The sequence below is a fragment of the Vibrio jasicida CAIM 1864 = LMG 25398 genome (genome assembly GCF_000400365.1).
GTDB lineage: Bacteria > Pseudomonadota > Gammaproteobacteria > Enterobacterales > Vibrionaceae > Vibrio > Vibrio jasicida.
In genome coordinates this window covers 1-57,671 of the sequence record NZ_BAOG01000082.1, presented here as the reverse complement: position 1 = coordinate 57,671, position 57,671 = coordinate 1, and the positions used below count along the sequence as shown (strand labels likewise).

The following is a 57,671-nucleotide window of genomic DNA, read 5'->3' as shown; positions in this document are numbered from 1 at the left end:
AGACGAGACGAGAAATCCAGCGCTTGTGGCTCTAGCAAGCGTATTTTGAAAACGCAGCAATAGACATACGTCATCATCGCACTAAACAATGCCAGTAGTGGGTTGTTTGGCAGCATATAAGTCGCAGACAAACTGCCGTTTTCTATCGAGATCAAGTAGAACATGATCAACGAGTAAATGATGAAGACGGCACTCGACACATTGGTTTTATGTGACAGGTAATAACCCGCCACTACACAAAATGCGCTTGGGTACAGATTGATGAGGATATCTGACAGATGAAATAACATCTGTGATAATTCTACCCATCCTGAGAGACGGAACGCGTGGCCTAAAAAAACGGCAAGTGCATTTGATAGAGTCAGGGGTAACAACAAGAGTGCAATAGAGGCCAAATCTGTTAGGTAGGATTTGGACCCTGCACGCCATTGCCCTGTGAGCGCCGATAAACGTTGAAAAGGCGCAAAAGTAAAATTTAAGCCAGTTTGCATGGAGCATCTTATAGTAAAACGGGGGGCAACTGCTGTGTAAACAGTCGTGAGTGCAAGCGCAGCTAAAGAAATCGACTATCTGTGTAGTCTTAGTGGGTGTTTTATTTGTAAATCCATCAACAAACGAAGTTACGTTGCCGGCGTAATTTATCGATTATATGCGCTCCGATCCATTAAGATTATTTATCGTGACGATAAGAAATATACAAATATAACCCTCAGTGTTGACTAGTGAGGGTTAATATTTGCTAGATGATTATTGAGCGAGAACTTAATGCTCAGGATTCATTGGAAATCGCTGCTCATAAAGCTCCATAAAGTCTTTACGAATCAGATGCTCTAAGTGGTTTGCTTTATCTGTCGGGCAGAAAATCATGATATGCAGAATTTGCTCACCATTAATGTTACTTGAGATGTGGATGTGCGGCTCAGCGCCCGGTAGATCAACACCAGCGTGCTTCTCAATCATCGCGTTGTAACGGTGAGCGACGTCGGCGAAGTAACTGCAATGCTCATCAATCTTATCGGTCAACAAAGGCAAAAGTGGGTAGAGATTGACGAAATCTTTCACCACAACAGAAAAGTCATGGTACACGTAACGCTTCATGAAATTGAGGTTCTTCACTGGGTAGGTGAAAAACATACTGTTAGGCAGCGTCGCAGTTTTCCCCGTGAAGTGGTATTGACCATGATGCAGATCGATTTCTTGAATCACTGTCGCCATCATGTTGTGTTCAATGACCTCACCACATAGCTTTCCGACTTCAATCCAGTCACCAATGCGAAACGAACGAGAACTTGCACGCTGGATTGACCCCGTAAAACACAAGATGATCTCTTTGGATGCCACCACAATCGCGACAGCAATCGCCGTAACACTTAGAGCGAACTCGCTGATTTCTGATTGCCATAAGATGAACAACAGAATCAAGGTGATAGCAAATGTGCCGTTTTTGGTTCTCGACATCCAACTGCGTTGTTCTTCTGTAATAAAGGCATCGTCGCCACGGATTCGAGACAGTATCAAACGACGTAAAAGAATGATGAACAACAGAATTAATGCGGAAAATAAAATTTTATGAGTGAGAAGAAAATCGACGACTAACTGCACTTTCTCCATTACCCGACTCCCTGTTTGGTTTAGAAGGTTGACCTTTCATGCTAGCTATCACTAAGAAAACAGATAGAGAGCTTGCGAAAGGACAACCTTACCAAATTATTCAGTCGGTTGTCCCAATTCGCTTTCTTTAAATACGATAAACGCTCGGCGGTTTAAAGCATTGGCTTCAAGAGATTCTTCATTGATCACAGGTTGAAGTTCACCAAAGGCTTTTACTTCCCAAACAAACAGTGATGGGTCAAGTTTCGTCTTCAGGTATTCCACTACAGCCTGAGCACGACGCTCTGCAAGTGCTTCATTGTATGAACGAGCACCGACTTGGTCAGTATGACCAGCGACCATAATGCTCCCCTCTAAACCTTGCAGTTTTGCGATGAAGTCATCTAATTGTGAAAGGTCTTCCGGTTTTAATTCCGACTTATCGAAATCGAAGTGCGGTGTCATCGCCATGTAAACCTTACGCTCTGGTTTTGGCGGCTCACAGAAAGGCATTTCTTCATATTTCTTCGCCTCTTCAAACATCACGTAAGCGCGACGGTTTTCTGCCCGCGCTTGATCCGATTTACCCAGCGCCAGTGGCTGCGACTCACCAAAGTGTTTCACTTCCCAATCATATTGCTCTGGATCGAGTTGTTGCTGTAGATACGCTTCTACCGATTCAGCGCGGCGCATAGACAGCTTCTCATTGTATTCGTCAGAACCTTTAAAATCGGTATGACCGACAATCGTAATGCGTCCACTCAAGCCTCGAATATCATGGATGAACGCGTCTAGGCTTGCAGCATCAGCTTCACGAATGATGGATTTATCGAAATCGAAATGTTCAGCAACAGCGATATGAATTTCACGCTGCGGTGCTAAACACTCACTGATTAAAAATTTGGAGACATTCAAGTCTGCAAATTTATCTCGGTTCTCTTGGCTAACATAAGCATCTGCTGCACAGCCACCTAATAATGCTGCGGCCATAATTCCGCTAACTAAACGCATCGTCGTTTTCATGTGACCCTCTTATAACTTACCAACTAGGTTAATGAACACGCCTGATGCATCGTAATCATCATCATTCGCTAGGTTACCGTCAAAGCTTGAGAAGTTGTAACCCACCCCAACTTTAAAGTTATCGCTTAAGTGTTTGTTCACCGAAACCAATGCACCCTGCTCTAGCTCGTCGTAGGTGCTGTCGGTCTTCCAATGGTACTCACCCGTTACATCCCAATCTTTCATGACGCGGTAAGAGGCACTCAAGCCATAGAGAGAAATTTTACTGTCGACTGGAATGTCTTCGCCTGATTGACGAGTAAAAATTTCACTCTTATTTTTGAATGCGTATTTCGCACCTAAATCCCAGTTTGCATCCAACGAGTAGATACCTTCGATTTCGATGATGTGGCTTTCTTCATCTTTGTAATCAACATCTCGATTAAGTTGGTCGAAATCCACCAAGTAGGTGTAACGCGATAACACGTTCAAGCGATCGTTGTAGATAGGGCGATATGCCAAACCTGCTGTCGACTCAATGAAGCGTGCTAACACTTTGTCACTCGATTTACTTTCAGAAAGTGAATAGTTGAACTTACCAAATAGGGTGTACTCCTCCGTTAGGTGATGTGTGTAACGGTTGGTGGTGACCCATTGATCAACACGTTTTTTATCTGGGTCTGTCGTTTCATCGGTTTTGTCGACACGGTATTCAACTTTATTCTTGAAGACCACGTCATCTAGATCAATCGAAGTGCTCACACTCACGGCTTGGCGCTCGGTTGTGATTTTCTGGTCGTCTTCAATTTCCCCTTTTTGGTAGCCAATGCCCATGTCGATGTCATCGTTCATGTCATAGCCAAAACCGAATGAGTCGATACGCCCTTTACCGTTGTTTTCATCAACAAATTGGTTTTCTTGGTAGAAGTCGACCGTTGAAGTCAGATCTGCACGTTGACCGACAATCACATTGTTTTTGCCTTCGTAAGTATCATCTACGTAAGTTAAGTATGTGCTGTAATCTTCGGTTACGTCGTAAGTCACACTCGCTTCAGCAGCATCACCGCGATCACCAGTGGTGTATTCTGCGCCAACCACGAAGTCTTCTAAAATACGGGTTTCACCACCCAGAGTAACGCTGTCGTTCTCATCGTATTCATCAGTCTTACCGACGGTTTTTTGGCCTTTAACATAAACATTATTGTCGCTGTCCCAAATGTAATCGGCGCGAAGACCCGCTAAGGTGCCTTGGCCTTTTTCATTTTCGTTATTCAGTTCATCAACTTGCTTACCTGCTGCGGAGATCTTAATGTTTTTGGTAACTTTAACCTGTGCTTCCAGTTCCGCTTGTTGGGTATCTGTTCTTAGATCGCCATCGGATTCGCGCTCTTCAATCGAGGTAAAGCGTGTTTTCACAGCAACACGATCGGTCGCTTGGAAGCGAATTTCAGTGCCGTAAGATTCTTGTTCTAAATCGTCATCTTGGTTTGCGTAACTGTATCCCGCATCTTTAGATTTATACCACCCCTTAACATCGTTACCCACCGCAGAGAAGATATTCGGCGCAATATCATAAAGGTTCATCACGCCTTTCACTTGGTAGATATCACCTTCACGATCTTCCGCATTGCTGCCAATCGGAGTAAAGGTTAAGCCTCCATCGAAAGATACGTAGTTGGAATCAGTTTGACGACCTTTACTGTGTCCGAATTCGGCTTTTAAGTACGTCCCTTCAGATGCACGCAAGGTTAAGTCCGTGCCGTACGCTTCGTAATCTTGGTTGTCTTTTTCTTCGGTTTGATAATTGGCACCAACACCAATGTAATCATTCACCCATCCTTTAACACGACCACCAGCAGTCAATGCATCCAAAGCATCACTGCCCTGAGGTACATATTCATAGTCCACCGCTAGATAGTTGTCATAACCAGACGATGGTTGGTCATTGATGACGGTGCCGAAATTATCTGAAATGATGTTGTTCAGCGGTCTGGTCAGAATAATACGACCTTGATACGGGTCAATTTCATAGTCTCGTCCCGATTGCAGTGGCATTTCCTGGACCGTGATGCTGCTGTCAGGGTCAACAACTTTCACCATCACCTTGTCGCTGCCTGGAACCACTTCACCATGACGCAAGAAGTACAGCGAACCGCCAGTCCCTAGGAATTCATCGTGAGCAAAGAGTGAATCAGATTCAGCAGCAAAACCAACAATGTTCAAACGGTCTTCACCAAACTTAGTGGTTGAACGGGTACGGTAATCGCCTTTGAAGCCATACAAGCTACGGTTGTAGTCGTTGTTGTCGGTGCCAGTAATACCAGTGTTGTAGTTACCCCACAACACATTGGATTTATCGTACTCAACGTTGAGGTAAACTTTACCCTTGGTATTCACCACTTTGTAGATGTTGGAGCTGTCACCATAGTTGCCATAATACATCTCATCGTCGTCTTCCAGAATGTCGAACACACTGGATGAGTCAGAGGCAAACGGGTGCTTAAACATGTCTCGCACGTCGCTTTCTTTGGTATCAAAGTGGGTAGTAATTCTGAGTTTGTCACCAAACTTACCTTGGCCAAAGTACGCTAGGCGGCCTTGATTGTAGATATCATCTTGGTATTGGTCATCGACTGCCAATGCAGCGGAGTTGCCCGTCACCTTATTTTTACCGATATAGAAATCGGCAAGACCGGCTTGTACCCAGTATTCATCTGGAATACGTACATACAATTGGTAGCGACGCTCTTCTCCATTGTCGAATACTATGCGCGTCGGGAACAAGTACGCATCCGCGGGTAGATATTGCTCTGCGTACAACTCACCTTCTTCAACATCAAATTCGTCTTCGCCGATAATGACCTTATCAACGCCTTTTAGTCCCGTACCGATGAAACGTGCCAGCCCCGCTGAGGTCGGAATGTTATGGCGCATCAACTGTGCTTTACCAAGTTTACGGCTTTGTTCTTCTTCGCCGTCGTTCTTGTCGATGTCGACTTCAGAATCTGGCTCAACTAGGTTAATCACGCCGACCGTCGTCACGTCCATATTGCCATCTTTATCGAAGGCTTTTAAACGGAACAACAGCTGCGTGTTGGATTCAAATTGAAATTCTTGATCGGTCGTGCCATCCCAAACAATATTGAAATCGTTCGCAAATTGCTGACCTTCAACCACTGTTAAAGGATCAACCAAGCCACGGTCACCACCACGGAATACTTCCAGTTGGTAATGGTCAACGTAGTAGCTGAAGTTAGTTGTGATAGCAAAGCTCATCTCTTGCAGTGGCTTACCATCTTTCACTTCAACATCGCTGCTAATGCTCAGGTCAAGTACCGGGTCAAAACGCATAATGTCACGGCTTGCCCAGATCGCACCTTGTTCTAAATAAATACGCGAATTATCGATTTGCTCATGCGCTTTAACTTCAATACCCAGTGAGTCACTGTCAAGTTTCTCCAATTGACTGGTGTCTTTCGCGAACGAAAGTATCGGCAACCCAGCCGCGATACACATTGTCAGTTTTGATGGTCTCAATCTAATCATAAATAATCCTGCTTAACCGCTTAAGTGGTCGGCTGGGCGCACCCAGCCTGCATCTGTGCTGCTAACGGTTAATCATCCCCACTGCTTTTGATGCTGAAGTTAAATTTCGTCAGTTTGTTTGGTGTGATTCGGCGCACTTTCGGGTTTTCACTGATTACCTTCATGCCTGTTGGTAGCGAGTCAGTGTCGACTTTGACCAAGAACTGCTTACCTTTTTTATTCAACACCCACTGATCTGGTACATGGTATCGACCATACTGGTCTGTCTCGATGATGATGCCTTCGACAGTCAATAAGCGAACCCCTGGAATACCGTCTTCGTAGATCCCTTTGTTCTCTACGACGATCTCCCAAAGGTAATCGTCACCATCTCGGTAGAGGTTTCGTATCACATCGATATTTTCTGCCGACAATCCTTTCTTCTTATCTCCTTTGTGCTTAGTCGTAGCGTTACCTTGCATGTCAAATTCGATGTAAGTGCCATTATCGGTCGTCACCTTGAATGGGAAGCCTTGGCGGGTCCGCGTCTTAAATTGGAAAGCCACTTTGTTGCTACCTTCAATGGTTCGGTTGCGAGATAAGCCGTACAATTCATCGACTTCATATCCTTTATCCACACTCGACATCACAACGTCTTGCCCTTTCAATTTCACGTTCGCGTCTTTCAACTGAGTCTCTACGCCATCTTGAGTAATGAACGTGGAATTCGGAATGTAATCCCCCTCTGCAAGGTCAACATCGATGTAGATATCATCGGCAGTGGCATCAGCTTGGAAGCCATCACCGTTATGATCTTCAAACACCTTACCGATGATAGATGCAGTATCGAACACCTTGTCTGGCATAACTTCGACCGTTGCGCTGGCAAGGTTCGACTTCACAACGTAGTTGGTCGTGGTGTTTTGTGCAGAGAAGCTTTCTGCCGGTGGCGCTTCTGCCCATGCGGTGTTGGTGTAAACGCCAAAGGTAGCACCAACACTCACACGCATTAGGTAACGAATTCGAATTGCGTCTGCAGTTTGCGAGTCACCGTTGCCATAGATATTCATATCTCCGACTTCGAAGAACAACTGATTGGTCTTAGTTGGCTCTACGGTAATTTGGATGTCGTCTGCGGTATCAAACACACCATCTGGTCCACTGTTCACCATCTCGGTAGAGTCAGGGATGTAAGCGAAGCCTCCTGGGTAGCGGTCAACCAAACGAACCCCCGTGAATGGGTTGTCGTTTTCGTTGGTGATCGTCACTTCATATTCCACAACTTCACCGACGCTCGCTTCTGACTTGCTAGCAACCTTAGTCACTTTCAACATGCCTTCGTTGTACGCTTGCTTCTTGACCTTAATGGTCACATTGGCGGAAGCGGTTTCACCTGTCGATGCTGCGGCGGTGAATACGTTTGTGAAGTTGTCATCGATACCTCGGTTGATTTCACCCTTCACCACGATTTCGTATTCATTACCTTGATACGCCTTCATGGCGTGGTTTGAATCGACATTGCTATCTGAATCAACAGAAACCACAACACCAGACTTGAGCTCGGTGATGGTCGCTTTCCATGTGGTGAACAATGGATTGCCGTTGTTACCAATGAGCTTATCGATTTCATCCAACAAGTTGACGCTTTCTGCATCGGCAGAACCTCGGTTGGTCGCGGTCATTGTGAAGGTAATGTCATCGTCGTCGTTGGTGTATTCCGCTTTATCCGCCACCTTGGTCACCGACAAAATGATCGGCAGTGGTTTGATGGTTGCGGAATCATCAGCAAGGACATCACTTTCTGACTTGTCATAGGCATACGCGTGGTTGGTGATTTCTCCCATCGCATCCGCGTTTACGACACCCGTGATTTCAATGTCCAACTGATCGTTTGGCGCAATAATCACACGGCTATTCACATCCAGGTTGTCGCCCTGAATTTGTGGCAACACGATGGTGCGGTCGTCATTATATGAGCTTGTCATACTCCAACTGGTAAACGCTGGCGCTTCGGTGTCGTGAATCGTATTCACCTTCAACTCAGAGATAAGATCTTTTAGCACTATCTCTTCGGTAAACGAGCCAGATTCATTACTTAACACCACGTGGTAAGTGACGTTTTCACCCGGACGGTAATACTCGTCATCCACGGTTTTCTCAAGTTTGACTGACTCTGGCATCGCTAAGAGCGTCGCTGTTGCGTCTTGAGTATCCCCCCGGAACGTGGCGCTTGCCGTGTTTTCAATCTCAGCAATGGCGTATTGGTTTACGAGACCAGTAATCACAAACTCCACCTCATCATTTGCCGCAATGCTCAGCGTCGAATCAATGTCGGCATTCACACTTGGAATATTGGTGATGTCTGTTTCTGGGTTACCTTTGTTGATATCAATACGCCATGAATCAAACGCTTTCACGGTCGTCCCATCAAGTCGAACAACGTCAATATTGCTGATAGCATCTTTCACACCAACATCCGTTGCTGGCACAGTGCCTTCATTCTTCACCTTAACGCGGAATGTCGCTTCCGTGCCGGGAACATAGTATTCCGTGTCTGCAGTTTTCTCGATTGAGATACCTTGAGATTGAGGCTGGATGGTCGCACTTGATTGTTGCGTGGTGCCATTCAGATCCGCAGTGGCAATATTGGTAATTTCGCTCGCTGCCAATGGATTGGTTTTCACCGTAATGGTGAACTCGACAATATCATGTGGGGCAATATCAATAACTGAGCGAATATCTTGGTTATCGACTGGCATTGGCGTGATAGTCGTACGACTGTCACTCTTAGTGGTTTCGATAGTCCAACTCTCAAACGCACGTTCATTTACACCGTAGATGTTGATCGCTTTAATGCCTGACAGAATGTCGTCTAGCTCAATATCATTATCAAAGCCATCGGTCCCGTTGTAGACACGAACATGGAATACCGCTTCTTCACCCGGGATATAAATTGGCGATTCAGCCGTTTTCTCAATCCAAACTTCTTCAGGTAACGTCTCAAGCGTAGCCGTTGCATCGGTAGTCGCACCACCGAACTCAGCCGTCGCGGTGTTAACGATATTGGCCACTGCACTGCTGTTGACTGTACCTGTAATAGCAAATTCCACCGTGTCACCAGGTGCAATATCAAGGTTGGTAGAAATATCACCGTTTGGTCCCGGAACCGTATCTATGTTGGTACGTGGGTCCCCTTTAGTGGTCACGATCGTCCAATCGTTAAACGCAGGTTCTATCGCTCCACCAGAGGTTTCAACTTCAAGTGAAGAAATGATGTCCTCGACTTTTACATCTGCCGCAAAGCCGGAACCATTATTGGTCACTTTGACGCGGAATGTGGAGAACTCACCCGGTTGGTAGTAACGCTCATCGGTGGTTTTCTCAAGAACGATATCACCCGGACGTGGTTTCAACGTTGCTGTTTCCGTCACGTCTTTACTGTTGTGATTCAACGTTGCGGTGTTAACAATGTCGCCCGTTGCTTCCGGGTTCACTAAGCCAATAACGTAAAGAGTGATGGTGTCGTTCGGTGCGAGGTCGATGTTGTAATCAATATCCTTGTCAACCACAAGTGAGTTCGCATCGACGGTAGTCAGTGAACTGCCCGTAACATATTGAACCGCCCATTGTAGGAAAGCTTGGTTGGCCGAACCATCAATGGTATTCACGGTGAGCGCACCAATTTCATCTTTCAGGTTGATGTCATTCGCGTAGCTGTTACCTTCGTTGACAATTTTCAGGATGTAACCTGCCGCTTGGTTAGGGCTATAAAACTCCACCATTGGCTCTTTCGTAAAGGTTAAATCTGGGATCGTCGCTGTGCTGGTTGCTTCTGCAGTTTTAGTCGAACCATTGTAGGTCACTTCAACTTGGTTGGTGACATCGCCCACTACTTCTGGGTCAAGCTCCCCTTCTGCAGTAATGGTCACGACATCATTTGGACTGATGTCCAAGCTGCCATCTAAAAACTCACCCGTGGACGATGGGAACTTAGTGTCACCCGTCTGTGAAGACGCATTGAAGAAGATGGTGCCAGACTCAAACGCTTTTACTGTCGCGCCCGTAATACTGGTCGAAGTAATGTCGTTGACTAGATCCTTAATGGAAACATCACTTGCCCAGTTGGCTGTGGTGTTTTCAATTGTGATGGTATAAGTAAGCTTGTCACCTGATTCGTATTGGCTCTTATCAACCGTTTTATCGACCGTGAGATCAGCCGTTGCCGCCACATAAGTCGCATCCGCAGTTTGAGAGCCGCTTGAATCGCTCACTTCCACTACGTTAGTGATATCACCAACAAGGTCCGCTTTTACAACACCTTCAACATGAAGTTTCACTGTGTGGTCTGGGTGAATGTTGTAGCGAATCTGATAACCATTGTCGCCAGTCACCTCAGAGCCTGCAATGGGCTGAGTCAATGTTGGATCAGTACCGTCAACACTCACTGACGTCGCTGACCAAGAATCAAATGCACGAACTGGTAAGGTCGCACCCGCTTTTTCAGCACGAATCGTCTTCCAAAGGTCAGAAATCAGGACATCGGTCGCATAACCTGTACCTGTGTTTTTCACCTCGATATCGTAGCCAATGGTATCGCCTGGATGGTAAATCGCGGGGGTAATTGAAGTGACTTTCGAAACGGTAAGTGTTCCCGGTTCAGGGATGATAACTTTTTCTTTCAGGTTGTAGGTGAAGTAATTGGTTCCTGAATTTAGTTTGCCTTGTAGTTGGTTAGTAAACTCACCAACTGCATCATCGCGAGCATGACCAATGACTTCGATTAGGATTTCAGTATAAGTATCATCGGCCGCTTTACCACCCATCTGAACCGTCACATCAATATCCGTGTTTGGAGCTACAGAGTTAAGGTTACTAATGTCTGTGTAAGCCGGATTACCATCAGTGATAATTTGAGCACTTACCGTCCAATCCTTTAAAGCAACTTGCTCTGTACCATCAGCGACTTCAACTTTGTAATTGCTAATAATGTCACGAATGTCAATCAACTCGTTATTTGCAGTCTCGTTGCGAACACGCATTTGATACCGAACTTCTGAACCTGGAGTATAAGTTGGTGTGTCCGTTGATTTTTGAGCAATCAGGCTCGACGTACCAGGATCTAGAACGACGGCATTACTATCAACGCCGTTGACTTTGGCCACATTGGTAATGGTCCCTGTGGCGTCCGCCGCTACTGTGCCGTCAATCTCAAACACAACGGTGTCGCCTGGCATCAAGTCGAACGCTGCATTCAGTGGTACAGTTCCTTGGTAGTTACCCGTAATTGAGAATCGGTCTGCATCAGGCGCACTCACGATTGCCACACTGTAGTCTTGGAATGCTGCCTTACCATCAGATGTATCAATGGTGTTTAGTTCATCAACGATAGTCGCGCCATTGGTAATGCTGTCGCCCACGTTGGTCACGCTAACTTGATATTGAACTTGACCGTTCGGGTTGTAGTGACAGCCTGTGCCAGTCGTTGATGGGAAAGTACATGTACCACTGTCTGCAGTTGTACTCAGAACTGACTTCTCGAAGTTCAGTACAGGCACAACTGGTGGAATTACGTCCGTGGTATCACTTTGGTTCCCAGCCTTACCCGTGTTGCCATCGATATCACCAAGAGCGTCCGGGCGAACTTTTCCTTTAACCGTAAACTCAATGACTTCTTCCGGAGCGATATCGACTAGTAGGTCAAGATCATCAGTCGCATCATAAGACTCAATGTAAGTGTCTTGGGTTCCCGTTGTACCTGTTGAAGTGAAAGCATGAGATATATCCGTATCTGAGAACGCTGATTTCGTCGTCCCACCGATCACTTCAACGCGAACGTTAGAGACAATATCTTGGATCACGGTTTGGTCACGCCACACGGGCTCGGTGTTGATCACCGTGAATTTGTAGATGACCTCATCTTCAGGTTTGTAGGTGTCACCGGATACATAAGATTTGCCATCGATTGAGACAATTTCTTTGCTCACCGACAGATTACTGCCCTCAGGCGTAACTTTCGCGGAATTGAAGTTACTGCCGTTGTATTTCGGTGTCGCAACAATCTGGTCGAGCGCATCTTGGCGGATCTGTGACTCCATGACAAAGTCAATCCAACCACCCGGCGCGATCGAAAGTACTGAAATATCGATATCTGCATTCGCACCACCAGTGTAGCCATCAATCAGAGTAGTCGCTTCACCGGATGTGGTAGCGGTGACTGTCCAACCATATTGATCAAATGCAGGTAGCGTTTGTGAGTCAGATTCACCAGCTGCATTCTGAGCAACACGTACTTTGACATTTGAGAACAACTCTTTCAGTGATTTGTTGTACTCCAAACCTTTACCATTGTTCTCAATACGCAAGTGGTAAACGATCTTTTCGCCGTCTGTCGTATGGTTGTATGTGGTCTTGTGTGTTGCCAATGATGTATCAGTGTACGCTTTATGCGACTTAACAATGTTCACCGGCAGCATGTTCACCGGTTCTGACGGTAAGTTATGACTCTTGTCGACCACTGCAACGTTAAGAATTTGACCTATCGCTTTCTCACTGATCTTCGCTTTGATCGTGTAAGTAACAAAGGTTCCGCCTGTTGCAAACTCATTAGCTGCTAGGTTGAACTTCGTATCGATATCACTGTTGTTACTGACAGAGCCCGCATCACTAATACCACTCGAATCAACACTGGTAACAATGGTCCATGAATCAAATGCACGTCCTTTACCACTACCATCGAAGTAATCGGTCTGGATCTTGCTGATTTCATCCTTGATTGGCATCTCATTAATGTGAACATTATTTAAGTTCTTCAGTGAGATTTCATACTCAATGTAGCCACCCGGCGTATAACCACCACTTAACTCGGTAGTGCCATCCTGATCGTAGATTTTGGTGACATGTTTTGAGAAGTCGTACTTCTCTGCAGAGGCTTTGGTCTCCGCACTCACTGTATCGCCATCAACAGTAAGTAAGTTCAAGATCTCACCGACGGCGTTGTTGTTCACCTTAGCCGTCACAACATACTCAATGATTGTGCCTTTAGGGATAGAGGCATGAGTATCGATGTCTGCGTTATCAGCAATCTTGCCATCCAGATCGAGAATAGCCAACGAGCTACCACTGACGATCCTTGGAACAACCGTCCAACCCGAGTCAAACGCTTTACCGCTTGTGCCATCGACAAGATCGACCATGATATTAGACAGTCGGTCGATAACAGGAATGTTGTATGCGTTACCCTTACCATCGTTTTCGATTGTTAAACGGTAAACTAGAGGTTGCCCCGGCTCGTAGCTTGATTGATCAACCGTCTTACTGAACGCCAGATGATAGCTGTTCGGGATCACCGTGATGCCACCAATAGTGATTGTACCGGTCGCGTCTTCACGCACCACACCCACGACTTCAAAGGTAACGGAATCTTTGCCAGCCACATCGATCGTTGTGTTGATGTCTTTATTATCCGCAACAGTACCATCCAATGTGCCGTCGGTTGTGCCGTCGCCACCATTTGAATCATCTTTCGAAACATCGACGGTGAAACCTTTATCAAATGGCGTCGCTAAAGAGCCATCCAACAACTGAGTCGTCACACCAGTAATGTTTTCGCTTACAGCGTGGTCATTGACATAACCAGTTTGAGAAGAAACCGTTACTTGATAAGTTAAGGTATCACCTGGCGAATAGAAGCGAGACTCAACCCCATTAACCAGTAACTTCCTCACCACATCGCCGCCATTGTAAGCTCGCTCCATCTCATGATGAGAAAGATGTGATTCTTCAGTAACTTGGCCAAAGTCACGGTATACGTAGGCGTCATTCTCAATTTTGTCGTTTAAGTTCCCCATTGAATCCTGAGAACCAATAACATTGTCTTTAACACGAGCTTTAATTCGGAAAGTACGCAATTCGCCCGCAGCAAGTGTCATCGTGTTCGATGCATCACCAGGTGGGTAGATAAAATCTTCGGTAGTTTGAGATTGAAAACCGCCGCCATCATCGAAATCAAACTGCCAGTATTCAAACGGAGATTGGTTTGGGTAGTTTTCATATTGGTTGTCTTTGTCATTTGCCAAAACAGAACGAATATCTGTCAGTAAATCAACGACCTTAAGACCGCTTTCGACATTCGCGCCATTGTTCAAAACACGAATTTCATAAGTGACGTCATCGCCAGGAACAAAGCGAACTTTATCCGCTGTTTTCAAAATAGAAACGTTAAGAGAGTCCCCTGATGTACCACCAATCTCGGCAGAAGAGGATTGGTTTAAGTTCGTCGATGGATCGTAAATCTCTGCGGTATTAGCGATCTCATCTTCTATGTAATCGTCTTTAACTTTGCCTCTCACATTGTAAACAACGTAACCTTCGACACCGTTAATTTTAGGATCGATATCGATACGACTATCGATATTTCCGTTATTTGGATACCCCGACTTTTCACCAGCATAACTGCCCGTTTTAAAAGGTGAATTATTGGAATCTGTAGACGCCGTTATTTCCCATTCAGAGAACGCATTCAAGCCCTTAATATCATCTGTGACACGAACTTCGTTTGCATAACCAGGCCCAGTATTGACGATGGTAATCTTGAAGTTAACCCATTGGCCTGGAACAAACGAATCATCAGGTGTTGTTTTCGCAACAATCACTTTTGGATCATGAGGGTAAACAATAACCGTATCCGATGCAGATGATTGAACTGTTGAATCCGGTGTTTTGATTTCTGCTGTATTGTCAAATCGCGAGTATATAATCTCACTTTCATTTGAGCGGTCGATTTGTGCCACGATGGTGTAAACCACTTCAACATTCGGCGGGATTTGTGCCGTTGTATCTAGATCCGTATTTGGCGCAAAAGTACCGACGTCGGTGTACGCTGGATTGCCATCCAATTGAGGATCATCTGAGATAATCTCCGCACTGATCGTCCACGATTTGAACACTTGTTTTGATGTCGTATCTGGTTCCAATATCTTCGCGGAGATCGAAGATAAGGTGTCTTTTACAGCAACATTTGTCGCATAACCGTTTTCTTTATCGTTCTTTAAGCTGATTTGGTAAGTGACTTCGGTATCAAGCTTAGAATACGCAGTCTGTTCACCATGAAACCCGCTGTCAGTATTCGTCTTCACACGTTTGTTTAGCGCAATCGCAAAGTCGCGAGGATCAGAGCCTCGATCGGCATAGACAGAGCCATCAACAGTTACTTCGTTTGAGATATGGCCATTTGCTAAAGGGTTAGTCTGAGCAACAATGGTGTACTCAATATAGGAGTGAGGTTGAAGCGTAGCAATGACATTCAAATTGTCAGGGTGTTTCACTTCTCCAGTGATACCAGTATTTGAAGCGGTCGCTGGTGTGCCATCGTCTTTAAACGCTTCGGCAGTGATAGTCCAATCCGAATAAGCATTGATTTCTTTGCCATTGATATCGGTTGTTTTCACTGAGTTAAGGTCGTCTAGTACCTGAACTTGGTTTGCAAAACCATCACCGTCGTTCGTCACGGTAATGGTGTAAGTCAGAGTCTGGCCAGAAGAATAAAAACGGCTATCTACGTCTTTACTCGCACGTAAGTTATCATCTGGAGTTTGAACACCCGAGCCTTCTTCGGTTACGTTATCATTAGAGCAACTTGGGTCGTCATCAAGAATGAGGCCTGTACTGGTATCATTCGTTTTGGCGGTAAGTTTGTACTTAATGGTTTTACCCGGTGCGATGTCCGGTGTCAGCGAGAGTGGACTTGATGTCCAAGCTCCATAACTAAAAGAGCCAGGATCAGAACCAATCGAGTCTTCACCAGAAATCACTTCAACTTTCCATTTTTCGAAAGCCTGCCCGTCACCAGCGCCACCCGCTTGCTCGGTAACAACACACGTCAAGTTATCTTGAACTAACAGGTTATTGGCAAAGTATTTTGATGAGCCATTTGTAACGGTAATTTCGTACTCAATTTCACCACCTGGTACATATTCGGATGCAGAAGTGGTTTTAGAAATAGAGATATCAGAATCCGTCACACTCAGCACTTTTTCTGCGTCAACCGTATCGGAAATACTGGAGCTCTCGACTAGCGAACCAGACTCATCTGTCACCGAAGCAGTAAAGCCTTGCAAAGTACCAATCGTAATCGGTGTTAGTGTTGCTTTAATTTGGTAAGTAATCGACTCACCCGGATAAATAGAAACGGTATCGTCAAAGTCGACATCCGTTTGTGAGCTGCCTTGGTAATCAGAAAGTGAATTACTGCCAATGCTTGAAACTGAAATATCCCATGTGGTGAAGGGATTTCCATCCACATCAGTGTTATCGTATGAAGGAGATAAATTGTTCGCTAAACCATTGCGGCTCACTAAGTCTTTAATATTCTGTTTTACATGGTAATTATGAGCAATCGCACCGCCGTTATTACTCACCTTCAATTCAAAATCAACTTCACCGTTAATTAGGTATGGCGATGTCGAGTTTAACGTGTGCTCAAGTTCAATATCTGGATCAGCTGGCGGTGTCGATAGTGGGTTACTGTCGACCGTACCAGCACGAGTCGTGGAGCTTGCTTGGGTATCAATATCGGATACTAGGTCCGCAGCAACCGTCGCTTTGATGGTGTAAGTAATGTAGCCACCAACAGAGATCTCCGCATCGGTGACCGATAAATCCCCTGTTGTCGCAAAGTTACCGGCATCGCTCCCCGATGAAGCGACGGCACTAATGGTAACGCTGCTAAATGCATCCCCTGTTGAACCGTCTAACTTCTGCCCCGTTAAAGATGCAAATTCTTGCTCAATATCTAATCCTTTAACCGCATAAGCACCGTTATTGGTTGCCGTCAAAGAGTAAGTCAATGTGCCGCCAACCTCATATTCCTCGGGATTAACATATTCTTCCAGAAGATAATCGTATTCAGCTGGGGGGAAAGTAATCGTGTCCGTGTTTGTAAAAGTCGTTTCTGTGCCGGAAACCGTCCCTTTTACTTCTGTGTTGCCGAGAACGATATCTTCAGCGGCATCATCAGCAACTGTTGCTTCAATTTGATAAGTAATGCGCCCTAGCGGTAATAAGTTAGCGCCGGTCACGTTCAAATTACTATTGCTGGAGGAATAACTACCTGCATTCGTTCCTAAGGTGTGAGTATCGGTAATCTTGACACTGCTGAACGCCCTACTCGATCCAGACATCACATCCCAAATGGCATTCGTCACTGACACATCAGTGATCGTGCTGATCGTCGTATTTCGAACTTCAATCGAGTATGTAATGACCTGTCCATTTTCATAAGGCAGACCGAATGTTGGACTAAAAGATATTTCAATTTCCCCTGCTGCTAATGCTTTGAAAGGAAGCAAAAACATAAGCAAAAACAAGGCTAGATAACGTTGAACAATTGGCACAATACTTTTCCGACTCATATAAAATATTAATTATTCAGATATTTATGACTAAGCTAGCAATAGCGTCAAAAACTAGGCGCCGAGATATTGTCGACAGAAGAATTTACATTGTCACGTTTCTGTCATTTTTTATTCGGCATTGGTTAAAACTACTTGGCTATCAGCTCTGGTTCAGATTTGCGACAGATTCAAGCTGCGCAGAGGTAATAAATTCACCAAATGTTTCACACCAAATAATAACGGTCGTGTAGTTGTCTAAAGGCAAATCTTGAGGAAGAGTGACCATAAAACGGTCAAATGTTTTCACGTCACCCACATTAATCATTTGCGGCTTCAATCGATTGAAGTCAGCTTCCGTTTCAACAAATTTCGGAGAGAGGTACACTTTATAATCTGGGCCCGGAGCAAGCTCACCTTCAAAAGCCAAGGTGTCTTCCGTTAGCCAGATATCTCCTTGCCCCCAATGCAAAAAGTCACTGTCGATGCGATCTCGTTCAAAGACTCCACGATAGAGAAGCCCCTCAGAAGAATGAGAGATCACTGAGACATCAGGAGAAGTGGGTTGTATAAGAATAGGCAGCGCGTAAATACCGGCGGCAAAACCAGCCAAAACACATAAAGTGTGGCTTACAAGCAACAAAATCCATTTCATAGTTATATACCTAGCTTTAGCTAATACGACGTCATCGATAAATTTAGTCTATAAAGTTCGCTAAATCAGGGTATTAACCAAAACTCAGAGATTTCCTATATATTTTTCAGGTGAAGGTCACAAATCTGATTATTATATTGCGCATCGTGATACTTAAATTGAATATTCATCATTTAAACAAACGCAACTAATGGAAATATAAATGAAAAAAATTGGTGTTATGGAAGAGTTGTTTTATTTCAATGAACGTAGATTTACCAGCATTTGAACAAGCAGAGGGATAGCCAGAAATGGAGTTGAATACGGAAGAAAGGTAAAAAGCCAGCCTTAGTACTTTCATCCTCGGCTGGCTTTATTGATTATTGTTTAGGTTGGATGGTTGGTTGCTCTATCAAACCTTCTTTGAATACGATGAAGGCTCGGCGGTTAAGGGCATTAGCCTCTTTGGAGCGCTTATTAATTGCCGGTTGTAGCTCACCAAACGATTTCACTTCCCATAAGAATTGCGATGGGTCGATTTTGGTTTTCAGATACTTCACCACTTCAGATGCCCGGCGCTGTGCTAACTTCTCGTTGTATGACAGCGAACCAATTTGGTCAGTATGACCCGCAACAAGAATACTGCCCTGCAAGCCTTGCAACTTATCTGTGAAGCTGTCTAATTTGGCTAAATCTTCCGGCTTCAGCTGTGACTTGTCGAAATCAAAGTGCGGTGTCATCGCCATGTAGATTTTGCGTTCCGGTTTTGGTGGCTCACAAAATGGCATTTCTTCATATTTTTGCGCTTCCTCGAACACCACAAAAGCACGGCGGTTTTCAGCACGATCCTCATCGGTTTTACCCAGCGCTAATGGTTGCGTTTCACCAAAATACTTCACTTCCCAGTCATAATGGTCTGGATTAAGTTTTTCTTTAAGGAAGCTCTCCACTGATTGAGCGCGGCGCAGTGACAAGGCTTCGTTGTATTCCAATGAGCCTTTGTAATCGGTATGACCAACAATGGTAATTCGACCGCTTAAGCCTTCGATTTCATGCACGAAGGCATTCAAACTCGTCGCATCTACGTCTCGAATGTTGTACTTATCAAAAGCAAAGTGCTCTGCCACAGCAATGTGAATTTCTCGCTCTGGCGCTAAACATTCGCTGATTAAGAATTTCGATACGTCCAAGTCGGTAAACTTGTCTCGGTTCTCTTGGCTTACGTACGTATCGGTGGCGCAACCAGCGACAAGCAGCGTGCCGACTACCCCACCAAGAAGACGAAGGGTTGTTTTCATAAATTCCTCTCACTCATTCACGGATGGGGTTATAACTTACCAACCAAGTTGATGAATACGCCTTGTGCGTCGTAGTCATCATCGTTGGTTAAGTCGCTATCAAAGGCAGAGAAGTTGTAACCAATACCGACTTTGAAGTTGTTACCAATGTGCTTATTCACTGACACCAAGGCACCATGTTCCAACTCATCATTTAAGGTATCCGTTTTCCAGTGGTATTCACCGGTGACGTCCCACTCTTTCATCACTCGATAAGAAGCACTTAAGCCATACAGGTCAATGTCGCTTTTGACGATTTCGTTCTTACCGGATTCACGCGCAAAGACTTCTTCTTTGTCTTTATGTGCGTATTTCGCGCCGACATCCCAGTTTTCATCGATGCTGTAAATCGCTTCGACTTCGATGATTTGGCTGGTTTCATCTTGGTAATCCACATCACGATCTAGTTGGTCATAATCCGCAATGTAGGTATAACGGCTCAATAAGTTCAGACGGTCGTTGTAGATTGGACGGTATGCTAAGCCACCTGTTGCCTCGACAAAGCGCGCCATGGTCTCACCTGTGGTTTGACTCTCAGTAATCGAGTAGTTGTACTTACCAAACAAGGTGTGCTCTTCCGTTAAGCGATGCGTGTAACTGTTGGTCGTCACGATCTGCTCCAGCTCTCGCTGTGCGACATCAGGATCGTCTTCGTTCTTGTCGACACGGTATTCCAGTTTGTGACTCAAGTTGATGTCATCCAAATCGATTGACGCATTCAAGCTGACAGATTGTCGTTCAGTGATTTGGTTTTCATCGTCTTCGATTTCACCTTGTTGATAACCAATGCCCATTTCGACATCGTCCGTCACGTCGTAACCAAATCCGTAGGAGTCGATACGGCCGTGGCCATCATTTTCATCGACAAATTGGTTCTCTTGGTAGAAATCCACACTTGAAGTCAGATCAGCACGTTGGCCGACAATCACGTTGTTTTCACCTTCGTAGTTATCATCTACGTAAGTGACATAAGTAGAGTGGTCGTCAGAGACATCATAGGTCACGGTCGCTTCGGCAATTTCACCACGGTCACCAGTGGTGTACTCACCGCCCAGTGATAAGTCTTCCAACACGCGGAACTCAGCCCCCACAGAAACGCTGTCATTATCGTCGTAGTCATCCGATTGGTTCATGGTGGTTTGGCCTTTGACATACACGCTGTTATCACTATCCCACATGTAATCCAAACGTAAACCCGCCAAGGTTGCATTACTTTGCTCATCGGCTTGGTTGAGCTCATCTACCTGTTGGCCTGCTGCCGATAGCTTGATGTGCTGAGTCAGTTTGAATTGGGTTTCTAGCTCAATGGTCTCAGAATCTGTTTTCAGATTGCCATCCATATCACGCTCTTCGTTGGCAGAAAAACGCGATAACACAGCAATACGGTCAGTGGCTTGCAGACGTAATTCCGCCCCATACGCTTCTTGCTCAAGGTCGTCGCTGCTGCTTGCATAGCTGTAACCGGCATCTTTGTCTTTGTACCAAAGTTTGACGTCATTACCGACCGCACCGAAGATGCTTGGAGCCAAGTCATACAAGTTCGCAACGGCTGTCACTTGAATGCTGTCACCTTCGCGGTCTTCTAGACTGTCACCAATCGGCGTAAAGGTTAAACCACCATCGTACGAGACAAAGTTCGACTCGGTTTGGCGACCTTCACTGTGAGCGAATTCCGCTTTGATGAACGTTCCTTCCGTTGCGCGAAGCGTTAAATCAGAGCCGTAAACTTGGTAGTTTTGGTTGTCTTTCTCTTCCGTCGCGTAGGTGACGCCAAGGCCAATGTAGTCATTCACCCAGCCTTTCACACGGCCGCCGTAAGACATCGCATCCAGTGAGTCAGAGCCTTGAGGGACGTATTCGTAGTCCACCACTAGATAGTTTTCGTAATCGTCGTTGCCTTCAATCACGCTGCCGAAGCTGTCAGACATGATGTTGTCTAGCGGCTTCGTCAGGATAATTCGACCTTGGTATGGGTCGAATTCATAGTCACGCCCCGGCTCTAGTGGCACTTCATTTTGCGTTAAGCCGCTTTCATCTACGACCCTAACGTAAACCTTGTCACTGCCTGGTACTGCTTCGCCGTGACGCAAGAAGTAAAGCGAGCCGCCAGTGCCAAGAAATTCATCGTGTGCATACAGAGAATCTGCTTCTGCTGCAAAGCCAACGATGTTTAATCGGTCTTCACCGTATTGAGTCGTATCGCGAGTGCGGTAGTCTGCTTTGAAGCCATATAAGCTGCGGTTGTAATCGCTGGTTTCTGTTCCTGTGACACCCGTGTTGTAGTTACCCCACAAGTACTGCGACTTGTCGTATTCTACATTTAGGTAGACTTTGCCCTTGGTATTGACCACTTTCTCGATGTTTGAGCTGTCGCCATAGTTGCCATAATACAACTCGTCATCGTCTTCCAGAATGTCAAACACGTCTGAATCTTCCGACGCAAACGGATGCTTAAACATGTCTTTCAGTTCACTTTCTTTGGTGTCAAAGTGGGTAGTAATACGCAGCTTGTCACCAAACTTACCTTGGCCAAAGTACGCCAAACGACCTTGGTTGTAGATGTCGTTTTGATATTGATCATCAACGCCAAGCGCTGCACTGTTGCCTGATACGTTGTTCTTACCGATGTACAAATCCGCCAAACCGGTTTGAGCATAGTAAGTGTCTGGGATACGCACGTAGAGTTGGTAACGGCGCTCATCGCCATTATCAAACACGACTTTGGTTGGAAATACGTACGCGTCGGTAGGTAGGTACTGCTCAGCGTATAAGTTGCCATCTTCAACGTCGAATTCGTCTTCACCAATGATGACTTTATCAACGCCTTTAAGGCCGGTACCAATAAACTTCGCCAGACCTGCGTCGGTCGGAATGTTGTGACGCATCAACTTAGCTTGGCCATAGCTGCGGCCTTTGCCTTCTTCGTCCTCGTTGTCGTTTCGGTCGATGTCCACTTCTGCATCCGGACGAATGAGATCCGTCACACCTACAGTAGTGACATCCATATTGCCGTCTTTGTCCCATGCTTTTAGTCGGAACAACAGCTGGCCACCAACGTAAAACTGGTAGTCTACATCTGTAGCACCGTCCCAGTTGATATCAAAATCGTTGGCCAACTTATCGCCTTCCAGCACGGCAATCGGCTCGGACAAACCAAAGTCACCCACACGGTAAACTTCAAGTTGGTATTTTTTGATGTAGTAGCTGTAGTTAGTGGTAATGGTAAAACCAACGCTATCGCGCAACGTACCTTCTTCCACCTCCAGCTCATCACTGACGCTCACATCCAGCACTGGGGCAAATCGCGTGATATCACGACTCGCCCAAATTGCGCCTTGGTCTAAATAAATACGCGATGCGTCGTCTTCTTGTTTTGGTGTTTCAATCTTGATGTCAGTGGTTTCTGACTCGAGTTTTTCTAGTTTGCTGGTATCGGCGGCCATGCCCATCATCGGCATGGCAGACATAACACAGGTAGCTAAACGAGACTTGCTAAATACTTTCATACAAATTCCAGATACGGCTCCAATCACTCACTACTCTTGCTCGGTGTCTTTCGCTTTGCGATGAACACTGAAGTTAAACTTCGTGAGCTTATTCGGGGTAATTCGCAACACTTTCGGGTTTTCGCTCACCACTTCCATAGAAGTCGGTAACGAGTCAGTGTCTAACTTCACAAGGAAGTTTTTCCCTTTCTTATTCAGCACCCATTGGTCGGGCACGTGGTAGCGTCCGTATTGGTCTGTATGAATGACGATGCCTTCCACCGTCATCAGCTTGACACCTGGTATCCCGTCTTCATAAACCCCTTTGTTCTCAATCACGATTTCCCACAAGTAGGCATCGCCATGTCGATAGAGGTTTCTTGTGACGTTAAGATTCTCTGCACTTAGGCCGTTCTTTTTGTCCGATTCATGAGCAAACTTGATTTGGCCTTGCGCATCAAATTCGATGCGTGAACCACCGTCCGATGTGACGGTAAAATCAAAACTCTCACGAGTACGTGTTTTGAATTGAATAGCGACAGATTTTGTTTCAGAGATGGTGCGGTTTATCGAGTGGCCCCAAAGGTCACCCAATTCAACACCTTCTTGCACGGCTGAAATCACTTGACCATTGTCTTGCTCATCCTCAACCGACAGCTCTTTCCCATCGCGGACGACGATTGTAGAGCCAGCGATGTAGTCCTGTGTAGGCAAGTTGGCAATCAATTCCACATCAAATGCCGTCGCGTCTGCTTGGAAACCGTCTTTGTTGTGGTCTTCAAACACCTTACCGATGATGGATGAGGTATCGAATACCTTGTCCGGCTCTACGGTTACTTTGGCACTGTCTTCGTTCGACACCGCAAGGCCATCGACTTTCGATACCGCGGTGTTGATGTAGTCACCAAACGTCGCGCCCACGGAAACTCGCAGTAGATAACGAATACGTAGCTTCTCGCCCGGGTCGAAGTTCAATGAGGTAAACAGCAGCTTGCCCGTGTCTGATGGTTCAATCGTCAACACTCGGTCGTCTTCATTACCAAACTCACCATCTGGACCACTCAACACCACTTCCGATGTATCAAGGATGTACTTGAAGCCGCCAGGGTAACGGTCTTCCACGGTGACGTTTTTGAAGTACGATTCGTTGTTGTTTTCTACAATGACTTCGTATTCCACGGCATCGCCCACCTGTGCGGTGTCTTGCAACGCCGCTTTTGTTAGCAGAAGTTCACCACTGTTATCTGGGATCTTCTTGATGTGCGTGGTCACGCTGTCACTGGTTTGTGTACCGTCGGTTTCTGTCGCAGTAAAGGTGTTGGTGATGTCGTCATCCAAGCCTTTACCTAGTGTGCCCACCACTTCAAAGGCAAACGCATTACGTTTTTTCGACTTAAGGTTGACCATCAAATCCAAATCTTCGCTTGCTGGGAAGGTATGGCGGTCAATCACGCTGCCGCTGTCGTCTACTTCGACACCTTCAATGGTCCAGTCGGTGAAGACTTTGTTGCCCGCTTCATTTTGCAGCTCACTGATTTCATCGGTTAGACGAACATTGGCTGCGTTACCATCACCTTGGTTCGTCACGGCCAAGTAGTAAGTCACGGAATCATCATCCGGTGTGTATTCCGGCTTATCAGAACGCTTCTCGACCACAAGCTCAGCAGGAACAGGCGGTAAATCCAATGCTGCGACTTGGTCTGCAGAGCCCTGCACTGAGGTTGGCGACGGCATCATGCCTTTTGAGCGCGCCATTGCAGCCGGATTCCACGTCAGATCTAAGTAGTAACCGAGCACATCAATGTTAGTCAGCATGTCTTCATTGACGGTCAACGTGAAGGTGTAATCAATCTTACCGCCCGGTGCGATATCAACGATGGTGAACAAATCTTTATCGTCTTCATAATCGCCCGGCTGAGTTTCAGCACCCTGCCAATCGGCCGTTAGCGTCCAATCATCAAAGGCTTTGTCACGAGAACCATCGATGTAATCACCCATGGATTCACTGAACTGGGTATAGATAGCAACGTTCTTCGCAATACCGCGTCCAATGTTTTCAATCACTAGGTGATATTCCACTTTTTCACCCGGCACGTAATGTGGTGCGTCGGTGTAAAGCTCAGCTTGCACAACCGCACTCACACTCTGAACAGGAGGGCTGATCACATCACCACCATCGACTTGCGCGGTGTTCACAATGGCCCCGGTCGCTGAATCCACAACTGTGCCTTTCGCGCGGAATACCACCTTACCTTTTGGTGCAATATCCACGCTGTATTCTGTTGAGCTGACCGATTCGACATTGCTGCCTATGGTTTGTGATTCAACCTCAAGCGATGTTGAACCATCAACAAACGCAGGGCCTGTCGTACCATCGTAATAACCAACTTGGATAGACGACATGTCATCCATCACGCTCAAATCAGTGATGTAGTTATTCGAGGTGTTCTCGATAGTGATCAAGAACTCTAACTCTTCACCAGGTTCGTATTCGGTTTGAACGTTTGTTTTGGTGGCAACAAAATCGGGATCCATCGGCAGCATAATCGCTGTTGAATCTTGAGAAACACCGTTGTAAGTGACGGTTGCAGTGTTGCTGATCTCACCAATCGCTGTGGTACGGATCAGCGCTTTCACACGGAAGGTCACGGTACTCTCAGGCGCAATATCCATGGTTGCATTAATATCGTCGCTCAGCTCAAACGTTTTTGGTGCCACAACCGTGCGTTCATCCGATGATTCGTACGTCACTTCCCACAACATAAACGCCGATTCTTTATTACCACTGGTGGTGTCAACATCAATGTCGCTGATGATGTCTTTCAGTTCAACACCAGAAGCAAACGCCAATGACGTGTTACTCACCGTAATGTCGTAGTTGATCAGCTTCGTCACTTCATAGGTTGGCGTGTCTACCGATTTGTCGATGGATACCGTCGCGAGGATCGGTGTACTGATTGCGCTTTTTTCTGTTGTATTCCCTTCAAACGTTGTACTCGCTGTATTGGTGATGTCACCCGTCGCATTGGCTACCGTTGTCGCTTGAATGGTATAAACGATCGTATCTTCAGGAGCGATATCCAGCGTCTCTTTCAGATCTTCACCTGTTGTTGGTGCTGGAACTGGTGTTTCACCCGTTGTTGAGACCGCTGAAATCTGAATTGAACTTGGGTCAAACGCTTTTCCTGTGGTACCGCCAGCAAGTGTCGTTTCAATCGACTTCAATGTGTCTTCAATCTCGACGGCTTCCGCCCAGCCTAAGCCGTTGTTCTTAACCGTCACGGTATAAGTCAGCGTATCACCCGGTAGGTATTCAAGCTTGTCGACTTCTTTCGCCAACGTGACTTGTGCGTCTTCAGGCAAATACGTCGCTTCCGCTGTGTAGTCTGTGCCATCACTGTCCACTTTAACTAGGTTAGTGATGTTGCCTTTGGCCTTGTCGTTGACGGTATTCGTTACAACGAAAGAGTAACTATCGCCAGGATGGATACTGTAAGTCGCACTATAACCCTGATCGGTATCGATCACGTTTTTACGAGCGTTCAGCAAAGGATCGCCACTACCACCCAGTACTTCATCACTGATCACCCATTTACCCGTAAAGGCTTGTGCTTTGTCGGTACTGTTCGCCACATCAGTCATAATGGTATCGATGCGATCCACCAGCACTTGGTCTACCAAGTAACCTTCACCGACGTTAGTTAACGTGATTTTGTACGCAACAGGCTGACCCGGTTGGTATTTCGCATCTGGCTCCGCAATCGGTGTCGTCTCTTTTGTCAGTTCCAATTGGCCCGGTTTTGGTGTGATGTAGCCTTGTGTTAGCTTCGCTCGTTTACTACCCAGACCATAAAGAAGGAAAGCGGTATTGGTAAAACGACCTACGGCATCATCACGAACTTTACCTCGTATGTGGATACGAATGACGGTGTATTTATCACCACCACCAGTACCTGCATCATCACGTCCTGCCATTTTTATTGAGCCCGCTGGAATATTGATATCCGGGTTGGTTACACCAACGAGCTTATCTAGCTCGGAGAAATCATTTGCCGCAGGATCTGAAGGTGCAGAATCAAACAACACTTCATAATCCAGAGTCCATTCTTCTAGAGCAGGCTTCATAGAGCCATCAACTGTTTCAACTTCAAAACTGTTAATGTCATCCAGCAGACCAAAAAAGCCGGTACTTACATCGTCATTGGTAATATCGATGTAGTAGTTAACTGTGCCCCCCGGTACATATTGAGGAGTATCGGTCCATTTATCGATTAAGTACTGAGATCGGCCAGCTTCCAGAACAATATCGTTCGTGTTGTCGCCATTGACTTGTGCAATATTGGTTATTGAACCTGTCGCAGAAGCAGCCACCGTCCCTTTCACATCAAAAACAATGTGTTCTCCAGGTCGAAGGTCTACTGTGGCATTCAATGGTACGTTACCGTTGTAGTTACCCTGGACGTCGTAGGTTCCCGCCGGCTCAACTGCGATCGACGTTGACCATTGCGTAAATGCTGCTGTGCCATCTGAAGTATTAATATTGTTGATGGCATCGATAACACGAACGTCATTAGCGATGCTGTCGCCCGTGTTTTCAAGGGTGACTTGATACTCAACATCACCGCGAGGAGCATAAGTACAGCCACTGCCATCACTAGAAGGAACCGAACAACTCGCGGAATCGCCATCGGTGTACTCTAGCGTCTTGAAGTAGTTGATTTCTGAAGGCTTAGGTGGAATAGGTTCCGACGAATCCGACTTACTATCAGCGGTCACTCGGTTCGCTTCAATCTCACCCAGCGCGTCGTCTCTCACTGTACCTGTCAGGTTAAAGGTCAACGCTTCGCCAGCTGCAATATCCACTTCGATATCGAGATTGCCGGCTACGCTGTAACCCGGAACATAGGTATCAATGTTCGCGTCGATTCCATTACTCACCGTATGGCTGATATCACCAGAGGCATACGCCGGTTTGGTTGTACCGCCAATAACTTCAACACCAATATCGGTCACCGTATCTTGAATACGCACATCGTTCGCCCACCCGTTTTCTGGGTTAGTAACGACGAACTCGTACTCCACTTCGTCACCCGGAATGTAAGTATCTCCTGAGGTGAAAGGCGTACCATTAATAGACACGACGCGTTTTTCCACATTGATGTTGTTCGCCAAAGGCAGCAATGTAGCCGTGCGGTTTTTGCCATCGTAGTTCGCGGTGTTTTGAATATCTCCCAACGCATCTTCACGGATGGTGCCATGGATGGTGAACGTCAATGATTCCTGAGGAGCGATAACAATGTCATTGTCGATATCAATACGAGAACCATCGACAAAACCAACTGCCTCGGTAATCGAGTCTGGTGCTGCATCTTTCGCCAAACTCACTTCCCAACCCGCATTAAATGGTTGGCCGACAGGATCGCCACCCGCCGTCGAATTATCTTCCGCAATACGGGTTTGAATCGCTGAGATGGTGTCTTTTATATGAGAGCCATACTCGGTGCCATAGCCGTTGTTTTTCAGCTGAATACGGTAGTAAACCTCACTCTCACCCGATGCTTGCGAGTAAGTCGTTTTCTCTGTACCGAATCCAGCATCAGAGAAGGCTTTCTTATTGAAGCTGATTTCCGGATCAGCCATTGACGCTGGAGGAGACACCGCAATTAGCTTGTTGCCATCATCTTCATCAATAAACGCTCGGTTAGTAAACGTACCTACCGCTTTTGGGTTGATCTTCGCAAGAATCACATAGCGGACATGAGGCGTAGTTAAGAAACCGCCGAAGTCTTTGGCTGCAATATCGACGTGAGTATTGATAGGATCTGTAATAGGTGTGCCTGTGACAATGGCACCATCTACATCTGGATCAGAGATACCAGAACGATCGGTATCTGTCGTAATCGTCCACTCAACAAATGTAGGGCCTCGACTACCGTCATAGTAGTCCGTCATAATTTCATCAATGTCATCACGTAGGCTCATATCATCGACATGAGCCTCGGCAATGTTTTCGATCAGAATTTCATACTCAACGTAACCACCTGGCATGTAGTGAGTTGCACCAGTTAGCTTGTTTCTATCTACATCATAGAAAGCTAGAATATTTTTCTCGTACTCAACTTTGTTTACAGTCTGCTTAATACTGTGAGCAATACTGTCGCCATCAACCTTTAACAAGTTGACGATTTCGCCTTGCGCTTTGTCATTAACAGTCGCAACCACTTCATATTCCAAGGTTGCCCCCATTGGAATATCAGCCAATACGTCTAGGTTACTGTCGCTGGAGGTATAAACATTGCCAGCACCTGCGCCTGCGTCGACGTACTCTTTATTGTCACCGGTCGCCTTTGAGGTAATGTCCCAAGTAACGTATGCATCACCTGTACTGCCATCAACGAGATCTACCGTGATATCCTCAAGATTATCGACAATAGGAATGTCATCGGCATTGGCTTTACCGTCATTCTCGATGATCAAACGATACGTAACCGTTTTACCCGGCTCGTAAACCGTTTCATCAGTGATTTTGTCAAAATTCAGGTGATAATCATTCGGAATAACAATGGTGTCACGATAGCTGATATCACCCACCGCATCGGGACGAATCATCCCTTTCACGGTGTACGTGACATCTTCTCCTTCATCGATATCAATCGTGGTCACAATGTCATTGTTGTCAGCGACCTTACCGTCTTTAGTACCATCTGTAGTGCCCGCATTCGCAAGATCACTTTTCTCTACACTTACGCTGAACTGATTAGTCTTTGTCGTCGGATCATAGAACGGGTTGCCCGTTGAGCCATCTTGCAATTGAACTGAAATACCATTAATCAATTCATTCACATCAACGTTATTACGGTAGCCTTTACCATCTTGTGAGGTGTACTTGAAGGTGTAGATCAGCTCATCACCAGGAGAGTAACGGTTGATGTTAGTGGTACGGAAAACATCACCATTGTTGTAAACCTGATGGTTTTCAGCAACGGCACGTTTGAAATACTCACAATCGGTCGTACAACCAGAATCTCGCATATCGAGCAGTAAAGCTTCATTTCGAATAACATTTAGATTGCCAGCTTCCACGCCATTAGAGACCGCATTATCTTTGACTAGAGCTTTGATCTTTATCGTCTTCAACTCAGTAGGAGCAAGAGATAAAGGAACTCTTACATCATTAGTCGATTCACTTCCATAACCGCTGCCAGTATCAACTAACCAGTGTTCAAAGGCTTGTTGAGTTGCAACATCTTCGACATAACCATCTTTGTCATTAGCAAGCGTTGTAAAAACCTTAGAGAGTTCATCTCTAAGCTCCACCTCTGCCACATTTTCTTCATCACTGTTCTTAACCAAAATCGTATATTCAAGGTACTCACCAGGCGTATAACGAACGACATCTGTCGTCTTTGTAATTGAGACATTGATATCAAACGCGCTGTCTTTATTGTCGATTTGAGCAGAAGAACTGTGGTCGCGGTCCGTCAATGGGTCATAAACATCAACACGGTTTGAAACTTGGTCGTGTGGATAATCATTTTTGACGATACCAGACACTTCATAATGCACCCACCCTCCCGGAGTGATATCAACGTCAGTATCGATGTTTTCGTTGTCTGAAACGTCACCGTAGCGTGAGCCTTGCTCATCGGTGTTTGTTGAACCTGTTATAGACCAGCTCGAGAAGAAGTTCAGCGCTTCGATGTCATCCTTAACGGTTGCATCATTGGCGTAACCCACTCCACGGTTGTAGATGTAGATGTCAAACGTTGCACGCTCACCAACAATAAAATCGGTGTTTTGAGCGGTTTTCGCCACAACAAGATTTGGCTCGTTTGGATGCGTCGAGACTGAATCCGCTAGATTGATGTTATCTTCTGCGTCAGTCGACTTGACGGTTGCTGTGTTAGAGAACGATCCCCACAGGATCTCAGAATCAACACTGCGATCAAGAGTACCAACAATGGTATATTTGATGGTTACACCCGGTGGGATTTGAGCAATAACATCAAGATCGTTGTTATCAGAAAAGTCTCCGGCGTCAGCGGCGACTTTTAACCAAGGCGAATCCGCCTCAATATCTGCTGAAATAGTCCACGAGGTAAAGACTTTCTTCATCGCACCAGCAGGCTCCAGCAGTTCTGCCTCTATTGCGCTGATGTCGTCTTTAATTTCGATATTGGAAGCAAAACCATTGCCTTCAGGGTTAGTCACACTGATGGTATAAGTCACTTCATTAGTCGTGTTGGTGTACCAGTTTTGTTCATCATTCCCATCTACGCGCTTATCCAACACTAGGTAGTAATCACGAGGGTAAGAGCCTCGATCCGAATAAAGCTTGCCATCCACTTCAACTTCGTTTCGGATTTCATCATCCGCAATTGGATTAACTACTGCAGCAATCGAATAAATGATGGTTTCTTTAGGGGCAACCGTCGCACTTACATCTAGGATGTTCTTATTGCTCTGATTACCTGCAATTTCGCCCGTAAAACCCGGCTTACTGTTTGTGGAAACATTGCCATCCTCATCGTAAGAGGTCGCCGTTACCACCCAACTTACGTAGGCTTTAGTTGATGTACCGTTGATAGAAGTAGTGGTTACAGAAGCCAGATCATCATAAACAGGTACATCGATCGCGTATCCTTCACCGCTGTTTTCTACTGTGATGGTGTAGTTTAGGGTGCTACCCGACGAGTAGTAGCGAGAGTCTACTTCTTTTTGAACTTTTAAGTTTGAGTTTGGCATTTGAACACCAGAACCAATTTCGCCTAGGTTATCCCCCAAACAAAGTCCCGCATCTGTGCCATCATCAACAATCTGACCTACACTGTCGTCCGCCACTCTTGCCGTCAACTTGTAACGAACATAACCTTCAGGAGCCAAATCGACTTTTAGGTCAATATCGTCGGTGGTCCAAGCGCCATAATCAAAAGAGCCGTAGTTAGAGCCTTCGCCACGGCTATCCGCGACTTCAAGTTTCCATTCAGAAAAAGCAGATCCAGACGAACCATCAACTTGCTCAGTGACGTTACACGCAAACTTATCTAACACGATGACATCATTGGCAAAGTATTTTGAATCCGCGTTCGAGATTTCGATGTCGTAAACCACTTCATTCTCACCAGAAACACCTGGCACATACGTCGTGTCTTTGGTTAGCTTGTTGCGTTTAATTTGGCTCGATGATGAATCGAGAACATCTTCCGTGTTTAGCGTATTTGCAAGCACGCCAGCTGAATCAGCGCCGCCTTCATCGTTAAGAACTTTCGCCTCCAACTGAGGGATCTTACCGATAGAAACGGGACTTGCATGCACCACAATGGAATAAACGATCTCTTCACCAGGGTAGATAGACACTTTATCGTCGAGTGATTTGTCGGTTTGCTTGCCCGATGCTTGTAGCTCAGAAAGGCTGTTCGAGCCAATCGATACTACTTCATTGGTCCAAGTCGAGTACGGGTTACCCGTTGTGTCGTCGGCATTTTTGTCGTTACTGATGTCGTTGCCTAGATCCGACTTCAACGAGTCCATCAACTGCTGAACAGTGTAGTTGTGAGCGATACCTGCACCAGAAGCGTTACGCACTGTGATGGTGTATGAGAAATCTTCGCTAACGAGATAATCGTCCGTTTTGTTTAGCGAGTGCGAGAGTGTAACATCAGCGTCTTTAGGCGGCGTTGTGATACCACCAGCTGATTGGTTGTCGTCACGTGTTTTTGCTTCAGCGCTGTCATTGATGATGTCGCCGACCAACGTTGAATCGATTTGACCTCGAATGGTATAAGTGACCGAACCACCAACTGCGATAGATACATCCTTCGCATCCAAGTTGCCGCTTGTTGAGAACGTCCCCGCATTACTCCCTGAAACCGAAGTAGAAGAACTGTTTGAGACAGACGTAAAGGCTGAAATCATTGCACCATTGATGTCTTCGGCCTCAATATCTGCCACAAGGTCGGTAACAGTCATACCTTGGATTTTTGCAGAGCCTGTATTTGATACTTTTAGGGTGTAAACCAGAGCTTGCCCTGTGCCATATTTATCAACCGACGCAGAAAGATCGATGCTGTGTTCATACACCACTCTCTGGTGGGTAGTTGTGTTTGAGTCTTCTCGTGAAAGCGCACCAGAGCGAACATTGGCAACGTTGCCAATATCGCCAGCTGCCTGCTCAGAAACGGTTGCTTTGATGGTGTAAGAAACCGTGCCGTTATTGCGAATTCGAACATCAGTGGCAGTTAGGTTGCCATTTCTGTCGTAGTCACCAGCAGAAGATAAAAAAGAAGCGGACGCGGAGATCTCTGCGCTTTCAAATGCATTCACTGAACCGCCGGAATCACCGGAAGTCATGATATTCATGATCTCATCATTGACCTCTAACCCGGAAAGTGTGGAACCAGAGGTGTTGGTTAAGGTCAATGTATATTCAATCTGACTGCCGTTATCGTATTGGCCACTTACCGGTGACAACTGGACATCAAGCCCAGCTATATCCGCTTTCGCAGGCATAGCAATCAATACCATTAGGAACGACAAAAACGTACCACCGAGGGTGCGAATCAAACGACTAAAATCTTTCGACATGTTTACTTCTACTATCCAAATCAGCTAGTTAAGGAGAATTAAGATCAATCAAGGCGAATTAATCAGCAGAAAAGTTTAGCGAAGCGAGTGCGATTACAGTCGGCATCTTTCGAGCGAAGAGTTTTTTAAATGCCTATTACGACCATGAAGAAAAACAATATGTAAGGCAGGATTTAAGGGGGGTAGCATTCAAAGCATTGATATATCGCTACAACTCGCCAAATCAGAACCAATGATTTTATAACTCTTTAGTTGATAAAAACTTATAAAATCGGTCAATAAGGAATCAATTTAAATCAGAAAGGGAAATTTTTGTTGACATGAAAGACTAGGAACGCGCTATTGCAGAACATTCCTAGTCGATAGAGATGGGGCTTTTCTTAATCTAGAAAACTGTCTTGGTAAATCATTTTTTTACTCATTCCACCATCAACGACCAAGTTATGGCCGTTAACGAAGTCATTCTCTGGGTGCGTTAAAAAAAGACACGCATTAACAATATCTTTGGCTTTCCCTACTCGACCTGATGGATGCTGCTGATGGTCAAAGCTATCAAGCTCACCATACCCTTCAACCTGAATCCAACCGGGGCTAACCGCGTTGACGGTAATTGGTGTATCTGACAACGAAATGGCCATCGATTGTGTCATAGAGACCACACCACCTTTAGATGCGCCGTAAGCATCCCAACCTGATTCATTTTGATTCCAGCGCGTAGAGGCAATATTGATGATTCGTCCATAAGGCTGAGCATGATTCAATGCGATAAATCGTCGGGAACAAGCAAACGCGCCTTTGAGGTTAACGTCAATCACACGTGAAAACTCTTCAAAAGTCAGCTGTTGAATGGGTTTGTTAAAGTTGGCGATCGCACCATTGTTGATGAGAACATCGACTTTGCCGTACTTTCCTTGGATCTCATCAAAAGCCTGTTCAATCTGCTCTGGTCGCCCTAAATCAACGAGGTGAAAATCCATACCTGGATTCTTATTGGGCGCAATGTCTAGCACGATAACTTTTGCTTGTTGCTCAAGGTAGGCAAGAGCAAGGTGTTGACCGATACCTTGGCTACCGCCAGTAATCACGACCACTTTATCTTTATACATACAGAGTTCTTAATTGTTTTTAATAACCCCAATTTTAGAGCCCAAACGCACAAAAAAATAGGCACGATTCTCGCAAAATCGTGCCCAAAAAGTGCTGAGTCAACAGCCACTATTGTTGTTATTCGTTATCCAAAATCACCAGAGATGTATCGCTTAGTACGATCATTATCTGGGCAGTGGAAAATTTTATCGGTCGTGCCATACTCTTCTAACTTACCGAGGTACATAAAACCGGTGTAATCAGAGATACGCATCGCTTGCTGCATGTTATGCGTAACGATAACAATGGTGTATTTCTCGCGCAATTCAGTAATCAAGGTTTCAATCGCTGCAGTCGCAATTGGGTCAAGCGCAGAAGTGGGTTCATCCATCAAGATTACTTCCGGCTCTAGAGCGATCGTACGAGCGATACATAAACGCTGCTGCTGACCACCCGACAAGCCATTTGCATCGGCATCCAGTTTGTCTTTCACCTCTTCCCATAAATGCGCGCGTTTTAATGCAGACTCAACACGATCTTTGATTTCTGCTTTGCTAAACGTGCCTTGGATTTTGAGACCAAACGCCATGTTCTCGTAAATCGACATTGGGAATGGTGTCGGCTTTTGGAAAACCATTCCGACTTTAGAACGCAGCTCGTTAACATCGGTATTGTTAAAGATGCTTTCGCCATCCAACAGGATTTCACCTTCCGCATACTGATGACCATACAAATCGTAAATTCGGTTCAAGGTACGAAGAAGCGTAGATTTACCACAACCCGATGGGCCAATAAGTGCCGTCACACGGTTTTTGTAAATCGGCATAGATACCGATTTTAGTGCTGCATCTGAGCCTTTGTTGTAGTAAAAATTTAAGTTTTGAATATCCATACGATGAGTCAGATTTGCTGTCACATCGTTGGTCTTAATGCTGTCTACCAAAGTGCTCATAGTAGGTCCGTTCATGTTGTTTGTAGTGACTGGGTTTAAAGTTGCCGTGTTCATGCTCTTCTCGCTTTAAATAGCTGCGGCAACGAGGTCGCCAGTACGTTAACAATCAAAATAAAGGTCGTGATAATCAGTGCGCCAGCCCATGCTAGCTCCTGCCACGATGTGTAAGGGCTCATCGCGAACTGGTAAATCGTTACTGGCAAGTTTGCCATCGGTTGGCTCATGTCCGTGGTCATAAAACTGCTGTTTAGCGAGGTAAACAACAAGGGTGCTGTTTCACCCGAGATACGTGCGATAGACAATAGAATCGCGGTAATAATACCCGGTGCCGCAGCTCGGTAGCTCAGTTGAGTTATCACACGCCATTTAGGGGCACCTACGCCACTGCCCGCTTCTTTGAGTGTTGGTGGAACAAGACGAAGCATCTCTTCTGTTGAAGCAACAATCACTGGCAATGCAAGTACCGCGAGTGCAATTGCCCCCGCCCAACCCGAGTAACCACCAGTTGGAACCACAATCAAAGCGTAAACAAACAGACCGACGAGAATCGATGGTGCGCTCATTAGCATGCCGTTAAGGAAGCGCAAAGACTCAGCGACCTTGTTGTCTTTATCTGCCTCAGCAAGCCAAGTACCAGCCAGAACACCAATCGGTGCTGCGATTAAAATGCCCAAACCAGTCAGCATCAAGCTACCAATTAGTGCGTTTTTCAAACCACCTTGGCTGCCAGGACCTGGCGTCAGTTCAGTGAAGGTAGCCAAACTCAAGCCCTTCACACCTTCACCGACAAGCGTGTACAAAATACTGGCAAGAACAAAGACACCGAATGCAGCTGACAAAGAACAAAACGCCAAGAAACTAAAGTTCTTTAATTTTCTAGTATTCATGATGACTTCCTTAGTAAACGTCGAGCAAAGCCCATCACGAAGAAAGTGATAATAAAGAGCACGACGCCAAGCCCAATAAGTGAAGCGATATGAATTGGGTCTGTCGCTTCGTTAAATTGCTGAGCAATCGTCGATGAAATTGAGCTCGCTGGCATAAAGAATGAGAACTCAATACGACTCGCACCACCGATAACAAAAGCCACCGCCATTGTTTCGCCAAGTGCTCGCCCTAGGCCAAGGATGCCAGCACTCACCGTTGCATTTTTCACTTTTGGGATAAGAACTTTGGTGATCACCTCAAATGGTGTCGCACCTGTTCCATACGCCGCTTCACGAAGAACATCAGGAACCGATTTAAGTGCGTCACGCGTCAATGACGTCATGATTGGCAGAATCATAAATGAAAGGATAATGCCCGCCGCTAACAAACCGATGCCAATCGGTGGCCCATTAAACCAGCGACCGATCAAAGGAATATCAACTAAATGCATGCCTGCCCACATTTGGAACCCTTCAGAGAACCATGGAACAAAGACAAACAATCCCCACATACCATAGATAATGCTTGGTACGGCAGCGAGTAGCTCAATGGCCTTACTCACTGGCTGACTTAGCCATTTAGGTGCTAGTTCAGCGAGGAACACTGCCGTACCTAATGCGATAGGTGCAGCAATAACAATGGCGATGAAAGAAGTAACAAGTGTGCCGTAAATTGCAGAGGCAGCACCAAATTGACCATTAATAGGATCCCAAATATCTCTAAATACAAAGCCAGGGCCAAATTCTTTAAAAGCAGGCCACCCACCTTCAATGAGTGATAATAAAATACCAATTAGAGTCACAAAGATTAATAAAGCACTCGCGAAACTCAATTTATTAAAAACCGAATCACCATTTACTTTATTTTTAATAGCTAATGTAGTCATAATATTTTATTCAGTTGTCTGGAAAATATATTCCCCAGACAACTTAATTAATTATTTAATAATCGCTTGGCCGTCTGATTTCAAACCATTTTTCCAAGTTTCGTTAACCATGTTAACTACCTTGCTTGGCATTGGGATGTAATCTAGCTCTTCCGCAAGCTCACCTTGCTCATAGCTCCACTCGAAGAACTTCACGATTTCTTTTGCTTTGTTCGCATCCGATTGGTCTGTGTGCATTAGGATGAATGTAGCAGCCGTCATTGGCCAAGAATCAGCACCTGGCTGGTCGTTCAGTAGCAGGTGGTAACCTGGTGCATTTTCCCAATCAGCGTTAGCTGCAGCTGATTGGAAAGTGTCCATGCTTGGATTTAGGAACTTGCCTTCTTTAGATTGCATTTGTGTGTAAGCAAGGTCGTTTTGCTTAGCAAATGCGTATTCCACATAACCGATCGCTCCGCGAGTTCGGTTTAAGAAGTTTGCGACACCTGCGTTACCGTTCCCGCCAATTGTTGTTGCTTTCTTTGGCCATGTGATGTCTTTACCAACACCAATAGATTCATGCCATTCGGGGCTTACGCGGTCTAGGTAATCAGTAAAGTTGTAAGTCGTACCAGAACCGTCCGAACGGTGCACTACGTAGATAGGTTGATTTGGTAACTCCACGCCTTCGTTTAGCGCTGCAATCGCCGAGTCATTCCAATTCTTGATGTTGCCTAGGTAGATGTCAGCAAGCACTTTACCTGTTAGCTTGACTTCACCAGCATCGATGCCAGGGATGTTTACTACAGGAACAATTGCACCCATCACCATTGGGAACTGAATCATGCCCTCTTTGTTCAACTCTTCAATGGTCAACGGCGCATCTGTCGCACCAAAGTCTACTGTGTTTGCTGTGATCTGACGGATACCACCGCCAGAACCAATCGCTTGGTAGTTAATCTGAACGCCCGTTTCCTTTTGGTATTGCTCAGCCCACTTCGCATAAATTGGATGAGGGAATGTCGCACCAGCACCATTGATCGTTGTTTTGGCAGCAACGCCAAATGATGCTGTAACCAGAACTGAAGACACTAGAGCTGATTTCATGAATTTCACAATATATCTCCGATATAATTTAGCGATGAAGTTGGGCTAATAAAAAAGCAACATTTAATTAGCCCAGATTAGTTTTAGTGTTCAAGTAAAACTAGGTATTGAAATAAATCCAACAATCAATCGGTGCTCACCAATCGACGGGTGCAGATTAGAAATTCAATATGACAGCTTTATTAAACACCGAGACTAAACCACACAATGTGAATAACAATTATCTCGGCAGAATTAATTATGATAAGAAAACTTCACAAGACTTTTATAAAGTAAGTGAAGATGTAAAAGGATATGTATGCAATGCGCCATAATAAGATTGCAAATATTAAATATTGATGAAGGATAAGGACTCATTTAGACTCAGATGATGGACATGTTACTCATCTTCAAGATCTACCTCTTCTATGGCTTAGCTTTCTTCGCCATCTTTTTTGCCATTCTTTTTCGAGATTTACGCAAAAGCCGTATCGCTATCGCTTCTGCATTACCTATTCTTGCCATGTTCGGTTTCATCCATGGCTTTCACGAATGGTCTGAACTTTATCTAGTTATGTATGAGCATGAGTTCGCGCTTACCAAGGGGATAGAGACTTTTAAGGTATTCAAACTCTGGTTCTCATTTATTGCGCTTGGCGCTTTCGCATGGAAAATGCTGGATCTGACGGGTTGGAAGTACGTAAAAGCCATCAAATATGGCGCACTCACCGTCCTTACCTTATTTGTTATCAGCTTAATTGTTCGGTTCGGAAGTAATGAATACGCGATTTACATTCACAACACAGCAAACCAAGTTCGTTGGATATTCGGCTTAGGATCTGGTGCGATATCAGGTGTAGCCATGATGAGTTATGCCAACATCCTCGAGAAAGAAGGACACGGTGCATCTTTACCATTCCAGTTAACAGGCCTCTCGTTATTTGCATATGGAATCTGTGCAGGCGTACTTACCTCAGATTTGGGACTGTGGGTTTTAGTGGTTCGCACGATCTGTGCGATCTGCATCCTTTGTACATTGTGGATTGCTCTCAGAGTTTTTGACGATGAAAAGAACAAGCAACTAGAAAGTAATATTCAGCAGTCACAACAAGACGCAAAATTAAAAGAACTCGGTGAGCTAACATCTGCGGTCGCTCACGAGATCAAAACCCCGCTCTCAAGTGCAACGATGAGTTGCGATTTGTTGGAAAAACACTTACCAGACAACGAGGCAAGTCATCGCCACCTAACACGAATTCGCCAAGGTCTTGAACGAGCCGCAGAGATCAGCCATGAAGTCCTAAATTACGCTCATCATAAACCCATAAAGCGTAAAGCAGTTTGTCTCAATACTGTACTGAAGAATGCACTGTCACTGAATCAGTACCGCTTAGAAGGCTTCCTGGTGAGTCAGTCACTAGACGAATCTTTACAGGTATTGGGCGATGAAGGGCAATTAGAAGAAGTGGTGACCAACATTATCGGCAACGCTATCGATGCCAGCCAAGAACATAAACAACTGTATATTGAAACCTATCAAGATAAGCTAGTCGCGATACTCTCGATCTCAGATTGGGGGACAGGTATGCCACAAGATAAGATCGCTAAAGCAAAAACCCCTTTCTACACAACCAAGCCACGTGGCGAAGGCACTGGCATGGGATTGGCTATCAGTAATCAAATTATCTTACAACACGGCGGCGAGCTACACTTGAGGAACTCGAAAAAGAGTGATCATATTACAGGCTTAACGGTAGAAATCCGCTTACCAAGGAATATTGAATGACATTAAAACTCTTACTTGCAGAAGATGATGTAGAATTGCGAGAAGTCCTCGTAGAGGCACTAACCTTGGAGTCTTTTGACGTCATCGCATGCGACAATGCAGAAGATGCACTGGATATCGCATCCGAGCAGTATTTTGATTTAGCATTGTTTGATGTTGTCATGACTGGGATGACAGGTATTGAGGCCTTATCGACCTTAAGACGTTTACACCCTAATATAGGAATCATCATCACGACAGCATTTGCAACCGTTGATGTTGCTGTCGATGCCATGAAGAAAGGCGCGGATGAATTTCTTACTAAACCATTCAACCTTGCTGCATTGTCCGTCACGCTAAAACGAGTACATGCAGAACGCTCTCCGAAATCCCCACTTGATGAACGTAAACATGATCAAATCTTCAGCGCTCTCTCAAACCCAATTCGACGCTCGGTGATTAAACAACTCAAAATCCACCGAAAGATGAAGTTTATGGATCTATGCCGAGTCGTGGGCATAGAAGATCATACCAAGTTCAACTTCCACCTCAAACAACTCGTTATTAGTGGGTTGGTGATCAAAGAAGATGGTCGAATTTACTCGCTCACGGAACAAGGGCAGCAAGTCCATTCCAGTATGCTTTAATGCGCCAATTCAAAACGATAAAGCCGACAATATGTCGGCTTTCTAATTTCACATGTATTACTTGTCGGGGCTGTATATTTTACTTCGCTTATTTTTGTTCAATTGAACGAATGACTTTACACGGATTGCCAGCAGCAACCACATTTGGTGGCACATCTTTTGTCACCACACTTCCCGCACCAATTACAGAATTTTCACCGATCGTTACGCCAGGGCACACGATAACACCACCGCCCAGCCATACGTTGTCACCAATCGTAATTGGCGTACCAAACTCAACACCTTCTTCGACACGACCTTTCACATCCAAAGGGTGGCCTGCTGTGTATATTTGTACATTGGGTGCAAACAACACATTGTCACCAATATGTACTTCTGCGACGTCTAAAACAACACAGTTGAAGTTCGCGTAAAAGTTTCTTCCTAACTTGATGTTAGAGCCATAATCACATCGGAATGGCGGCTCTAAAAATGCACCTTCAGCGTCTGGAATTAGTTTATCAATTGCGCTTCGCCATTCGTCCGTATCTGGGATGCTGTTGTTGAGTTTTTGTAGCACTTTTCTGCACTCAATACGTGCCTGGTAAAGCTCCTGATCCCAAGCATCATATGGCTCACCAGCCAGCATCTTTTGTTTTTCTGTCTTCATCGAACACGCCATCTCACCAAAATAAAAACGAATCAAAACACATCACAACATCGCAAAATGTGACCCGACTAATGAATTATTTATTTACGCAATTTACGTTGGCACAATGACGTTAATTCAAACAAAAACCATCCATTAATCTTCTCGAAATGCACGATTCATACTTTCAGTTAATGGTTTAACAAGATAACTCAATGGCGTCCTAGGTTCTGAGAGAATCAACACTTCAGCATTCATACCTGACGTTAACCTATGCTTGGTTACATCCTCTTGAGAAAGTGCAATACGAGCAAGATAGAAGTCGTCTTCATTTTGTTCAGACAACTTATCCGCAGAAATCGTCAAGACGGTTCCATCTAAAGGTGCAAGTGTTCTAGCATTCAATGCTGTCAAACGGATCTGAGCATGCTGTCCTGGCGTAATTAAATCGATATCTTGCGGACTGACTCTCGCTTCCACCAGCAACTTATCGTCCTGAGGTACAAGCTCTAATAAGGTCTCTCCAGATCCAATGACGCCCTTTTCGGTAAAGACTTGCATATTAACCACTCTCCCTGAAATAGGGGCAACAATAGCAGTGCGCGCAACCACATCTTTTGCTGAGCGATATTCTTCTCGAATCGTTACCATCTCAGTTTTGGTGTTTCTTAGCTCCTCAACAATCTCATTAAGTCGCTCTAGCCTAAGTTCTTCTATCTTGGCTTGATTCTCATCCAATCGCTTACTGACCGTCAGTGATTGCCTATCTAATTGGCTTAGTGTGCTTCTCACCTCTGCTGCCAAGCGCTTTAACTGCAACAAAGCCGATTTTCCAGAAAAGCCTTTCTGCACCAAAGCTTGGTTACTTGTGATTTCTTCCTCGATAAACTTGAGTCTTTCTCTTTCAATAACTTTGGTCTGCTTTAAGTTTTCAAGCTCTAGGTTCGCCCCCGAGATACTTTGATTTATAATACTTAATTTACTGTCGAAAAATCGCTTTCTGGCTTCAAAAATTTTGTTTTGAACTGACTTTGCCTCGGTCACGACATCGGTGCTTTGTATCGTTTCAAGATCTTGAGACCAATTGATGTCAGGCAGTTCATCTAACTCTGCATTCAAACGATTTTCCTTTGCTAAGGTGTGAATGTATTGACCACCGAGCGCATCCAATTTGGCGGTTGCTTGACGTTCAGACAACTGTATTAGTAACTGGCCTTTTTCCACAAGATCACCTTCTTGTACATACAGCTTATCGATAATTCCGCCTTCTAAATGCTGAATTTCTTGCCGTTTGCTCAAGACAGAAAGGTCGCCATAAGCTATGGCTGCGCTCTCCAATTTTGCTGTTGCCGCCCAATAACCCAACCCGCCCAAAAATAAAGTCAGCGTTAAAATAGCAAGAAAGATTGGCCCTTTTAAATGAAGCTCTGCATCTGGTTTGAAGCGAAAGACTTTTTCGGAAGCCATTTCATTAACGGTTGGCAGTTGATTGCTCATTTCGCACCCTCGGTATGTCTGTTTTTTCTTCTCCCATCAAACGCTTCAGCACTTCGTCTTTTGCTCCATAAAGCTTAATTCGGCCTTCCGCTAAATAGAGTAGACGATCCATTTGTCTCAACGTGCTCGGGTTGTGAGCAATAACAATGACGGTTGAACCTTGTGATTTCAAATGCGCAATCAAGCGTTGGTAAGCGGCTTCACCTTCGCCATCCAAGTTTGCATTCGCTTCATCAAATACCACAACGGATGGCTCTCCATATGCAGCCCTAGCTAATGCGATACGTTGTCGTTCACCGCCTGAAAGCCCACGCCCGTTCTCACCAATCACAAAATCATATCCCTTGTTCTTTTTCAGAATCAATTCGTGGCAACCTGCAAGCTGAGCAGCTTGAATAACTTTTGCAGGATCTTCATCTTTAAAACGTGCAATATTATCTCGAATAGTACCAGGGAAGAGTTCAACCTCTTGTGCTAAATAACCAAAGTGGGCACCGCGATCTTCTGAGGCCCAAGTCGAGACCTCCATCCCATCTAACGTTACCTTGCCGGCTAACGGCTTGATGTTACCCAGTAAAAGCCTAGCAAAAGTCGATTTCCCTGTACCTGAAGGGCCAATAACACCAACAGATACACCAGGAGGAATAGATAAACTAATACCTGATAAAACAGGTTCACTCGCTCCGGGGTGGCGATAAGCCATTCCTGTCAACTCAAAGTGCCCTTTTGGCCTTGGTAAAGGCATATCAGATTCTTCTTGCGTAACCACTCGATCAATCTCAAATAAACGCTGATAAGCATTTCTTGCTGACATGGCGCTTCGCCAAGTACCGATAGCTTGCTCCATCGGAGACAGCGCCCTGCTCATTAATATTGAACTGGCTATCATGGCACCCGCGGTGATTTCGTGTTGGATAACCAATAATGCTCCACCACCCAGCAAGCAAATTTGTAACGCACCGCGAACGAATTTGGAAAAGTTGGCCAAGTAAATCGACTTACCTGTAACTCGCTGTTCCAATCGATTCGATTCATTAACGTTTGAATACCACTTTTCTAAAAACGCATTCATCATCCCCATCGCCATAATTGAGTTCGCATTTTGGGTAGCGATCTCGGCATGATTTATATGCGATATAGCCCGAACTTCACTCTCTTGCATCGTCTTTCTGGTCACTAATTCATTGACCACTCCTAAGCTAAAGAGCACAACAGAACCGCCCAGAGCAATATGTCCCAACATAGGATGGAGCAAATACACGAAGAGAATAAAGACTGGAGTCCAAGGGGCGTCAAGCAAAGGATAAGGGGCCTGGCTACTTAGAAAGCTTTTGATGTTTTGGATATCTCTTAATACTTGTGACGTGTAGCTTTTCCCTGAATGAGCTTGATATTGAATACTTCGTTTCAGCATAAATACCGAAAGTTTCGCATCCATCCAATACCCAAATGTCTTGCTCATTTGAGCTCGAGCAATGTCAATCAGAGACATCGTCAATAAAGCCGCAATGACAATAACCGTCAGAAGGAGCAGTGTATCAATGGAATAAGAAGAGATGACTCGGTTGTACACTTGTAACATGTACAACGGAATAGATAGGACTAATAAGTTTATAAATAGACTAAAACCAATCAGCAAGCCTGTGAGCGTGCATAGTTTTTGTCTGACTTCTTTGAAAACCGTTTTTTGCACGATTACTACCACATATTTGCAAGCGTAGGCGCTAGAAATACTAGCGCCTAAAATAGACTCAATTCTAAATAATGAACAAGTCGCTACCGTATGAGTTGATGTCTTCTTGTGTAACACCAATAAGTTTAACGGTGAGATCGACGCCGTCTGTAAAGACAGCATTACCTTTCGCATCATAGGTAAAAGTAAGATCAGAATATGACGTTACAGAATCACTGATGATGTGAAGGGAGTCCTCACCAATGGTAAAATCAACCACTTTTGCCTCGCCGTGACCACCAAACTTGTCCGTAAAGACGAACTTGTCTGCACCGCTACCACCAATAACAACGTTGTCACCAGAACCAGCAACCAAAACATCATCACCGACGCCACCGTTTAGCTTGTTATCTCCCAATAAACCGAGCAATAAATCACTACCTGTACCGCCACCAAGGTAGTCGTTGCCTGTACCAGCCATTAGAATATCGTCACCAGCACCACCGGTTAGACGGTCATTACCAGCGCCGCCTACAACGAAATCGTCACCACCGCCACCAACGAATGAATCGTTGCCACCAAAGCCGACGAAGATGTCATTGCCGCCATCAAAATCAGCGACTTGGTTATTTTCACCCGAATCACCGAAATATGTGTCATTTGTGCTCATTTTATGTCCCTCTTGGCTTTATATTTGAATAGACCTTCACGTCTGGATTAACTTCCTTCAGACATGAGAAGTCTAATAAACATAAACATAGGAACAAGTTTGAATATGGATTGATATTTCAAACTATCAATATTTTTAACACTACAAAAAGTGGTACTTTTAGATATAAACAACATCTAAAACAAAAAGTTAAAAGTAGTACTAAAGGTTTCTCTTCGCCCAACTTGTCGCTTGGGTGCGGTTTTTAACCTCAATTTTTCTGAATATGTTGTAAAGGTGAGATTTAATCGTATGCTCACTAATAAACAGTGAATCTGCTATTTCCATATTAGAACCACCGTCTTTCAACATCTGAAGAACTTGTACCTCTCTTCGAGTAAGTTCAACTTCTATCGCTGGCTCAATAACATAGTTTGACTCCTTACCTTTGTAATAAGTCAAAAGTTGTTCAAGTAGTCGTCTTGATAGCCAATTATCACCATCAATAATCGCTTTAAGTCCTTGACAAAGTTTCGCCATCGAATCGCTTGGACCGAATATACCTTTAACATGTGGCCATGACGCTAATTCTTCTGTATCAAGCTCATGCCCTAGGTTTAACATAATTGTTCCTAGCACTTTTTCATTATCTTTCAGATAAACCAAAGTATCAGATGGTGTTTCTACAGAGAAATCAACTAACAGGAAATACTCTTCAGGAATCAATTCGTGGTAGCTTGGATTTTTACTATCGATGATGGTTATTTTGGTTTCTGTATTTTTAGAAAGCATCTCCTTAAAATTTTCACTCTGCAGACTTTGTTGAGTGATCATTAGGATCTCGGGCCTTTCCTTATACTGTTCCATAATGTTTCTCATACTTTCACTAACTTAATATTCTGAATTTAATAGTTATTGCTGAGCACCTAAACTCATATCTAAGTGCTAGACGATAGAGTAGAGTTATTTGATACTTTTTTAAATTGCAATTTGGTTAAAATCATAAACAAAAAAAGTGTTTCTCATAAAAGAAACACTCCTTACATATTAAAAATGAATGATAGATCTACATCGCAATTTAGAAGAAATAAACGCTAACTTAGCTGAATTTATACTGCTATTGATAAACCAGACATATTTTCTTTAGCCCAAATTAATGCTTGAACTCTATTTTTCACGTCAATCTTCTTAAAAATATTGTGGAGATGGGTTTTCACAGTATTTTCACTCACAAATAGTTGCTCAGCAATCTGTTGATTCGAAGCCCCCATTGATAAGAAGGTAATAATTTGCTGTTCTCTTTTCGTCAAAATTGCGGACATGCTCTTATTAACTGGTCTGCTGTGTCGACGTAAGTGCGTAATATACTGTTGTGAAAACTTACGGCTAAACCACATATCGCCCTGTAAAACTTTGCCAATTCCAACTTGAAGATTATTAATATCATCCGATGTATAGAAAATTCCGGCAAGATTCTGCCAAACGAACAGCTCTTCTGTTGAAATGGTTTTATCGCAATTGATCAGCACTTCAATCGTGTCTTTTAGCTCAGTTTTCTTGAATTCTACATAACGAGCAAAGATTTCATCTGAAACCACACTGTAATCGATTAAGGTTGCCGAAGCTGAGCCGTGGCAATTTAAGGGCTCACTGAGCTTCTCTGGGGTAATCAAAACAACGTTAATACTGAGTTTGGTTTCGAGAACATCTTTAAGCAAAGACGACTGCAAACTGTCCTCAGTAATTAATATGACGTTCCTTGTACTTTTACACTCCATCTCTTTTGCAGCCCTTTAGTTATTTTGATTTAAATAAGCAATAGATTTAGATAGAGCAGCAGTATTGTCAAGTATGAAAAAAAGTAGTAACAAAGAATAACTTATTGATTAAAAGCTAGTTAAAGAAGGTGAGTTAATGGGTAGGTATGAAAAAGGGAGTTCGTAAACTCCCCCTTTATTAGTGCACTGGTGTTGAATTTTTCTGATTGAACTTACCAAAGTATTGCTCAAGAACCTCTGGCGTCAGCTTTCCTTCAGCTTCTAGCTTCTTCAGTTCAGCAGCGATTTGCTTTTGCTCTTCTAAAGAAGGAAGCTTTACTTCCGGCTCTTGAGCAGCTTCTTGTGAAATCTGTTCTAGTTCTTTTTCGAAGTCATTCATAGTACTTACCTAAATATATAGTCGTTAAACTTGTAAATTAGGCCTATTCTATCCAACTCTAGAGTTTGAAGCTACCAACCATCTTATCCAAACGAGAGGATAGCTCTTGTAGGTCTTGGCTTGCACTTGCCAACTCTTCAGCTGTAGCCGTGGTCATTTCATTAATCGCATTGATTTCTTCAATGTTCTGATTGATGGTATGTACAACCGTTGACTGTTCTTCGGTTGCCGTCGCTACTTGTGTGTTTCGGTCAGAGATATCGGCAATACGCTCAGAGATGTTCATTAACACTTCAACCGCTTCATCAGTTGAGGCAACGCCTTCGAATGTTACCGCTTTACCCGCTTCCATTGCAGTCACTGCATCTTGAGCGTCACTTTGAAGCTGGTTGATCATCTTCTGAATCTCTTCGGTAGAGACAGCAGTGCGTGAAGCAAGGTTTCGAACCTCGTCAGCGACGACAGCAAAACCACGACCTTGCTCCCCTGCTCGCGCAGCTTCAATTGCCGCATTCAGCGCAAGTAAATTGGTTTGCTCAGAGATATCACGAATCACATCCAAAATAGATCCAATGTCCTTGGTAGTGGTTGCTAGTTGCGTCACTACCATGCTGGTCGTTTCAACGTCATCGGCAAGGCGACTGATCACTTCTTTCGCTTGAGTAACCACTTGGCGACCTGTCTGTGTGTTATCAGATGCTTGGTTTGCTGTATCCGCAGCGGTTGCAGCGTTAGAGGCAATCTCACTGATGGTCGCACCCATCTGGTTAATCGCCGTTACTACTTGAATTGTTTGGTCACGCTGCTCTTGGCTATTATCGTGCGTTGATGTGGCTTTGCTGGATACACTGTCTGCAGCTTGGCTTAATGCGCCGCTGGTTAACGACACTTCTTTCATAGTCGCGTGAATCTTTTCAATAAAGCCATTAAAGCCTTTTGATAGCTGAGCAATCTCGTCGTTACCTTTGATTTCGATACGCTGAGCCAAATCGCCTTCCCCTTCACCAAGGTCAGTGAATCGGTCTGCAATTTGGCGAATTGGGTTAGTAATGCTGTTTGCTAGCAAAATACCCATTGCGATGAAGATTAGCGCCACGATTGCTGTCGTAAACAACATTTTCTCTGCTGTTGCATCAAGGTCAGCAAATACCTCATTCACTGGCACGACACCAACCACAAACCAATCCATTGATGGCACATACAGGCTAGATACAAACATATCTTGGGCTTCAAATTCGGTAGTAACGAGATTGAAATGACCTTTGTTAAGCAGCTGAGAAGCGTCTCTTCCAAACAGTTGGCCAATTGAGGTTTTATTTTTGCCTTGCTGGCGATGGATCTGGATGTCACCTTTACTATTCGTTAGGAAAACATAGCCTGATTTCTCAATCTTGAAGCCATTCAGGAGCGACACCATATCATCCATCGATTTTGACAAACCAGACATCGAGATGCCATTCACATCTTGATAATTAGCAAACATTTTCACGTCACCATTGGACTCTTGGAACACGCTCACTGACGTGTCTTGGCCCGAAGAGGTGAACCCAAAAAACCACCCATCCTGTGAGCGATTGAGTTGACGTAGAAAGCCGTTCTGGTTCCAGTAGTATGCGGTTTGGCGGTTTGCTACAGACGCATCGTTTAACTCATATTGAGATTTCACATTATTGAGTTGCTGAACGAGTTGCGCTTCAACTATGGGGTTACGGTCGGTCGTAGATAGGGCTTCAACCACAAATTCGTTGGTTGCTAACTGTTTTGCCGCTTGTTGCATTTGGACAACTTCACGGTCAATTTCGGTATTGATTTGCTGCAACATCGCAGGCAATTCAATGTCAATCAAACGGTGACTAAGCACCTCTCGGGCGTGGCGCTGCGCCATGACACCGACAATAATAGTCGAGGCTAAAACCGCAAAAGTAATACCGAGTACCACCTTTTGTTTGATACTCAGAGAAGTAAGTTTCAACATATTTGGACCTTTAAAAGAATCACTCGTTATCTGCATTCTGAACAGGGTAAACTTGGTGCATGAGTATTTGCTATGCACGGCTCGGAATCTATATCGGCCCAGTCCTACAAAACTAGAGAAAAATCTCACAAAAATCTGCAAAAATGATGTAACAGAAACGCTTTCTTCTTTAACGAATCTTTTCTAATCTAATCTGCCAATCCCTGTGCAATAAACGCGTTTAACCTATCTTGATTGATGATGTCTATTCGTCGATAGCCAATTTGAATAATGCCCTCTTTAGACAGACATTGCAGAGAACGGCTTAATGTCTGACGAGTACATCGAGATAAATGGGCGAGTTTGTTTTGGGTATATAAGATAGGACTTGGCTCTCCATGGGGTGCGTTTAATCGACTCACCAAATACAATAACTTTGCCACCCGGTATTCATTCTTTAAAAGGACAGATTCGGTTGTCCACTCCATAAGTAATCGGAAACGGAAACTGATTTCGTGAATCGCAATCTGATATAAAACAGGATAACGCGAGGCGATCTCTCTCATTTTCTTGACTGGTATAGCAATGATCACAGCGTCAGAAGACGAATAGAAATCATGGTTGGTGGGTTCATTCTCAAAACAACCTACCCATGTCAACCAACTGCCCGGCCCCAGTATCGCAATGCAAGCTTCGTCACCACCTTCACTGCAACTCGCTAACTCAATATGACCGGATATAACAAGCCGCATTGTGTCAACGGATTTATGAGCTGAATGTAGCAACGTCGGCATCTTATAAGTCTCAATTTTTGCCGACAAAATCATTTCTTCAATCGCACTTTTCTCTAAGCGTTGAAGCGTTGGGTCTTTATTTAAGATCTGACAAAGCAAAGCATCTTGTTCCAACTGACCAAGTGGAAACTCAACATGAGAATGTAAGTTTTTAGACATTGTTCTCATCCTATCTTCGATATGTTGTTAATTAATTGTTACGAAAGACTAACAATTATCCGATAAGAAAAGCCAGTAAAAGCAACAAGGCTGTGAGAAGAGGATTCAATAATGCTAATGCCATGCTTAAAAACACACCGAAGATTACTCAGTCACGTCTCGATATTAGGCGTTCTATTAACCTGCGCAACATGGAGTACTGCATCTGTCGCCGATGATCATTTTGAGGGAATTCCAGGAGAAAGAACGTGCTTTTTTCGCTACGGGCCGGTCTCAGCCGATCCATACATCAACGTTGCCTACCCTGATGCTGCCGTAAAATATTGGGGGTCCGCTTTCACCGTGCCAGAAGGCGCAACACTGAGATTAGAAGGCCAATTTCCCCACTCCCGCTATATGTCATTAATCAGCTACGACGATCGAGGAAGACCAGTTCAATCCTTACCTGACTATATGATTAAACCGAGCCAAAGCAGCGTAAATCCCTTTAGAAACGGGAGTCAACGAGACAGTGTATTTAGAAGCTATCAAGTTAGAATTCTCGATTCGGAGCCAATAAAAGACTACACCGCAGGCCAAACTCGTGAAGGTGTTGAATCTGATGAACTGCACACACCAAAATCATCCGCCAATCAGCAAGTACTGATTTATCGTATCTATGCAAAAGATGAAAACAGTGATGGCACCGCAAACGCTGCTCTGCCAGAGCCCGTCGTGACACTTGCGTCAGGTAAAGAGCTAAGAGGCCCAGAAGCGTGTGACGCCCTGAACAGCTCTCAACCATTAGCAGCGAAGTTGAACGCTTTAGGGATACCAGTAGAAAAGTACCGAAAACTGGTGACTCAGCCCAACAAACCTGCCGGTTTCCCTGCTACGAATCCAGCGACTTGGCACATCCAGTTAGATCGCCAAAGTTTGCTAGGAATTTATACAGGAAACATAAACCCAGAGGCAAGGCGTAGTTCTGGTGGCTTTTATCCTAATCTAGACAACAACTATATTCGAACTGTCGTCAACCGCAAGCATGGTCCGGTGTTTGTGCTACGCGCTAAAGCCCCTATCACTCCTAAAACTTTCTACGGTGAAAAAACCATGGGCAACGGTGAACTTCGCTATTGGTCCGTTTGTTCCAACAAAGGATTTGCCGTTACCAAAGTCAATGACTGCCTTTATGATGAACGAATCCCTGTCGACAAAGACGGTTACTATACCATTGCCGTAAGTCGCAAATCAGACAGACCTCGCAATGCTTTTACTCAATGTGGTATTGGTTGGCTGCCAATGGCCGATGATGGCGATGGCATTATCGATAAAGACGCGTCAATCGTTCAAATTCGCCACATGCTTGCCTCTCCGACATTTTCTCACGCCATACAAAATATTCAGCAGGACAAAGATATAGCCCCTGTGATGAGAGAGTATTACCCGAGAACCTTCTATACCACCACAAACAACTTCGAACTCATGTTCCCATGTAACGAAGACTAACCCCAAGCTCTCATTAAGAATGGCAGGTTCTATCCTGCCATTGATTCACATTTATTCTTATCCAGAGGTCGCTATGTTATTAAAACTCGTGCTGTTTCTGTTGTTAATACTCTTAATTACTAGTGTTTACGCATCACCTACAACCCCTAAAACGATCGAAGATCTCGACGATCCTACCGCTCTTAGCTCATTTATAGGTTTACGAACTGGCACCAATGGATATGGAGCAATTGGACAAATCGGGTTTAATAGCCCCGACAGTGTGTTGGGACACAACAGTTTTCTTCAATTCAAGGACGATTTTGAAACCGTGCATTTACGTCATTTCTCTATCTACAAACCTAGTGGTAGTGGGTTATTTCTTGACGCCCAACGCAATAATACGGGCTCTATTACGGTCAATCGCGCTTCACTCGGGGTCATACAGATTGTTCCCGTTTTAGAGAATTTGAGAGTGAATCCAGCATTTCTGTACGGTGAAACTTGGACAGAAAATGAAGCAGCAAAAAACTCTGTGTTCCCAAACACATCAATCTTGACCTTATATACGTTTATACGCTGGCAAGTCACTAGCGATTGGTTCGTTAACTTAGTGCCTCAATATACCTATAGTATAAAAGGGCGAAAGATCCGTTTGTTTGAACTTGTCACACAGGTCGGGCACAACATCACCAAAGATTCGAGTGTGGCGATGAATACGGATGAAGATGACAACTTTTGGCTCACGCTAAAACATGCCTTTTGAGAACATAGATAACAAAATATGCGTTGCTGATTGATAGTTTCTCGCCAACAGCTTGTAAACCATAGCAAGATCCCAATATTGGAAAGATAAATTACACGGGCGTACTGGAACTTTTCCCTACGAATGAGTGACCAATACACAAAATAAGAATCAAATGGATACCCAGAGAGTCCACAAAATGCACAAAACGAACTTCGAAACGCTTCAAAGCTATTTAGAGTCCCAGATCATTGGTCAACATGATCTGGTAAAACAGTTACTGATCGCTCTACTTGCCGATGGGCACATCTTGGTTGAAGGTCCTCCAGGTCTTGCAAAAACACGAGCTGTAAAATCCCTGTCTGATTGTGTCGAGGGCGATTTCAACCGCATTCAATTTACGCCCGACCTACTGCCTGCCGACTTAACGGGTACAGATATATTCCGTCCTGAAACGGGCGAATTTACCTTTCAGTCTGGTCCTATTTTCAATTCTTTGATCCTTGCCGATGAAATCAACCGTGCGCCGGCCAAAGTTCAAGCAGCAATGCTCGAAGCCATGGCAGAAAAGCAAGTAACGGCTGGCCGCAACACGTATGCGCTACCCGAACTTTTCTTGGTAATGGCGACGCAAAACCCGATAGAACAAGAAGGAACTTATCCGCTGCCAGAAGCGCAGCTCGACCGTTTCTTGTTGCACCTTGATGTGGATTACCCAGATGCAGAGCACGAGCTCGCCATCTTACGCATCAACCGTGGTGAAGCGAAAGGCGAAGCAGCGGTGGAACGCCCGAGTTTAAGCCAGGAGGACATCTTCACAGCGCGCAAAGAAGTGCTCAACATTCATATGGCAGACGCGATTGAGCAATACATTGTCCGTCTTGTGATGGCGACTCGTACTCCTAACGATTACGATTCTGAGTTAGCAAAATGGCTATCAATGGGTGTAAGCCCGCGTGCAACGATCGCCCTTGACCGTTGTGCTCGTGCTCATGCGTGGCTGGCAGGTCGTGACTTCGTTTCACCAGAAGACGTTCAAGTCATGGCTTACCCTGTGCTACGTCATCGTCTACTGCTTAGCTACAACGCTCAGGCAGAAGGCATTACAGCAAATCAGGTTATCGACAAGCTTCTTAATCTTGTAGGTAGCGCATAACGTAGGTAGGTGACATGTCTGCATCATATGCATTGCCACCTCATGCGAATGGGGTGACATTAACCCTTGAAGAGCTGCTTCAATATCGCACTCAATCGGTTCGTTGGTTGCCACCAGCACAGAGTATTTGGTCGCAAATGAGCGGTAACCATACCAGCCGTCAAAAAGGGCGCGGTATGGACTTTATGGAAGTACGCCAATACCAAGCGGGTGATGACATTCGCAGCATCGATTGGCGCGTAACGGCCCGAACGGGAAAAGCGCACACCAAGTTGTTTGCTGAAGACAAAGAGCAAGCGGTGATCTTATACATCGACTTGAGCCCAAGCATGCACTTTGGTTCGCAATATGTATTGAAGTCGGTTCAACTGGCGCATTTCGCTAGCGTCTTGATTTGGCTGACGTTAGCCAAGAAAGACCGCATCGGCGCGGTGATTGATGATGGCTCGCAGTGTATTGAGTTCCGCCCTTCTTCTCTTCAAAAACAAGGGCTGAGAATTCTTGACGCGATAGTGAATACTCACAACCAATTGCTTACGAATCAACACGCTGACAGCACACGCACGTTGCCTTACATGGCCGCAATTGAAACGCTGCACAACCTGACGCCGAAAGGCAGTGAACTCATCCTGCTGAGCGACTTTGCTCAAGTGGAAAAGAAAGAATTGCTTCAACTGCGTCGACTAAAGCAACACAACAGCGTTCGCGCAGTCCAGTTCTATGACCCTTTAGAGCGAGGTGAAACCAAATTTCGAGGTCAAGCGAAAGCGTCTGACGGTCATCGAAGTCAATGGTTCAACTTTGGTTCAAAAGGACAACGAAAGGCATTGGAATCATACTTCGATAAGCATCAGCAAGCCATCAAACAACAATGCCACTCGATGGCGATTCCATTTAATAGTCTGTCCAGTGGGTTTCCCCTGATTCAGCAATTAAGCTAACCACAGTAACAACATATAAAACATTCAAGCAGTAGTAATAATGACAACGAATAACCAAAGCCTAAACCTTGAACCTTTAATCCTACCGAATGCACCAGATTGGTTCCCACTTGCTTGGGGATGGTGGGCTGTTCTGGGCGGGATAATTCTTTCCATCGTAATTGTCGTGTTGTACTTAAGATGGCGTTCAAAACGTCTTGTCGCTAAAAAGACCGCTTTGAAATTGTTGACCAACCCGCTCACACCACATACTCCGTCTTCTGCATTAGAGGTTCTCCGCCAAGCGGCTTTGAGTTACTTCCCTCGGGAAGAGATCGCACCATTAACAGGCTCTGCTTGGTATGAGTTTCTTGATAGCTACACCAAAGAAACTCGATTCGTAGACAAACAACAACAGTGGCAAGCCGCGCTTTACCAAAAATCTGGTCAAGAACAGCATCAAGATTTGATTGATGATTGTGCTTTCTGGATTGACAGCGCTTTGCCTCCGAAGAAAAAGGCAAAAACTCGTGACTGAGGCAAATCTCGTATCGAGCCTCTCTCAATGGTTTAACATTGAGTTGGTCTGGTGGTGGGCTCTTCTTTTACTGCCCCTACCTTGGCTGATTTATAAGTTCTTCCCTGAAGAGACTCAGCAAGCTGAAATCAAACTGGCCTACCTGCCTGACAACGAACACAGCACCAAGCCAAAACAGTTAGCCCAGAAGGCACTGTCTATTGCTATCTGGGCTTTATTGGTTATCGCTTGTGCTCGTCCGGTTTGGTATGGCGACCCGGTTGAGTTCCAACCGAAGTACCGTGACATGATGCTAGTCGTTGACTTGTCAGGCTCAATGCAAAAAGAAGACATGAACGACAATGGCGAGTACATTGACCGTCTCACAGCAGTGAAGAAAGTCCTGTCTGAATTTGTTCAAAAGCGCGACGGGGACCGTTTGGGTGTCGTTCTGTTTGGCGATCATGCTTACCTACAAACACCGCTAACGGCGGACCGTAAAACCGTGATGCAACAAATCAATCAAACTGTGATTGGCTTGGTTGGACAACGCACAGCGATTGGTGATGGAATCGGCTTAGGTACCAAAACCTTTGTTGATAGCGACGCACCACAACGTGTGATGATTTTACTTAGTGATGGCAGCAATACAGCAGGCGTATTAGATCCACTTGAAGCCGCAGACATTGCGAAAAAATACAATGCCACTATCTACACTGTTGGGGTGGGCGCGGGCGAGATGATGGTGAAAGACTTCTTCATGTCTCGTAAAGTGAACACCGCTTCTGACCTCGATGAGCAAACACTTACTAAGATTGCCGAAATGACAGGTGGCCAGTATTTCCGTGCCCGTGATGCGCAAGAACTTGAAAAAATCTACGACACAATTAACCAGTTAGAACCCGTCTCTAGCGACACTCAGACTTGGCGACCTCAATCTGAATGGTTCCCTTACCCACTGAGCGCAGCACTCGTTCTTTCCGTGTTTCTGTTTGTTCTAAGGAGAAAACATGGCTGAGTTTATATTCTTATATCCATATTGGCTGTTGGGTTTGCTCGTCATTCCTATCGTCTTAGCCCTAAATAGCCAGTACAAAACCAAGAAGTCGTCCTTGATAGCGCCGCACTTGGCAAAAATGCTCGGTCATTCCATCAAGACCAAACATTACTTTGCTATCTGGGGACTCGCTTGGGCGACCGCCTGCATCGCTTTGGCAGGGCCGAGCTGGCAATCGAATACTCGCCCAAGTTTCGAACTGAGCCAGAACCGAGTATTAGTCTTGGATATGTCACGCTCTATGTACGCAACGGACGTGAAGCCAAATCGACTATCGCAAACACGCTATAAAGCGTTAGATTTATTACCGAAGTGGAGAGAAGGTTCGACAGGTTTAGTCGCTTACGCAGGTGACGCCTATACCTTAAGCCCACTCACAACCGATTCGAGTACACTTGCTGGCATTATTGAGAATCTATCGCCAGAACTGATGCCTTACCAAGGTTCGAATTTACCATCCGCGATAGAAACCGCTCTTGGTCAATTTACACAAGCCGGTGTCAATCAAGGTGATATCGTTGTGTTGGCAGATGATTTGGATGACTCCGAACTATCACGTTCACTAGCGTTGTTAAATGGTAAAGATGTCAGAGTGTCAGTGCTTGCTATCGGAACATCAAATGGTGCACCAATTGCTCTTCCGGATGGTTCTTTGATGAAGAACCGACAAGGCAATACGGTTGTGGCGAAAACGAATCTGAAAAATTTACAGACGCTGGCGAAGCAAACTGGCGGATTATTCGTTCCGATTCAACATAATAACCGTGATGTAGAGAACATTGCCGCGTTTACCAATAATGCTGGTAACAACCTTGCCGCGAAACAAAGCGAGGATGTAAAAACAGATTCGCGCTTAAATAGCGGTTTCTGGTTGCTTCCACTGCTGTTGATTCCTGCTGTCCTTCTCTTTCGTAGAGGTATGGTTTGGGTGCTGGTTGCGACCGTACTACCAATGACTTGGACACCAAAAGCAGAAGCGAGCGCGTTCCTAAATCAAAACCAGCAAGGCGAGCAGCTTTATCAACAAGGTGAGTACGAAAAGGCACAAAACACCTTTACCGACCCAAACTGGAAAGGTGCTGCCAGCTATCAAGCCGGTGATTATGAAAGTGCCATTGAGGCTTTCTCAAACAACTCGACTTTGGATGGACGTTATAACCTCGCCAATGCACTTGCTCAAAACGGTCAACTTGATGATGCAGCAAACCTCTACAAACAATTGGTAGAGGAGAAGCCCGATTTTGAGTCGGCGAAAAAGAACCTGTCGGTTGTAGAGGAGAAACTGAAGCAACAGCAGCAACAGCAGCAACAGCAGCAACAGCAGCAACAGCAGCAACAGCAGCAGCAACAGCAGCAACAGCAGCAACAGCAGCAACAGCAGCAACAGCAGCAACAGCAGCAACAGCAGCAACAGCAGCAACAGCAGC

At 45.0% G+C, this 57,671-nt stretch carries 32 protein-coding genes (1 of these 32 running past the window's edge); 9 read left to right on the top strand and 23 right to left on the bottom strand.

The window, feature by feature from the left end:
* From VJL_RS20495 to pstS, 14 genes are all read right to left on the bottom strand, one after another.
* Positions 1-491, bottom strand: partial view of an EAL domain-containing protein gene (locus VJL_RS20495; protein ID WP_038881033.1) — the 5' end (the start) only. It extends 1,552 nt beyond the left edge of the window; the window shows 491 of its 2,043 coding nt (coding positions 1-491); its start codon is at positions 489-491; its stop codon lies off the left edge, out of view.
* A gap of 271 nt (positions 492-762) precedes the next feature.
* Entirely contained in the window at positions 763-1,611 is an 849-nt protein-coding gene (locus VJL_RS20490) for a mechanosensitive ion channel family protein (RefSeq protein WP_038881031.1), read from the bottom strand.
* Positions 1,612-1,707: 96 nt separating this feature from the next.
* Positions 1,708-2,613: an OmpA family protein gene (locus VJL_RS20485; RefSeq protein WP_038881029.1), complete on the bottom strand. Its 906-nt coding sequence runs from the start codon at positions 2,611-2,613 to the stop codon at positions 1,708-1,710.
* 9 nt (positions 2,614-2,622) lie between these two features.
* Complete coding sequence (locus VJL_RS20480) at positions 2,623-6,138, bottom strand: hypothetical protein (protein WP_038881027.1); 3,516 nt, start codon at positions 6,136-6,138, stop codon at positions 2,623-2,625.
* 68 nt (positions 6,139-6,206) lie between these two features.
* Positions 6,207-17,525, bottom strand: coding sequence for a hypothetical protein (locus VJL_RS20475; protein ID WP_439654174.1), 11,319 nt, complete (start codon positions 17,523-17,525; stop codon positions 6,207-6,209).
* 142 nt (positions 17,526-17,667) lie between these two features.
* Positions 17,668-18,159, bottom strand: coding sequence for a DM13 domain-containing protein (locus VJL_RS20470; RefSeq protein WP_038870374.1), 492 nt, complete (start codon positions 18,157-18,159; stop codon positions 17,668-17,670).
* A gap of 359 nt (positions 18,160-18,518) precedes the next feature.
* Positions 18,519-19,436: an OmpA family protein gene (locus VJL_RS20465; RefSeq protein WP_038881025.1), complete on the bottom strand. Its 918-nt coding sequence runs from the start codon at positions 19,434-19,436 to the stop codon at positions 18,519-18,521.
* Positions 19,437-19,465: 29 nt separating this feature from the next.
* Complete coding sequence (locus tag VJL_RS20460; RefSeq protein WP_038881022.1) at positions 19,466-22,981, bottom strand: TonB-dependent receptor; 3,516 nt, start codon at positions 22,979-22,981, stop codon at positions 19,466-19,468.
* Between the two features lie 30 nt (positions 22,982-23,011).
* Positions 23,012-33,484 carry a DUF11 domain-containing protein gene (locus VJL_RS20455; protein ID WP_050568879.1) on the bottom strand — a complete coding sequence of 3,491 codons (10,473 nt, stop codon included), beginning with the start codon at positions 33,482-33,484 and terminating at the stop codon, positions 23,012-23,014.
* Between the two features lie 440 nt (positions 33,485-33,924).
* Complete coding sequence (locus tag VJL_RS20450; RefSeq protein WP_038881020.1) at positions 33,925-34,650, bottom strand: SDR family NAD(P)-dependent oxidoreductase; 726 nt, start codon at positions 34,648-34,650, stop codon at positions 33,925-33,927.
* Between the two features lie 125 nt (positions 34,651-34,775).
* Entirely contained in the window at positions 34,776-35,636 is an 861-nt protein-coding gene (gene pstB, locus VJL_RS20445) for a phosphate ABC transporter ATP-binding protein PstB (RefSeq protein WP_173400285.1), read from the bottom strand.
* On the bottom strand, positions 35,633-36,469 hold the full coding sequence (gene pstA / locus VJL_RS20440; protein ID WP_038870370.1) for a phosphate ABC transporter permease PstA: 837 nt from the start codon (positions 36,467-36,469) through the stop codon (positions 35,633-35,635). The genes pstB and pstA overlap by 4 nt, the downstream gene beginning before the upstream one ends.
* Positions 36,466-37,395: a phosphate ABC transporter permease subunit PstC gene (gene pstC / locus VJL_RS20435; RefSeq protein ID WP_038881017.1), complete on the bottom strand. Its 930-nt coding sequence runs from the start codon at positions 37,393-37,395 to the stop codon at positions 36,466-36,468. The genes pstA and pstC overlap by 4 nt, the downstream gene beginning before the upstream one ends.
* Positions 37,396-37,446: 51 nt before the next feature.
* Complete coding sequence (gene pstS, locus VJL_RS20430; protein ID WP_038881111.1) at positions 37,447-38,481, bottom strand: phosphate ABC transporter substrate-binding protein PstS; 1,035 nt, start codon at positions 38,479-38,481, stop codon at positions 37,447-37,449.
* A gap of 370 nt (positions 38,482-38,851) precedes the next feature.
* On the opposite strand from pstS, the gene VJL_RS20425 reads away from it, so the two are divergent.
* The gene (locus VJL_RS20425; protein ID WP_038870368.1) at positions 38,852-40,246 is read left to right on the top strand and encodes a sensor histidine kinase; all 1,395 of its coding nucleotides are present in this window, start codon (positions 38,852-38,854) and stop codon (positions 40,244-40,246) included.
* Positions 40,243-40,872, top strand: a complete 630-nt coding sequence (locus tag VJL_RS20420) for a response regulator (RefSeq protein WP_038870366.1) — start codon at positions 40,243-40,245, stop codon at positions 40,870-40,872. The genes VJL_RS20425 and VJL_RS20420 overlap by 4 nt, the downstream gene beginning before the upstream one ends.
* An 88-nt stretch (positions 40,873-40,960) precedes the next feature.
* Here VJL_RS20420 and VJL_RS20415 read toward each other — a convergent pair whose 3' ends face one another.
* The 9 genes from VJL_RS20415 to VJL_RS28140 all read right to left on the bottom strand — a co-directional run bounded on the left by VJL_RS20415 (position 40,961) and on the right by VJL_RS28140 (position 50,382).
* Positions 40,961-41,521 (bottom strand): sugar O-acetyltransferase, encoded by a 561-nt coding sequence (locus VJL_RS20415; RefSeq protein WP_038881015.1) that lies wholly within the window; start codon positions 41,519-41,521, stop codon positions 40,961-40,963.
* A 135-nt stretch (positions 41,522-41,656) separates the two neighbouring features.
* Positions 41,657-42,997, bottom strand: coding sequence for an HlyD family type I secretion periplasmic adaptor subunit (locus VJL_RS20410; RefSeq protein ID WP_038870363.1), 1,341 nt, complete (start codon positions 42,995-42,997; stop codon positions 41,657-41,659).
* On the bottom strand, positions 42,972-44,690 hold the full coding sequence (locus tag VJL_RS20405; RefSeq protein ID WP_038881108.1) for a type I secretion system permease/ATPase: 1,719 nt from the start codon (positions 44,688-44,690) through the stop codon (positions 42,972-42,974). Before VJL_RS20405 ends, VJL_RS20410 begins: the two co-directional genes overlap by 26 nt.
* Positions 44,691-44,754: 64 nt before the next feature.
* Positions 44,755-45,339, bottom strand: coding sequence for a calcium-binding protein (locus tag VJL_RS20400; protein ID WP_038870360.1), 585 nt, complete (start codon positions 45,337-45,339; stop codon positions 44,755-44,757).
* Positions 45,340-45,540: 201 nt separating this feature from the next.
* Positions 45,541-46,197: a LuxR C-terminal-related transcriptional regulator gene (locus VJL_RS20395; RefSeq protein WP_038870359.1), complete on the bottom strand. Its 657-nt coding sequence runs from the start codon at positions 46,195-46,197 to the stop codon at positions 45,541-45,543.
* A gap of 230 nt (positions 46,198-46,427) precedes the next feature.
* Complete coding sequence (locus VJL_RS20390) at positions 46,428-47,096, bottom strand: LuxR C-terminal-related transcriptional regulator (RefSeq protein WP_038870357.1); 669 nt, start codon at positions 47,094-47,096, stop codon at positions 46,428-46,430.
* A gap of 178 nt (positions 47,097-47,274) precedes the next feature.
* On the bottom strand, positions 47,275-47,475 hold the full coding sequence (locus VJL_RS20385) for a restriction endonuclease subunit S (protein ID WP_038870355.1): 201 nt from the start codon (positions 47,473-47,475) through the stop codon (positions 47,275-47,277).
* Positions 47,476-47,533: 58 nt separating this feature from the next.
* On the bottom strand, positions 47,534-49,450 hold the full coding sequence (locus VJL_RS20380) for a methyl-accepting chemotaxis protein (protein WP_038881013.1): 1,917 nt from the start codon (positions 49,448-49,450) through the stop codon (positions 47,534-47,536).
* 188 nt (positions 49,451-49,638) lie between these two features.
* A complete protein-coding gene (locus tag VJL_RS28140; protein WP_080774284.1) occupies positions 49,639-50,382 on the bottom strand; it encodes a Crp/Fnr family transcriptional regulator in 744 nt (247 codons plus the stop codon).
* Positions 50,383-50,493: 111 nt separating this feature from the next.
* On the opposite strand from VJL_RS28140, the gene VJL_RS20370 reads away from it, so the two are divergent.
* From VJL_RS20370 to VJL_RS20340, 7 genes are all read left to right on the top strand, one after another.
* The gene (locus VJL_RS20370) at positions 50,494-51,870 is read left to right on the top strand and encodes a hypothetical protein (RefSeq protein ID WP_038881012.1); all 1,377 of its coding nucleotides are present in this window, start codon (positions 50,494-50,496) and stop codon (positions 51,868-51,870) included.
* 19 nt (positions 51,871-51,889) lie between these two features.
* A complete protein-coding gene (locus VJL_RS20365) occupies positions 51,890-52,615 on the top strand; it encodes a hypothetical protein (RefSeq protein ID WP_227741151.1) in 726 nt (241 codons plus the stop codon).
* Positions 52,616-52,793: 178 nt separating this feature from the next.
* Positions 52,794-53,750, top strand: a complete 957-nt coding sequence (locus VJL_RS20360; RefSeq protein WP_038881011.1) for an AAA family ATPase — start codon at positions 52,794-52,796, stop codon at positions 53,748-53,750.
* Between the two features lie 14 nt (positions 53,751-53,764).
* Complete coding sequence (locus VJL_RS20355; protein ID WP_038881009.1) at positions 53,765-54,691, top strand: DUF58 domain-containing protein; 927 nt, start codon at positions 53,765-53,767, stop codon at positions 54,689-54,691.
* A gap of 40 nt (positions 54,692-54,731) precedes the next feature.
* Positions 54,732-55,208 carry a DUF4381 domain-containing protein gene (locus VJL_RS20350; protein ID WP_038881008.1) on the top strand — a complete coding sequence of 159 codons (477 nt, stop codon included), beginning with the start codon at positions 54,732-54,734 and terminating at the stop codon, positions 55,206-55,208.
* A complete protein-coding gene (locus VJL_RS20345; RefSeq protein WP_038881006.1) occupies positions 55,201-56,205 on the top strand; it encodes a vWA domain-containing protein in 1,005 nt (334 codons plus the stop codon). Before VJL_RS20350 ends, VJL_RS20345 begins: the two co-directional genes overlap by 8 nt.
* Positions 56,198-57,671: vWA domain-containing protein (locus VJL_RS20340; protein WP_038881004.1), on the top strand; the 1,474-nt coding region annotated here is incomplete at its 3' end. The genes VJL_RS20345 and VJL_RS20340, both read left to right, overlap by 8 nt.

What these genes read in the sequence shown, in the direction of transcription:
- VJL_RS20380 (WP_038881013.1), bottom strand. Translation starts at nt 49,450, where the DNA reads ATGTTGAAACTTACTTCTCTGAGTATCAAACAAAAGGTGGTACTCGGT.
- VJL_RS20470 (WP_038870374.1), bottom strand. Translation starts at nt 18,159, where the DNA reads ATGAAATGGATTTTGTTGCTTGTAAGCCACACTTTATGTGTTTTGGCT.
- VJL_RS20475 (WP_439654174.1), bottom strand. Translation starts at nt 17,525, where the DNA reads ATGAGTCGGAAAAGTATTGTGCCAATTGTTCAACGTTATCTAGCCTTG.
- VJL_RS20460 (WP_038881022.1), bottom strand. Translation starts at nt 22,981, where the DNA reads ATGAAAGTATTTAGCAAGTCTCGTTTAGCTACCTGTGTTATGTCTGCC.
- VJL_RS20465 (WP_038881025.1), bottom strand. Translation starts at nt 19,436, where the DNA reads ATGAAAACAACCCTTCGTCTTCTTGGTGGGGTAGTCGGCACGCTGCTT.
- VJL_RS20425 (WP_038870368.1), top strand. Translation starts at nt 38,852, where the DNA reads ATGGACATGTTACTCATCTTCAAGATCTACCTCTTCTATGGCTTAGCT.
- VJL_RS20415 (WP_038881015.1), bottom strand. Translation starts at nt 41,521, where the DNA reads ATGAAGACAGAAAAACAAAAGATGCTGGCTGGTGAGCCATATGATGCT.
- VJL_RS20400 (WP_038870360.1), bottom strand. Translation starts at nt 45,339, where the DNA reads ATGAGCACAAATGACACATATTTCGGTGATTCGGGTGAAAATAACCAA.
- VJL_RS20410 (WP_038870363.1), bottom strand. Translation starts at nt 42,997, where the DNA reads ATGAGCAATCAACTGCCAACCGTTAATGAAATGGCTTCCGAAAAAGTC.
- pstC (WP_038881017.1), bottom strand. Translation starts at nt 37,395, where the DNA reads ATGACTACATTAGCTATTAAAAATAAAGTAAATGGTGATTCGGTTTTT.
- VJL_RS20350 (WP_038881008.1), top strand. Translation starts at nt 54,732, where the DNA reads ATGACAACGAATAACCAAAGCCTAAACCTTGAACCTTTAATCCTACCG.
- pstA (WP_038870370.1), bottom strand. Translation starts at nt 36,469, where the DNA reads ATGAATACTAGAAAATTAAAGAACTTTAGTTTCTTGGCGTTTTGTTCT.
- VJL_RS28140 (WP_080774284.1), bottom strand. Translation starts at nt 50,382, where the DNA reads ATGTCTAAAAACTTACATTCTCATGTTGAGTTTCCACTTGGTCAGTTG.
- VJL_RS20360 (WP_038881011.1), top strand. Translation starts at nt 52,794, where the DNA reads ATGCACAAAACGAACTTCGAAACGCTTCAAAGCTATTTAGAGTCCCAG.
- VJL_RS20485 (WP_038881029.1), bottom strand. Translation starts at nt 2,613, where the DNA reads ATGAAAACGACGATGCGTTTAGTTAGCGGAATTATGGCCGCAGCATTA.
- VJL_RS20480 (WP_038881027.1), bottom strand. Translation starts at nt 6,138, where the DNA reads ATGATTAGATTGAGACCATCAAAACTGACAATGTGTATCGCGGCTGGG.
- VJL_RS20370 (WP_038881012.1), top strand. Translation starts at nt 50,494, where the DNA reads ATGCTAATGCCATGCTTAAAAACACACCGAAGATTACTCAGTCACGTC.
- VJL_RS20395 (WP_038870359.1), bottom strand. Translation starts at nt 46,197, where the DNA reads ATGAGAAACATTATGGAACAGTATAAGGAAAGGCCCGAGATCCTAATG.
- VJL_RS20365 (WP_227741151.1), top strand. Translation starts at nt 51,890, where the DNA reads ATGGCAGGTTCTATCCTGCCATTGATTCACATTTATTCTTATCCAGAG.
- VJL_RS20390 (WP_038870357.1), bottom strand. Translation starts at nt 47,096, where the DNA reads ATGGAGTGTAAAAGTACAAGGAACGTCATATTAATTACTGAGGACAGT.
- pstS (WP_038881111.1), bottom strand. Translation starts at nt 38,481, where the DNA reads ATGAAATCAGCTCTAGTGTCTTCAGTTCTGGTTACAGCATCATTTGGC.
- VJL_RS20420 (WP_038870366.1), top strand. Translation starts at nt 40,243, where the DNA reads ATGACATTAAAACTCTTACTTGCAGAAGATGATGTAGAATTGCGAGAA.
- VJL_RS20450 (WP_038881020.1), bottom strand. Translation starts at nt 34,650, where the DNA reads ATGTATAAAGATAAAGTGGTCGTGATTACTGGCGGTAGCCAAGGTATC.
- VJL_RS20455 (WP_050568879.1), bottom strand. Translation starts at nt 33,484, where the DNA reads ATGGTATTGATTGCTATGCCTGCGAAAGCGGATATAGCTGGGCTTGAT.
- pstB (WP_173400285.1), bottom strand. Translation starts at nt 35,636, where the DNA reads ATGAACACGGCAACTTTAAACCCAGTCACTACAAACAACATGAACGGA.
- VJL_RS20385 (WP_038870355.1), bottom strand. Translation starts at nt 47,475, where the DNA reads ATGAATGACTTCGAAAAAGAACTAGAACAGATTTCACAAGAAGCTGCT.
- VJL_RS20490 (WP_038881031.1), bottom strand. Translation starts at nt 1,611, where the DNA reads ATGGAGAAAGTGCAGTTAGTCGTCGATTTTCTTCTCACTCATAAAATT.
- VJL_RS20355 (WP_038881009.1), top strand. Translation starts at nt 53,765, where the DNA reads ATGTCTGCATCATATGCATTGCCACCTCATGCGAATGGGGTGACATTA.